The sequence below is a fragment of the Gluconacetobacter entanii genome (assembly GCF_013155425.1).
GTDB classification, from domain to species: Bacteria; Pseudomonadota; Alphaproteobacteria; order Acetobacterales; family Acetobacteraceae; genus Novacetimonas; species Novacetimonas entanii.
Map to the genome: position 1 here is coordinate 1 of NZ_JABJWD010000052.1, position 57,671 is coordinate 57,671.

At 66.1% G+C, this 57,671-nt stretch carries 49 protein-coding genes, 1 tRNA gene and 1 other RNA gene (1 of these 51 running past the window's edge); 21 read left to right on the plus strand and 30 right to left on the minus strand.

The window, feature by feature from the left end; translation table 11 throughout:
* Positions 1-161: 161 nt before the first annotated feature.
* The 3 genes from mdoH to HNH97_RS09315 all read right to left on the minus strand — a co-directional run bounded on the left by mdoH (position 162) and on the right by HNH97_RS09315 (position 4,305).
* A complete protein-coding gene (gene mdoH, locus HNH97_RS09305) occupies positions 162-2,303 on the minus strand; it encodes a glucans biosynthesis glucosyltransferase MdoH (RefSeq protein WP_171790696.1) in 2,142 nt (713 codons plus the stop codon).
* Positions 2,291-3,835: a glucan biosynthesis protein gene (locus HNH97_RS09310; protein WP_171790697.1), complete on the minus strand. Its 1,545-nt coding sequence runs from the start codon at positions 3,833-3,835 to the stop codon at positions 2,291-2,293. Before HNH97_RS09310 ends, mdoH begins: the two co-directional genes overlap by 13 nt.
* Positions 3,836-3,963: 128 nt before the next feature.
* Positions 3,964-4,305, minus strand: a complete 342-nt coding sequence (locus HNH97_RS09315; protein WP_171790698.1) for a winged helix-turn-helix domain-containing protein — start codon at positions 4,303-4,305, stop codon at positions 3,964-3,966.
* 131 nt (positions 4,306-4,436) lie between these two features.
* On the opposite strand from HNH97_RS09315, the gene HNH97_RS09320 reads away from it, so the two are divergent.
* A complete protein-coding gene (locus HNH97_RS09320; protein WP_171790699.1) occupies positions 4,437-4,943 on the plus strand; it encodes a GNAT family N-acetyltransferase in 507 nt (168 codons plus the stop codon).
* Positions 4,944-5,084: 141 nt separating this feature from the next.
* Here the strand turns inward: HNH97_RS09320 and HNH97_RS09325 are convergent, their stop codons facing one another.
* From HNH97_RS09325 to HNH97_RS09345, 5 genes are all read right to left on the minus strand, one after another.
* Positions 5,085-6,548, minus strand: a complete 1,464-nt coding sequence (locus tag HNH97_RS09325) for a mannitol dehydrogenase family protein (RefSeq protein ID WP_171790700.1) — start codon at positions 6,546-6,548, stop codon at positions 5,085-5,087.
* A 220-nt stretch (positions 6,549-6,768) separates the two neighbouring features.
* Positions 6,769-7,857 carry an FUSC family protein gene (locus HNH97_RS09330; protein ID WP_110912440.1) on the minus strand — a complete coding sequence of 363 codons (1,089 nt, stop codon included), beginning with the start codon at positions 7,855-7,857 and terminating at the stop codon, positions 6,769-6,771.
* Entirely contained in the window at positions 7,857-9,455 is a 1,599-nt protein-coding gene (locus HNH97_RS09335; RefSeq protein ID WP_110912439.1) for a DegQ family serine endoprotease, read from the minus strand. Before HNH97_RS09335 ends, HNH97_RS09330 begins: the two co-directional genes overlap by 1 nt.
* A 68-nt stretch (positions 9,456-9,523) precedes the next feature.
* Complete coding sequence (locus HNH97_RS09340) at positions 9,524-10,216, minus strand: SGNH/GDSL hydrolase family protein (protein WP_171790701.1); 693 nt, start codon at positions 10,214-10,216, stop codon at positions 9,524-9,526.
* A 45-nt stretch (positions 10,217-10,261) separates the two neighbouring features.
* Positions 10,262-11,443, minus strand: a complete 1,182-nt coding sequence (locus HNH97_RS09345; protein ID WP_244949382.1) for an OpgC family protein — start codon at positions 11,441-11,443, stop codon at positions 10,262-10,264.
* 281 nt (positions 11,444-11,724) lie between these two features.
* On the opposite strand from HNH97_RS09345, the gene HNH97_RS09350 reads away from it, so the two are divergent.
* Positions 11,725-12,861, plus strand: coding sequence for an Mrp/NBP35 family ATP-binding protein (locus HNH97_RS09350; RefSeq protein WP_171790703.1), 1,137 nt, complete (start codon positions 11,725-11,727; stop codon positions 12,859-12,861).
* 171 nt (positions 12,862-13,032) lie between these two features.
* Here the strand turns inward: HNH97_RS09350 and HNH97_RS09355 are convergent, their stop codons facing one another.
* The 5 genes from HNH97_RS09355 to queA are packed head-to-tail and all read right to left on the minus strand — an operon-like array spanning position 13,033 to position 17,485.
* On the minus strand, positions 13,033-13,860 hold the full coding sequence (locus HNH97_RS09355) for a TerB family tellurite resistance protein (protein ID WP_110912436.1): 828 nt from the start codon (positions 13,858-13,860) through the stop codon (positions 13,033-13,035).
* Between the two features lie 27 nt (positions 13,861-13,887).
* A complete protein-coding gene (locus HNH97_RS09360; RefSeq protein ID WP_110912435.1) occupies positions 13,888-14,172 on the minus strand; it encodes a ribbon-helix-helix domain-containing protein in 285 nt (94 codons plus the stop codon).
* Complete coding sequence (gene queG, locus HNH97_RS09365) at positions 14,169-15,266, minus strand: tRNA epoxyqueuosine(34) reductase QueG (protein WP_171790704.1); 1,098 nt, start codon at positions 15,264-15,266, stop codon at positions 14,169-14,171. Before queG ends, HNH97_RS09360 begins: the two co-directional genes overlap by 4 nt.
* A gap of 3 nt (positions 15,267-15,269) precedes the next feature.
* A complete protein-coding gene (tgt, locus tag HNH97_RS09370; protein WP_110912433.1) occupies positions 15,270-16,430 on the minus strand; it encodes a tRNA guanosine(34) transglycosylase Tgt in 1,161 nt (386 codons plus the stop codon).
* Positions 16,427-17,485 (minus strand): tRNA preQ1(34) S-adenosylmethionine ribosyltransferase-isomerase QueA, encoded by a 1,059-nt coding sequence (gene queA / locus HNH97_RS09375; RefSeq protein ID WP_171790705.1) that lies wholly within the window; start codon positions 17,483-17,485, stop codon positions 16,427-16,429. The genes tgt and queA overlap by 4 nt, the downstream gene beginning before the upstream one ends.
* 242 nt (positions 17,486-17,727) lie before the next feature.
* On the opposite strand from queA, the gene HNH97_RS09380 reads away from it, so the two are divergent.
* From HNH97_RS09380 to HNH97_RS18180, 3 genes are all read left to right on the plus strand, one after another.
* The gene (locus HNH97_RS09380; RefSeq protein WP_110912432.1) at positions 17,728-17,949 is read left to right on the plus strand and encodes a hypothetical protein; all 222 of its coding nucleotides are present in this window, start codon (positions 17,728-17,730) and stop codon (positions 17,947-17,949) included.
* 118 nt (positions 17,950-18,067) lie between these two features.
* Positions 18,068-18,556 (plus strand): kinase inhibitor, encoded by a 489-nt coding sequence (locus tag HNH97_RS09385; protein ID WP_110912535.1) that lies wholly within the window; start codon positions 18,068-18,070, stop codon positions 18,554-18,556.
* Entirely contained in the window at positions 18,553-18,681 is a 129-nt protein-coding gene (locus HNH97_RS18180; protein WP_265176071.1) for a hypothetical protein, read from the plus strand. Before HNH97_RS09385 ends, HNH97_RS18180 begins: the two co-directional genes overlap by 4 nt.
* A gap of 98 nt (positions 18,682-18,779) precedes the next feature.
* On the opposite strand, the gene HNH97_RS09390 is transcribed toward HNH97_RS18180, so the two are convergent.
* The 4 genes from HNH97_RS09390 to ssrA form a co-directional block, all read right to left on the minus strand.
* Positions 18,780-19,172 carry a VOC family protein gene (locus HNH97_RS09390; RefSeq protein ID WP_171790706.1) on the minus strand — a complete coding sequence of 131 codons (393 nt, stop codon included), beginning with the start codon at positions 19,170-19,172 and terminating at the stop codon, positions 18,780-18,782.
* A 51-nt stretch (positions 19,173-19,223) separates the two neighbouring features.
* Positions 19,224-20,894 (minus strand): fumarate hydratase, encoded by a 1,671-nt coding sequence (locus tag HNH97_RS09395; RefSeq protein WP_171790707.1) that lies wholly within the window; start codon positions 20,892-20,894, stop codon positions 19,224-19,226.
* A 102-nt stretch (positions 20,895-20,996) separates the two neighbouring features.
* Complete coding sequence (locus HNH97_RS09400) at positions 20,997-21,605, minus strand: SspB family protein (protein ID WP_171790708.1); 609 nt, start codon at positions 21,603-21,605, stop codon at positions 20,997-20,999.
* A gap of 185 nt (positions 21,606-21,790) precedes the next feature.
* Positions 21,791-22,139: a transfer-messenger RNA gene (gene ssrA, locus HNH97_RS09405) on the minus strand.
* An 88-nt stretch (positions 22,140-22,227) separates the two neighbouring features.
* Between ssrA and thyX the strand changes: the two genes are divergently transcribed.
* The 3 genes from thyX to HNH97_RS09420 all read left to right on the plus strand — a co-directional run bounded on the left by thyX (position 22,228) and on the right by HNH97_RS09420 (position 24,996).
* Complete coding sequence (gene thyX, locus HNH97_RS09410) at positions 22,228-23,181, plus strand: FAD-dependent thymidylate synthase (RefSeq protein WP_171790709.1); 954 nt, start codon at positions 22,228-22,230, stop codon at positions 23,179-23,181.
* A 441-nt stretch (positions 23,182-23,622) separates the two neighbouring features.
* A complete protein-coding gene (locus tag HNH97_RS09415) occupies positions 23,623-24,354 on the plus strand; it encodes an MlaA family lipoprotein (protein WP_110912427.1) in 732 nt (243 codons plus the stop codon).
* Between the two features lie 24 nt (positions 24,355-24,378).
* Complete coding sequence (locus HNH97_RS09420) at positions 24,379-24,996, plus strand: MlaC/ttg2D family ABC transporter substrate-binding protein (RefSeq protein WP_110912426.1); 618 nt, start codon at positions 24,379-24,381, stop codon at positions 24,994-24,996.
* Between the two features lie 268 nt (positions 24,997-25,264).
* Here HNH97_RS09420 and HNH97_RS09425 read toward each other — a convergent pair whose 3' ends face one another.
* Positions 25,265-25,792, minus strand: coding sequence for a GNAT family N-acetyltransferase (locus HNH97_RS09425; RefSeq protein WP_110912425.1), 528 nt, complete (start codon positions 25,790-25,792; stop codon positions 25,265-25,267).
* A gap of 479 nt (positions 25,793-26,271) precedes the next feature.
* Here HNH97_RS09425 and HNH97_RS09430 point away from each other — a divergent pair, with 479 nt between their 5' ends.
* Together HNH97_RS09430 and HNH97_RS09435 are read left to right on the plus strand one after the other, a co-directional pair.
* On the plus strand, positions 26,272-26,568 hold the full coding sequence (locus tag HNH97_RS09430; RefSeq protein WP_244182133.1) for a DNA-binding protein: 297 nt from the start codon (positions 26,272-26,274) through the stop codon (positions 26,566-26,568).
* Positions 26,569-26,732: 164 nt separating this feature from the next.
* Positions 26,733-27,479, plus strand: a complete 747-nt coding sequence (locus tag HNH97_RS09435; protein WP_171790710.1) for an OmpH family outer membrane protein — start codon at positions 26,733-26,735, stop codon at positions 27,477-27,479.
* A gap of 78 nt (positions 27,480-27,557) precedes the next feature.
* Here the strand turns inward: HNH97_RS09435 and ybaK are convergent, their stop codons facing one another.
* The 6 genes from ybaK to metH all read right to left on the minus strand — a co-directional run bounded on the left by ybaK (position 27,558) and on the right by metH (position 35,478).
* The gene (gene ybaK / locus HNH97_RS09440) at positions 27,558-28,031 is read right to left on the minus strand and encodes a Cys-tRNA(Pro) deacylase (protein ID WP_110912423.1); all 474 of its coding nucleotides are present in this window, start codon (positions 28,029-28,031) and stop codon (positions 27,558-27,560) included.
* Between the two features lie 207 nt (positions 28,032-28,238).
* Complete coding sequence (locus HNH97_RS09445) at positions 28,239-28,988, minus strand: SDR family NAD(P)-dependent oxidoreductase (protein WP_171790711.1); 750 nt, start codon at positions 28,986-28,988, stop codon at positions 28,239-28,241.
* A complete protein-coding gene (gene purF / locus HNH97_RS09450; RefSeq protein ID WP_171790727.1) occupies positions 28,985-30,460 on the minus strand; it encodes an amidophosphoribosyltransferase in 1,476 nt (491 codons plus the stop codon). Before purF ends, HNH97_RS09445 begins: the two co-directional genes overlap by 4 nt.
* A 91-nt stretch (positions 30,461-30,551) precedes the next feature.
* Entirely contained in the window at positions 30,552-31,094 is a 543-nt protein-coding gene (locus HNH97_RS09455; RefSeq protein WP_244949383.1) for a CvpA family protein, read from the minus strand.
* Between the two features lie 357 nt (positions 31,095-31,451).
* On the minus strand, positions 31,452-31,892 hold the full coding sequence (locus tag HNH97_RS09460) for a phosphoribosyl-ATP pyrophosphatase (protein WP_110912420.1): 441 nt from the start codon (positions 31,890-31,892) through the stop codon (positions 31,452-31,454).
* Between the two features lie 76 nt (positions 31,893-31,968).
* Entirely contained in the window at positions 31,969-35,478 is a 3,510-nt protein-coding gene (gene metH / locus HNH97_RS09465; protein WP_171790712.1) for a methionine synthase, read from the minus strand.
* Positions 35,479-35,789: 311 nt separating this feature from the next.
* Between metH and HNH97_RS09470 the strand changes: the two genes are divergently transcribed.
* The 7 genes from HNH97_RS09470 (at position 35,790) to HNH97_RS09500 (ending at position 47,695) form a co-directional block, all read left to right on the plus strand.
* Positions 35,790-36,182: a hypothetical protein gene (locus HNH97_RS09470; RefSeq protein ID WP_171790713.1), complete on the plus strand. Its 393-nt coding sequence runs from the start codon at positions 35,790-35,792 to the stop codon at positions 36,180-36,182.
* Between the two features lie 149 nt (positions 36,183-36,331).
* Positions 36,332-38,518: a peptidase domain-containing ABC transporter gene (locus HNH97_RS09475; protein ID WP_244949386.1), complete on the plus strand. Its 2,187-nt coding sequence runs from the start codon at positions 36,332-36,334 to the stop codon at positions 38,516-38,518.
* Positions 38,515-39,999, plus strand: coding sequence for an HlyD family type I secretion periplasmic adaptor subunit (locus tag HNH97_RS09480; protein WP_171790715.1), 1,485 nt, complete (start codon positions 38,515-38,517; stop codon positions 39,997-39,999). Before HNH97_RS09475 ends, HNH97_RS09480 begins: the two co-directional genes overlap by 4 nt.
* 12 nt (positions 40,000-40,011) lie before the next feature.
* Positions 40,012-41,853: an SEL1-like repeat protein gene (locus HNH97_RS09485; protein ID WP_171790716.1), complete on the plus strand. Its 1,842-nt coding sequence runs from the start codon at positions 40,012-40,014 to the stop codon at positions 41,851-41,853.
* Positions 41,840-44,860, plus strand: a complete 3,021-nt coding sequence (locus HNH97_RS09490) for a glycosyltransferase (RefSeq protein WP_244949384.1) — start codon at positions 41,840-41,842, stop codon at positions 44,858-44,860. Before HNH97_RS09485 ends, HNH97_RS09490 begins: the two co-directional genes overlap by 14 nt.
* Before the next feature lie 142 nt (positions 44,861-45,002).
* Entirely contained in the window at positions 45,003-46,331 is a 1,329-nt protein-coding gene (locus HNH97_RS09495) for a hypothetical protein (RefSeq protein WP_171790717.1), read from the plus strand.
* Positions 46,332-46,435: 104 nt separating this feature from the next.
* Entirely contained in the window at positions 46,436-47,695 is a 1,260-nt protein-coding gene (locus HNH97_RS09500) for a glycosyltransferase (RefSeq protein WP_171790718.1), read from the plus strand.
* Between the two features lie 92 nt (positions 47,696-47,787).
* Here the strand turns inward: HNH97_RS09500 and ppa are convergent, their stop codons facing one another.
* Entirely contained in the window at positions 47,788-48,315 is a 528-nt protein-coding gene (gene ppa, locus HNH97_RS09505) for an inorganic diphosphatase (protein ID WP_110912414.1), read from the minus strand.
* 271 nt (positions 48,316-48,586) lie between these two features.
* Here ppa and HNH97_RS09510 point away from each other — a divergent pair.
* Positions 48,587-48,660, plus strand: a tRNA-Ile gene (locus tag HNH97_RS09510).
* Between the two features lie 96 nt (positions 48,661-48,756).
* Positions 48,757-50,436, plus strand: a complete 1,680-nt coding sequence (gene ettA, locus HNH97_RS09515) for an energy-dependent translational throttle protein EttA (RefSeq protein WP_171790719.1) — start codon at positions 48,757-48,759, stop codon at positions 50,434-50,436.
* Positions 50,437-50,800: 364 nt separating this feature from the next.
* On the opposite strand, the gene HNH97_RS09520 is transcribed toward ettA, so the two are convergent.
* Together HNH97_RS09520 and xseA are read right to left on the minus strand one after the other, a co-directional pair.
* Positions 50,801-51,148: a BA14K family protein gene (locus HNH97_RS09520; RefSeq protein ID WP_244949385.1), complete on the minus strand. Its 348-nt coding sequence runs from the start codon at positions 51,146-51,148 to the stop codon at positions 50,801-50,803.
* Positions 51,149-51,186: 38 nt separating this feature from the next.
* On the minus strand, positions 51,187-52,647 hold the full coding sequence (gene xseA, locus HNH97_RS09525; protein WP_171790720.1) for an exodeoxyribonuclease VII large subunit: 1,461 nt from the start codon (positions 52,645-52,647) through the stop codon (positions 51,187-51,189).
* 64 nt (positions 52,648-52,711) lie between these two features.
* On the opposite strand from xseA, the gene purD reads away from it, so the two are divergent.
* Both purD and HNH97_RS09535 read left to right on the plus strand, forming a co-directional pair.
* Complete coding sequence (purD, locus tag HNH97_RS09530) at positions 52,712-53,998, plus strand: phosphoribosylamine--glycine ligase (RefSeq protein ID WP_171790721.1); 1,287 nt, start codon at positions 52,712-52,714, stop codon at positions 53,996-53,998.
* Between the two features lie 99 nt (positions 53,999-54,097).
* The gene (locus HNH97_RS09535) at positions 54,098-55,483 is read left to right on the plus strand and encodes an MFS transporter (protein ID WP_171790722.1); all 1,386 of its coding nucleotides are present in this window, start codon (positions 54,098-54,100) and stop codon (positions 55,481-55,483) included.
* A gap of 9 nt (positions 55,484-55,492) precedes the next feature.
* Here the strand turns inward: HNH97_RS09535 and HNH97_RS09540 are convergent, their stop codons facing one another.
* The 3 genes from HNH97_RS09540 to HNH97_RS09550 form a co-directional block, all read right to left on the minus strand.
* Positions 55,493-55,996 carry a nucleoside deaminase gene (locus HNH97_RS09540; RefSeq protein ID WP_171790723.1) on the minus strand — a complete coding sequence of 168 codons (504 nt, stop codon included), beginning with the start codon at positions 55,994-55,996 and terminating at the stop codon, positions 55,493-55,495.
* A complete protein-coding gene (locus tag HNH97_RS09545) occupies positions 55,993-57,336 on the minus strand; it encodes a nucleobase:cation symporter-2 family protein (RefSeq protein WP_171790730.1) in 1,344 nt (447 codons plus the stop codon). The genes HNH97_RS09540 and HNH97_RS09545 overlap by 4 nt, the downstream gene beginning before the upstream one ends.
* A 243-nt stretch (positions 57,337-57,579) precedes the next feature.
* Positions 57,580-57,671 carry the final stretch of a TonB-dependent receptor domain-containing protein gene (locus tag HNH97_RS09550; protein WP_171790724.1) on the minus strand. Its footprint extends 2,338 nt past the window's final position, so 92 of the gene's 2,430 nt are visible here — the last part of the coding sequence; its start codon lies off the right edge, out of view; its stop codon occupies positions 57,580-57,582.

A 57,671-nucleotide genomic window follows, 5' to 3' on the forward strand; every position in this document is an offset into this window, starting at 1 on the left:
GTCTGTCAGTACGAAGCGATCCATACAGGCTTTGAATCATATGCAGATGCTTGAAAAAAGCATAATTCCCAACAGGCCCCAGAAAGCTTCAAAAAAGAATGCCGCCTTTTAAAAAGGCGGCACCCGGAACTTTCATCACGACTCCATCCCGAAACAGCCGGTCAGGACAGCGCCTCCAGCAGGTGCAGTCCTTCCGCATTGCCAAGGACGGCGGCCTTTTCGCGCGGGCTCAGGGCCTGGCGCGCCGCCTGCAGGTCCGGCACCTCCCGCAGCTTGACCAGGCCCACCAGCAGGTTGGCGTCGATCGGATCCCCCCTGTGCCGGGGCGGCGGCAGCATGGCGCAATGCAGCGCCAGCAGCGCCGGATGCGCACGCAACACCGCCAGCGCATCGCCAATCGGCCGTCCCGCCATGTCGCGCAGGTTGCGCATCGCACGCGCCAGCACGTCGGGCGGGGATGTCTCCTCCGGGATCAGCAGCAGGCCCGCGCGCCGCAGGTCCTGCCCGGCGGCCCTGCTTCCGGTCAGGATCGCCAGCGGAATGGCCAGCACCAGCCCCAGCAGGACCGGCAGCATCCACAGGAACAGCGAAAGAGAGACGACCCACGCCGCAACACCCAGCGCAACCCCGAACACGGTATAGCCCAGATACAGCCGCGCGTTCTGCAGGGCGGACACCCCGCCATCGTCGCGGCGCTGCGCGTTCCATCCCGAATCACGCCCCATCAGGATGGACAGCACACCCATCGTCTGGATCAGCATCGCCACCGGCGCGACCAGACCGCCAAGCACCGTTTCCACAAGGATGGACACAGCCGCACGGACCGCCCCCCCGCACCCGCGCCGCAACGGCCCGTCGCACAGCAGCGCGACATAGGCCAGCATCTTTGGCGCCAGCAGGATCCCCATCGTGGCCAGGAACATGAAGCGCGCCTGCACCGGATCGACATGCGGCCAGTGGGGATAGAGCAGCTTGGTGTCGCCAAAATATTCCGGCCGTGAAAACCGGCTCTGCAACGACACGAGGATACCGGCGAGCAGGAACACCAGCCACAGCGGGGAGGTCACATATGACCCGATCCCCATCAGCATGTGCAGGCGGCTGATCCAGTGCAGGCCCCTGGCCGAGACCACCTTGGCATGCTGCAGGTTGCCCTGGCACCAGCGCCGGTCGCGGATCGCGATATCCGTCAGCGACGGCGGGCTTTCCTCGTACGATCCCATCAGGGCGGGCACCATATGGATGGCCCACCCGCCACGGCGCATCAGCGCGGCCTCCACGAAATCATGGCTCATGATCGCGCCGCCAAAGGGCTTGCGCCCCGGCAGGTGCGGCAGGGCGGCCTGTTCGGCAAAGGCGCGGGTGCGGATGACCGCGTTATGGCCCCAGTAATTGCCCTCCGACCCGTGCCACCAGGCGATGCCGTGCGCGATCAGCGGGCCATATACCCGCCCGGCGAACTGCTGCATGCGGGCAAACAGGGTCGTGCCATTGACGATCACCGGCAGGGACTGGATCAGGCCGACACCGGGATTGGCCTCCATCGCGGCGGTCAGGCGCACGATGGTGTCGCCCGACATGACGCTGTCGGCATCAAGGGTGATCATCTGCCGGTACGCCGCGCCAAAGCGGCGGACCCATTCGGCGATATTGCCGGCCTTGCGGTCGATATTCTGCGCGCGCCGCCGGTAATAGACACGTATCACCCCCTCCGTCGCGCGGCGCAACGCCATATAGGCTTCTTCCTCCGCCACCCAGACATCGGGATCGGTCGTGTCCGACAGGACGAACAGGTCGAACGCACCGGCCTGCCCCGTGGCGGCAAGGCTGTCGCAGATCGCGCGCAGTCCCGCCATCACACGGCCCGGGTCCTCGTTATAGGTGGGCATCAGAAGTGCCGTGCGCGCCACAAGCCGGGGCAGCGGCCCGTCCGGCCGGATGCCAAGGCCAAGCCCCCCGCCCCGCGACATCAGCGAGCAGAACCCCGCCAGCGCCGACGTGAACGCCAGCGCGATCCACAGGAACAGCACCACGAACAGCCCCAGCATGACCACACCGGCAATGGAGACGCTGATGGCATTGAACACGAGGTTCATTTCATACGTGGCCCATCCCGTCAGCACCAGCGCACTGCCAAGGACAAGGACACGGCGCAGCACGATGCCCGACCATTGCGTCACCGGCGTGCCCGCGCGGCCCCCCGGCGGCAGGTGCGACAGGGAATGGACCGGCATCTCCAGCGGCGCGGGCGGCGGCAGCGTCCCCCCCGCGGCAGGGGACGCGCCGGGCGTCACGGCGTCCATCGGTAAACCCATTCCTCCGACACGGTCGCCTGGTCATTCGCCAGCGAGCAGTCGAGTTCGGCGATCTTCGCATCCTTGGGATCGAATTCGAACGTGGCGCGCCAGCCATGGATGTCGGGGTTCGGTTCGACCACGACATTGCGGATCTCGCCCGCAGAAGTACGGGTCTGGAGATGGAATTTCGCGTCCCTGGGAAGGTTCGCGAACGGCTCTCCCGTGAAATCTATGTCAAAGAAGCGGGTATGCGACCCATCCGTGGACGCCCCCACCCGCGTTGCGGCGATGCGGGCAAGATGCGTGGGCCATGGCGTGTCCCATCCCCAGTACATGCGATAGGTGAAGGCATATTCATGCCCCGCCGCCAGCGCATCGCGCGGCCGCCAGAAGGACACGATATTGTCGTTGACCTCGTTCGGGGTCGGGATTTCCACCAGGTCCACGCTGCCCGCGCCCCAGTCGCCGATCGGCTCGATCCAAAGGGAGGGCCGCTTTTCGTAATTGAGCGCCAGATCCTCGAAATCCTCAAAGGCGCGCTTGCGCTGCATCAGGCCGAACCCGTGCGGGCGCACATCGGCAAAGGCGGAGAACTGCAGGTCCTGCGGGTTGCGCAGTGGACGCCACAACTGCTGCCCGCCGCCGGTCCACATCGACAGCGCCTCGCTGTCATGGGCGGCGGGGCGCCAGTCATCGACATGGTTGCGGTCGTTGGCGTCGAAATAGAACATCCCCGTCAGCGGCGCGATCCCCGACTGCGGGATTTCCTTGCGCGGGTAGAGGTAGGTCTGCACGTCAAAGACCGTCGTCTCCCCCGGGCGGATGGTGAAGCGGAACGCCCCCGTCAGCGACGGACTGTCGAGCAGCGCATGCAGCACCACACTGTCCACGCCGGAGCGCGGCTTTTCCAGCCAGTAGGCACGGAACAGGGCGAACTCCTCCCCCTTGGGATCGCCCGTGCCATCGGCGAACCCACGCGCCGACAGGCCATAGGTCTGCCCCTTGGCCACCGCACGGAAATAGGATGCGCCAAGGAAGACGCAGAATTCCTCCATCACGCCGGGCGTATTGATGGGCGCGCGGATCCGCAGGCCCGAAAAGCCGATATTGTCATCCACCCGCAATGCCGGGTTGCCATAGGTGAACAGGTCCGCCGAATACGGCACGGGGGCGGCCTTGCCGTCGATCACCTCGTACATCTCGATCCGGGGGCGGTAGAGGTAGCCACGGGGGAAGAATTCCACCTCGAACCCCAGGTTTTCCCCGTGCCACAGGGCCTGTTCGGGTCGATAGGCGATGGACGTGAACTGATCGAAATTCATGTCCCGCACGACGGCGGGCAGCGTTTCTTCCGGCGCGCGGTAGGCCTGTTGCGACAGGCGATGCGCAAGCTGTCGGACGGTTGTATCGTCAAAAACGCCCGCATCCGGCGCATCCGCCGCACGCGCGCCACGAAGTGCGTCGATCCCGCCGAAAAGGGAGAGAACCGACAGACCTGCTCCAGCCTTTACAATATCACGTCGCAACACTGAAATCATTCCCCGATCATTATCATTATCGGCCCACCGCGAAGCGGTTGCGGGTGACCTCTTTATCAATCGAATCCGCGCCATTTCCGCGCGATGGCAGTCCAGTTACCTTCTCCTATGTCCGTGGCATGGCATTTTCACGGCACTTCACACATGCCCGACATCTCCGCCAGTGGCCTATCGGCCGCCTGACGCGAAAGCTGTTCTATTTCCCGGTACAGTTTCAGTACCTTGTGCCCGTCCTCCGACAGGCCGGCCCCACCACCGCCACCGGGGCGGGCGGCGACAAGCGGGTGCACGAAAACAGAGTTCATCGATTCCACCAGAAGCCACGCCCGGCGGTAGGACATGCCCATCGCCCGTGCCGCGGCAGAGATGGACCCCGTTTCCTCGATCTGTTCCAGAAGGCGGATCTTCCCATGTCCGAGCAGGGGTTTGCCATTGGCATCAATACGTAATGTAAGACGCAGATCCGTCATTCTGTCAGGTGCTCCTGCACTTGGGATAAGGGTGGACGCCGGCCCATCAATTACCGGAATATGACTATCTCGTCCAATAATGCCCCGAAAATGTTTTATTATATTTCCCGTCTATACGCACAACGGTGAAAATGACAGCACAATGGCGTTCCCTGTACCATTCCGACCTGCCAGATGTACAGGCGCTGGCAGGGCGGATCCATCCGTCCTATCCCGAAGATGCGGCGGTTTTCGCCGAACGCCTCGCCCTGTGCCCGGCCGGGTGCCTTGGCCTGCACGAAGATGGAAAGAGACTGGCGGGATACCTGCTGAGCCACCCGTGGCGCCTGCGTGCGCCGCCGCGCCTGAACACGCTGCTGCATGCGCTGCCACCGGATCCCGACTGCTGGTATGTCCATGACATCGCCATTGCCCCGGCCCTGCGTGGACAGGGGGCGGCCACCCGTGCGCTCGCCCTGGTGGAACACGCTGCGCGCCGGGCGGGACTGCACCGCATCGCGCTGATGGCGACGGGGCAGGCCGTGGGATTCTGGCGGCGGCAGGGTTTTGCGCCCGTCCCCTCCGATGCGGGGGCCGCCGCGTCCTACGGCGATGGGGCCATGCCCCTGTCGCGCGCCGTCCCGGATGTGGGGTCGTGAAACATCCATCCGGGACAGCACGCGGGTAAAAGTCCTGCGAATTTCCGGGGTGCGGCCCTTGATCCAGAAAGTCAGCGTTCCCCGAAGCCTTTCAGATCAGGAGCTTTACCAGAAATTTCTGCTGATAAAGTTGCTTACGCCTCAGTCCGGCAGGCTGGCGCGGACGCCATGTTCGCGGATCGCCCTGCGTGCCGCAACGATCGCCTGCGTCAGTTCCGGTGTCTGCACATCACGCCACCCGTCGAACGCCGGCAGCGCAAGGGCCGCGGCAAAATCGGGGTCACGGGCCAGCGCGACCTGCCCTTCCGTCAGGGTTGGCTCCAGCGGGGTATAGGTCTCCCCCTTTTCACTGCTGCCACGCAGCATTTCCAGATAGGCGGCAAGGCCGAAGGCGATGCGCGACAGGTCATGACCCGACTGGAGCGAGCGACGCACCGTATCGGTCCAGAAAACCTGCGATTTCGACGCGCCATCGCTGCAGATCCGCAGCAGCGTATCCGCCACCGCACGGTTGGAAAACCTGCTGATGACCTGGCGGCGATAGGCGTCAAGGTCCAGCCCCTGCGGCGCATGGATCTGCGTCATGACATCCTTCTGCAGGTAGGCATTGATGAAGCGGTGCAGGTCCGCATCCGCAATCGCGTCATGGACATAGCGATAGCCCAGCAGGAGGCCCAGCGCGCCAAGCGTCACATGCGCGGCGTTGAGCATCCGGACCTTCACCTGTTCATACCCGGTCACGTCGCTGACGAACTGCACCCCCGCCGTCTCCAGCGCGGGACGCCCGGCGCAGAAGCTGTCCTCGAGCACCCACTGGCTGAACCCCTCCGCAAGGACCGGCAGCGCATCATCCAGACCACTTTCACGGTTCAGCATGTCGCGCATGGCGCCATCCACGCTGGGGGTGATGCGGTCCACCATGCTGCACGGGAAGGTCACGTTGGCCTCGATCCACTGTGCAAGGTCCGGGTCATAGGCACGGGCATAGCCGACGAAGGCCGTGCGGGCGACCTGCCCGTTATGGCGCAGGTTGTCGCACGACATCACCGTGAACGGCCCCGTCCCGGCCGCACGCCTGCGGCGCAGGGCCTCCACCACGAACCCGAACACCGTGGCCGGGGCCTGCGGATTGGCAAGGTCGGCCTCCACCCGGGGGTTGTCGATGCGGAATTCGCCGGTTTCCTCGTCGATGTTGTAGCCGCCTTCGGTGATGGTCATGCTGACGATGCGGATGGCGGGATCGCACAGGCGCGCCAGCACCGCCTGCGGGTCCGCCGGGGCCAGCAGGTAATCGCGCAGCACCCCGATGACCCGGACGGAACGCGTGCCATCCGCCTCCACTTCCGTCAGAGAATACAACCCGTCCTGCGCACGGAATGTCTCGGCCTTGCGTTCGCTGCGCGCGCCTGATGTCAGGCCGACGCCCACGATCCCCCACGGCCCCGGCTTTCCCCGGTCAAGGCAGCGTTCGACGTACCATGCCTCATGCGCGCGAAAGAAATTGCCAACCCCGAAATGCACGATTCCTGGCGTCAGTGTCGCCGGATCGTATTCCGGTCCACGCACACCTTCGGGAAGGTTTCCAAGAATCGCTTTGTTCAGCATGGTGATGTCCAGACTCCTGTGAAGGTTGATCCATTCCCGTAACCGCAAGGCATGGCGATCACGCAGGCACGCGCCCGCAGGCGCATGCCCACCGGGACATTACGGATACCAACGCGCCAGCATGCCGTTGGTGCCATGCAATCTGACATAAACCTGAAACATGTCCAGAATATGCAACAATTATCGTGGGATGGAACCACCCTGCTGCAACGCCGGGGGCCTAGCCGACATGCGCCACGCCGCCATGGGGTGCGTCCGGCGGCGGCGCACCTTCGTCCGTGCGCCCGTCGGCCCAGACATTGCGGATCAGGACCGTCATGTCGGTATGCAGCAGGCCGATGGCGAAACACATCACCGGCGTCCAGTGGGGCCCGGGCTGGTGGATCTGCGACAGGACATCCTCCACCCCCTCGTCCGGCAGGGGCTTGCCCCGCCCGCGTGTCGCGGCAAGGTCACACCGGTCGGCCAGTTGCCCCAGCACATGGGACAGGACCTCGCGCTCGCTGCGCAGGATGTCGCCGGTGCTTGCGGTCTGTCCCTCCACGGCGGCGCGCGCGACAAAGACCGCATCCGCGCGCAGCTTGCGCAGAAGCCCCGGCAGACGCATCACCAGCGGGTCATGCCGCGCCAGTGACCCGGGATGTTCGACCTCCGCCTCCTTCACCCCGTCATTGAGGTCCTGCAGCAGGGATCGGCATCTGTCATCGATCGCGGCGACCGCGTCACTGTCGGGATGCTGGTGCAGCGCCAGTTCCAGCAGCGCCGACACCTGCCGCAGCAACAGCGCCGAATTGCGCAGTACCTCGCGCCGCGCCTCGTTACGCAGCACGAAGAAGGAGACGACGAACGACACCACCACCCCGATCATGATGGAGGCGATGCGGTCGAACGGCCGTGCGAACGGCGCGCCATTGCCGGGGAACAGCAGCACCACCATCAACGTGATGACCGCGACGCGCATCTTGGGCCGCGCCGCCGCCAGCACCGCGACAGGCATCAGCATGACCCAGAACACAAGGTCCGTGGGCCAGAACAGCCACTGTTCCATCGCAATGGCGGAAATCCCGGCCGATGCCCCGATCAGGGTGCCGACGATCTGGTCCTGCCCGGTGGACAGCGTCTGTGTCATCCGGCTCTGCGTAATCACCACGACCGAGGTGATCAGCGCCCAGACCGGTTCCTGCAGGTGCACCAGATGGGCGACAACCCCCGACCCGATGAGCGAGACGACCATGCGCACGACCTGCCGCCAGGTGCCACCCGCCGCGATGAAGACATTACGCGCGTAAGAAAAAACGGGACCTGCCATCAATCGGGGTGTGCGCCCGATTCAGCCAGCGGGAACGGCACCCAGCGCAGGCCGTCGCTGTTCTGCACAAGGAACAGCACGGTGCGGCGCTTCTGCGCGCGGACAAGGTCGATCTGGTGCTTCAGTTCGGCAGGCGTGCTGACGGTGGCCTGCTGGACCTCGGTAATGACATCGCCCGTGCGCAGGCCGCGTTCGGCGGCGGGGCTGTCATCGGTCACGCCGGTCACGACAACGCCCTTCTGGCCTTCGGGCATGTTGTATTTCTGGCGCGCGATATCGTCGATCGCCCCCACGGTGAAGCCAAGGCCCGCGACCGCCATGCTGCCGCTTGCGGGGGCTTTCTGCGCGGGCTTGCCATCGGCTTTGTCGGTCTTTTCCTCCGGCAGGGCGCCGATGGTGATGGTGACATTCATCGGATGGTCATGGCGCACGATGCCCAGATGCGCGACACTGCCGGCCGGAAGCTGCGCAACAAGGCGCGGCAGGGCGCGGCCGTCGATGTCCTTGCCATCCAGCGTCACGATCACGTCGCCGGTCTGCAGGTGCGCGGCAGCGGCCGGGCCCTTGGCCTCCACCCCGGCGATCAGGGCGCCATGCGCGCTTTTCAGGCCCAGCCCATCGGCGATGTCCTGCGTCACGTCCTGGATCCGCACGCCGATCCACCCGCGCGACACCTTCCCGTGCTTGCGCAACTGTTCGATGATGCCCTGCGCTTCGGCCGAGGGGATGGCGAACCCGATGCCGATCGACCCGCCGGAGGGCGAGAAGATGGCCGTGTTGATCCCGATCACGTCGCCATGCAGGTTGAACAGCGGCCCACCCGAATTGCCCTTGTTGATCGGGGCGTCGGTCTGGATGAAATCGTCATACGGGCCCTGTTCGATATTGCGCCCGCGGGAGGAGATGATCCCCGCCGTGACGGTGCCCGACAGGCCGAACGGGTTGCCGATCGCCAGCACCCAGTCGCCCACGCGCGCATGGTCGCTGTCGCCGAACGGCACGGCGGGCAGCGGTTTGGGGCTGTCAACCTTCAGCACGGCAAGGTCGGTGCGGTCGTCATGACCCAGCAGGTGCGCCTTGAGCACCGTATTGTCCTGCAGCGTCACCGTGATCTGTTCGGCGTTGCGCACGACATGGTTGTTCGTCACGACGATCCCGGCGGGATCGATGATGAAGCCCGACCCCAGCGCCTGCATCTTGCGCGGTGGCGCGTTGGGGGTGTTCTGCCGGTTCATGAAGTCGTGGAAGAACTTCTCGAACGGGGAGCCTTCGGGGAAATTGGGGATCTGCGGGCTGCTGTCGCCTTCGTCACCGTCATCGTCTTCATCACCGGGACGCACCATCTCGGTGGTGGAGACATTGACGACCGCGGGCAGAAGCCGCGCCGCAAGGTCGGCAAAGCTGTCGGGCGTGTCATGGCCCGGCGCGGGCAGGCGCACGGGATCGCTGACGGGCGTGACATGCGCGGCCGCCGGTGGTGGCGCGACGGTGGCGGCGGGCGGCAGCGCGTATGCCCGCGCTGTCGCCATCGCCAGCAATGCGGCCCCCATGCCCAAGGCGGCACTGGATCTGGAAAAAGCGGAAACGTGGTCGGGCATGTGGCTGGTTGCTTCCTGATCTGGACGGGGCCTGAGCATTTACACCATTGCGGCGGGCGGGGCGAATGTCACGCCCCGTCACCCTGATAACATGACGCGACACCTCCCGGCAGCCCCGTCAGTTCAATAAGCCACGCCGCCAGCGCCTCGCCCAGCAGGCGGTAGCCCCGGTCATTCAGGTGCAGCCCGTCAGGCGACAGCGCCACAGGCTCCAGCCCCAGTTCCGCGCACCATGACTTCATCCGCACATACCGCGTGAACAGCGGCACGTGGTCCTGTTGCGCGATGTGGTGCACTGCTTCACGAAACGCGGGAAAGGCCGGGCAGGTTTCCAGCACCGGGCAGTATTGCTGGTCCATCAGCACGACATCCGCGCCCGACGCACGCATCTGGGCCAGGTCGTCGCGGGTGCGCGCGATGAAAGCACCGACATCATCCCCCCTGAGCGGGTCGTTGCTGCCGGTCTGCCACACGATCAGGTCGGGCCGGTCCGCCAGCATGCCGCCCACGCGGGCGTGCATCGCCTCCGCATCGTCGCCGCCCACGCCATGGCCGACGACCTCCACCCCGCCGGGCGCGAACGGGGCCAGGACGGCATGCATGATGGCGGGCAGGGCATGGGCGGGCGTGCTCGCCCCCACCCCTTCGATGGTGGAGGACCCGAACAGGGCGATCCGCACGCCCTTCCCCTCACGCAGCAGGCGCGTCAGGCGGGGCAGCACATCCGCCCCGGCCGCATCCGTCCCTGTCGTATCCGTCATGATCGTTCCCTTCGTTGCCTGTGTCATATCCATCCTACACGACATTCACGCCCTGCGCGCGGCCCGGGCCAGCGCACGCCTGCGGTCCAGTTCGCGCGTCATGCCCCACAGCAGCGCGAACCCCACCACGTTGATCGCAACCTGCATGCCCCAGCCGACGCCAAAGCTGGTGAAGACCAGCCGCCCGTACAGGTCGATGATGGTGCCAAGGGTGAACACCTCCAGCGAATGGCGGCCGAACATCGCCATCAGTTGCCCCACACGTCCCTGCGCCCAGCGCGTCGCCAGCGTGGAGGACTGCACAAGGTAGAACAGGCACAGCACATCGAGCAGCCGCAGCGGGGAGAGCACCATCTTGTCCGTCCATGGCGTGGCCATGGGCCGCACGTCCGGCAGGCCCCAGTCCATCCACGGGAATGATTCCACCGCCGAAAACACCAGATAGGCCCAGCACGCCGCCGCCAGCACCCGCCAGCGCGGCAGGCTGCCGCCATGCCGGCCCGCAAGGATGGACGCACACGCGCCCAGCACGAACAGGAACTGCCACGCCAGCGGGTCGAAATACCACCCGTCCGGGTCCAGCCAGTTGGGAAAATTGAGCGACGGGTCGAAATTGACCACCGCCCACAGCGCGCCGCTGGCCGCAAGGACGGGCCACGGCCCCACCAGGCGCAGCACCCAGCATAGCGGCGCGAACACCCCGAGCAGCACGATATAGAGCGGCAGGATATTGAGGTTGCCCGGCAGCGCCTGCAGCAGCATCACCCGCCACAGGGAATCCAGCCCATGCGCCAGTTCGGGTTCGAGGAAATCGACCGGCACGGGCCAGTACTGCCGCCACAGCCGGATGGTCGCGATCGTCACCACCGCCATCAGCGTCTGGAAAACATAAAGCCGCCCGCACCGGCGCACGATGCGTTCGACCACGCCCTGCCATGGCTGGCGCGAAAATGCCCGGCCATAGGCCAGCCACGACGCATAGCCCGCCAGCAGCACGAACACCTCCGCCGCGTCGGCAAAACCGACATTGCGCATGGTAAAGCGGTTGAGGACATCCTGCGGGATATGGTCGATGCACATCATCAGCAGCGCCACGCCACGCAGGGCGTCCACGCGATGGTCGCGCACCCGTGGCGCGCTGACGCCCGTCACACCCGCCCCTGATGTGGGGGCGGACACCCCGGCGGGACGGGGGACCTCCGCACCGTCCGGCGGGGTGATGGCCATGTGGGGACCACCTGCCTGCACGCATGATGTCATGGCGACGTACTACTTCTTTCCTGCGCATGAGCCCGCACCACTCCCCACGGGCACGCGGCACCGGGCCACGATGCGCAGGGGGCGGGATTTCACACTTCCGATACGATATGGATAAATACGCCACCAAGGCCAATTTATGACCACGGCCATTCGCATTTTGCACGGACACGACCGCGCATGCCCCCTTCCGTCATCCGGCCATGGCCCCTATATCCCGGCTTCAGCGGTTTTTTCAGCGCAGGGGCAGCATGGCACAGATAACGCAGGCGGCAATCGAACGGGTGCTGCGCGAGGTTCGCGATCCGCGCACGGGGGCATGCGCGCTTGACCTCGGCACGCTCGACGCCGCGACCGTGCGCGATGGCGTGGTCCATGTCGCCATCGCCACCGACCGCGACCGCGCCGAACACATCCGCCCGCTGGTCAGCGAGATCGAAGCCAGACTGGCGCACGCCATCGAAGGGGTGAAGGACGCATCCGTCATCCTGACCTCCCACCGCGCGCCCGCTGCCCCCGTTCCGCCTGCCGCACCACAGGGCGGCGGGGGGCACCGTCCGCTCAACCTTGGTGCAAAGCCGGGTGGCGCACAGCCTGCCGGCCCGCTGCCGCCCAATGTGGGGCTGGTGATCGCCGTGGCGTCGGGCAAGGGCGGTGTCGGCAAATCGACCACGGCCGTCAACCTCGCCGTGGGGCTGGGGCTGGAGGGGCTGCGCGTGGGACTGCTGGACGCGGACGTGCATGGGCCGTCCCTGCCGCGCATGATGGGCATGAACAGCCAGCCAGAGGTGCGCGACGGCCGCCTCCAGCCCCTGCATGGCCACGGCATCACCGCCATGTCGATCGGCATGCTGGTGGAGGAAACCAAGGCGATGATCTGGCGCGGCCCGATGGTCATGGGCGCGATCGGGCAACTGCTGTCGGACGTGGACTGGGGCGAACTTGACGTACTGGTGGTGGACATGCCGCCGGGCACGGGGGATGCGCAACTGACGCTGGCGCAGAAGACGGCGCTGGCGGGGGCGGTCATCGTCTCCACCCCGCAGGATATCGCCCTGCTCGACGCGCGGCGCGGCGTCGCCATGTTCGAGAAGATGCGCGTGCCCGTGCTGGGCATCGTGGAGAACATGTCCTATTTCTGCTGCCCCAACTGCAACCACCGCACGGAACTGTTCGGCCATGGCGGCGCGCGGGCGGAAGCGGAAAAGACCGGTGTGCCCTTCCTGGGCGAAATCCCGCTGCTGGCCGATATCCGCGCCAGCGGCGACAACGGCGCGCCCATCGTCATCTCCGCCCCCGACAGTGCGGCGGGCAAGGCATATCGCGCGCTGGCGCATACGGTGGGCGGGGCGCTGCGCCGGTTGCTGGAGAAGAAGCGGGGGAAGTGAAGGGTCTTCTTTTTCTGGAGAAAAAGAAGCAAAAAGACTTTTGAAATTTTATGAAATCGTCAGACCGAACTGACTTTTTTCTTATCGAATAAAAGTTTTTTGGTTCTTTTTTCCAAAAAAGAACGCCTTTCCCTTCAATCCAGAAGGATAAAGGCGTTCCCCGAAACTTCCTTAGATCTGGCGGTCGCGCTTGATCCGGTCCCATGCGGCGTTGATCTGCGCAATGCGGGCCGCGCCCCTTGCCATCTCGGCCTCATCCGCGCCACGGGCGGACAGGACATCGGGATGGTGTTCACGCACCAGTCGCCGCCATGTCACGCGCACTTCCTCATTGCTTGCGGTGCGTGACAGGCCCAGCACGGCATAGGCGTCAACCTCGCTCACGCTGGGGCGGGCACGGCCGTCGCGCGCGCGTTCCCACGCACCGGGGGACAGGCCGAACGCCTTGTGCACGTTGCGCAGGAACTGTTCCTCCTGCGCGTTGATTTCCCCCGACGGGCCGGCATCGGCGCGCGCGATGATGAACAGGGAGGCGAGTCCTTCCTCCAGCATTTCCGTGCGGTTGGCAAACGCCTTGCCCAGTTCGTGGGCGAACTTCGTGTAATCGTCGGTGCGCTGCCGGGCCATGTCGAACAGGCGCCCGACTTCGCCCATGTTTTCGGCAGGGACATTGAAGCGGCGCTTGAACGCGTTGATTTCGGTACGGTTGACCGGCCCGTCGCACTTCGCAAGCTTGGCCGACAGGACGATGATGACCAGGCCATACATCTGGTCACGCTTGCCCATCGCGGCAGCCATCCGGGCGGCGACAAACGTGGCGGCGCCTGCGGGATCGGCATTGTGGCGGCCGCCCCAGCGTTCGGTCCAGCCACCGGCGGGCGTCTCCAGCAACGAGCCATTATCGGCGGCATGCCCGAGCGCGGTTCCCACAAGGGCGCCCATGGGACCGCCTACAGCGAATCCCGCGACACCGCCAAAGAGTTTTCCCCATATCGCCATGACCGCGAACCTAGCACGACACGCGTGCTAACCCAACTGTTCTTCCCCGCTTCGCCCCCCTGCTGCCGGCAGGGCAGGCATCCATTCCAGCAGGGCCGCGACCCGTAGCGCGGACGCCAGCGTACGCATCGGATCGCGCGTGGTGTCGATACGCGCGATCAGGGTCGTAAGACCCACCCCCCGCGCGGCGGCCATGCGTTCCAGCGCCCCCCAGAATTCCGGCTCCAGCGCGACGCTGGTGCGGTGTCCCGACAGCATCATGCTGCGCTTGTGCAGCAGCGGCAACGACGCGACGGGGCGCGCGCGCCTCATGACGGCAGGCGCTCCACCGCCCAGCGCGCGGCGTCAGCCACAACGGGATCCGGGTCGTCACACAGCGCCTGCGCCACGCATCGCAAATCGGCGCGCGCGCTGTTGCCAATGGCGACCAGTACATTGCGCACGAACCGCGCCCGGCCGATCCGCTTGACGGGCGACCCGGAAAACAGGGCGCGGAACGCCGCGTCATCCAGCACCGCAAGGTCACGCAGCGCCGGGGCGACAAGGTCAGGCCGCGCGCGCAGCTTCATCTGCCGCGTGGCCTGCGCGAAACGGTTCCACGGACACACCGCAAGGCAGTCGTCACAGCCATAGATATGGTTGCCCATCAAGGGGCGCAGGTCATGGGGAATGGGATCGGGATTTTCGATCGTCTGGTAGGAAATGCACCGCCGCGCATCCATCCGCCCCGGCGCGGGAAAGGCCGAGGTCGGGCACACGTCAAGGCAGCGCGTGCAGGTCCCACATCCCCCGCCCGAGGGCGCGGAATGCGGCAGGTCCAGCGTGGTATAGATCTCGCCAAGGAACAGCCAGCTTCCATGCGTGCGTGAGACGAGGTTGGTGTGCTTGCCCTGCCATCCCAGTCCCGCCCTTTCCGCCAGCGGCTTTTCCATGACCGGGGCGGTATCGACGAACACCTTCACGCCGGGGGGTGGCGCATCGTCGCCGTGTTGCCTGCGTCCCTCCGCCACGACGAACTGCGCCACCTGCTTGAGCATGCCCTTGACCACGTCATGATAGTCGCGATGCCGGGCATAGACCGAGATATTGCCCGCCATGGGGTCACGCAGCGTCGCCAGCGCATCGCCTTCGGGGGCGTAGGACAGGCCGAGCGAGATCACGCTGCGCGCCTCGGGCCACAGGGCGCGCGGATCCCCCCGCCAAGCCATGCGCTGCGCCATCCAGTCCATCGCACCATGATGGCCCGTGGCCACGAATTCCCGCAGGCGCGCACGCGTTGCGTCGTCGAGCATGGCGGGCGCGAAGCCCACCGCATCGAACCCCACCGCCAGCGCGCGCTCATGGATCCGGCGCGCAAGCCTGCCTTGCGCATCGGGGGGATATGTCACGGGCCGCGCGCGCGCCATGGGTCAGGGCACGGGCGGAATGTCGGGGAACGGCATCTCGTCCGGGGACCAGTCCTCCATCGCCCATTGCGCGCGCAGGCAGGCCGCGTGTTCGGGCAGCGTGCCGTCAACTATGGCCGCGCGGATGCCACGCATGAGCCGCTGGTAATAGGCGAGGTTGTGCCATGTCAGCAGCATCGGGCCGAGCATCTCGTTCGCGCGGAACAGGTGATGCAGGTACGCACGGCTGTGGCGCGAACAGGCCAGGCAGTCGCAGTGGGGCGAGATCGGGCGGCTGTCGGTGGCATGGCGCGCGTTGCGCAGGTTCAGCGTCCCGCGTTCGGTATAGGCCCGCGCCGTGCGCCCCGCGCGCGTGGGCATGACGCAGTCGAACATGTCCACCCCGCGTTCCACCGCGCCGAGCAGGTCGTCGGGCGTGCCGACCCCCATCAGGTAACGCGGCGCGTCATCGGGGATCAGACCGACCGTGACGTCGAGGGTGGAGAACATCAGCTCCTGCCCCTCCCCCACCGCAAGGCCGCCGATGGCGTATCCCTCGAACCCGATATCTGTCAGGGCGCGCACGCTTTCGGCGCGCAGTTGCGGCTCCGTCCCGCCCTGGATGATGCCATACTGGGCATAGCCGGGGCGCGCGACGAACGCCGTGCGGCACCGCTCCGCCCAGCGCATGGACATGCGCATGGATTGTGCGATCGCCTCCGCCGGGGCCGGCAGGGCGGGACATTCGTCGAAGCACATGCTGATCGTCGCATCGAGCGCATGCTGGATGTCGGTGGAACGTTCAGGCGTCAGGCGGTGTTTCGATCCGTCGATATGCGAACGGAACGTCACGCCATCGGCATCAAGCTTGCGCAGCGGCCCGAGCGACATGACCTGGAACCCGCCCGAATCCGTCAGGATCGGACCAGGCCAGTCCATGAACCGGTGCAGTCCGCCCAGCGCGCGCACGCGCTCCGCCCCCGGGCGCAGCATCAGGTGATAGGTATTGCCCAGCACGATCCCCGCCCCGGTGGACCGCACGGCGTCCATCGTCATCGCCTTGACCGTGCCCACGGTGCCGACCGGCATGAAGGTGGGGGTTGCCACCGTGCCGTGCGCGGTGTCGAGGTATCCGGCACGCGCGCGCCCCGAACGGGCCTGCGCCCGCCAGCGAAAAGCGGTCATGCCGCACCTCCGTCATGACGGTGCAGCAGGCACGCGTCGCCATAGGAATAGAACCGGTAGCCCGCTGCGATCGCATGGTCGTAGGCCGCGCGCATCCGCGCCTGCCCCGCAAACGCACTGACCAGCATGAACAGGGTGGAGCGCGGCAGGTGGAAATTCGTCAGCAGCATGTCCACCGCACGGAAACGGTATCCGGGGCGGATGAAGATCGCGGTCTCCCCATGGAAGGGATGGACCACGCCGTCCTCGTCCGTCGCACTTTCCAGAAGGCGTAGCGACGTGGTGCCGACGGCTATGATCCGCCCGCCCGCCGCGCGCGCGGCATTGATGCGCTGCGCCGCATGGGGGGAGATGGTGCCACGTTCGGCATGCATGCGGTGTTCGGAAATCTGTTCGCTGCGCATCGGCAGGAACGTCCCCGCCCCGACATGCAGCGTCAGCGTCTGGCGCAGGACGGCCGCCGCCTCCAGTCCCGACAGCAGGGCAGGCGTGAAATGCAGGCCCGCCGTGGGGGCGGCCACCGCGCCGCGATGCTGTGCGAAGATAGTGCTGTAATCCCTGCGATCCTCCTCCGTCGGGCCATCGGGACGCGCGATGTAGGGCGGCAGGGCAAGGTGGCCCGTGTCATGGAGGAACTGGTCGAACGCCTCCCCTTCCACATCGAAACGCAGGACGACACCGCCCGCGTCCTCGCACACCATCACCTTGGCGGTCACGTGACTGGGTGCGAAGGTCAGGGTGTCGCCGGGTTTCAGGCGGCGCGAGTTGCGCGCAAGCGCGTGCCACGTGCCATCGGGCAGGATCCGGTCCAGCGTGATCCCGATCCGCGCGGCCCCGCGCATGGCCGAAAGCTGCGCCGGGATGACGGCGGTGTCATTGGCCACAAGGATGTCACCCGCGCGCAGGCATCCCGGCAGGTCGCGCACGTGGCGGTCGATGAAAGGCCCCTCCACCGGGACCTCCAGCATGCGCGCGCTGTCGCGGGGCCGGGCCGGGTGGTCGGCGATCAGCGCCGGCGGCAGGTCGAAGTCGAAATCAGAAACGAGATCCGTCATGACCCTCCCTTTACGGAATCCGCGGCCCCCTTGCCAGCGCGAACACGCACGGGCACGCACGATCCGCACGCCGCATCCCGGGCGAAGGGCAGGCATGCCGCGCGATGCACCGGCGGCATGCGGTGCAATGGTTGGACACATACGGGCAACGCAGTAAACAATATCGCCAGAAACACACATGGCCCGTGATTCGTATGTGGGGCAGGTCCCGCATGCGATGCCTGAACACAAGGAACTTCCCGATGTCCTATGCCGCACTCGATGCCGCCCGCCTGGCCAAGGCCTGCAAGAACGCACTGATCACGCTTGAAGCCGCCGACGAGAAGTCCGAAGCCCACCAGCGCAAGACCCTGATGATCCAGCGCATGGGCGCGCTGGCGATGGCAGCCGCGGAATGCAAGCACGGCACGCCCGTCATCACCCTGACGTCCGAGGAATTCTGGCTGATCAGCCAGAACTGGTAACCTGCCATCGCGGGCATGGCGGCCAGGAACATGACCGCCATGCCACGGCAGCCTGCCCCATCACTCCATTCGCATGCCGCCACCCATTGACCGGCGGCGCATGCAGGAAACCGGTATCATGACTTTTACACTGACCAGTCGCGCCTTCCACGACGGCGACCGCCTGCCAGAGGCGCAGGTGTTCGATGGCATGGGCTATTGCGGCGGCAACATCTCCCCCCCGCTGGCATGGTCGGGCGCACCCGAAGGCACCAAGAGCTTTGCCATCACGATGTACGACCCCGACGCGCCCACGGGTTCGGGATGGTGGCACTGGGTCGTCATCAACATCCCCGCCGATGTTACCTCCCTGCCCGCGGGCGCGGGATCGGGGGATGCCAACATGCCCGAACATGCCGTGATGACGCGCACCGATTTCGGCGGCAACGTCTATGGCGGCGCGGCCCCCCCGCCGGGACGCGAACACCGCTACATCTTCACGATCCATGCGCTTAACCTCGAACGCCTCGACCTGCCGTCCGACGCCAGCGGGGCGATGGTCGGCTTCGTCGTGGGACAGCACAGCCTTGGCTCCGCCACGCTGACGGCGGTCTATGGCAAGAAATGAGTATCGCTCCCCGTGCCTTCGGGCATGGGGAGGTCTCTGGCAATCAGGATGAAGAGTCTTCTTTTTCTGAAGAAAAAGAAGCAAAAAGACTTTTAAAATATTATGAAACCATCAGACCGAACTGATTATTTCCTATAGAATAAAAGTTTTTTGGTTCTTTTTTCCAAAAAAGAACACAACCGCGCCAACCTGAAAAAATATCAAAGGGAAGCAACCGCCTCCCTCACCCCTGATAGGACGCGATTTCGATCAGGTTCCCGTCCGGGTCCTCGCAATAGACCGAGGTCACCGGCCCCAGCGCGCCAAGGCGTGCGACCGGCCCTTCGGTCACGCGCACGCCGCACTGTTCCAGATGTTCGACCACATCGGTACTGCTGACGGCGGTGATGAAGCACAGGTCATTGGTGCCCGGCAGCGCATCGTCCGCCGTGGTCCATCCCTGCGCCCCATGGGGACGCAGGTTGACCTTCTGCCCGCCGAATTTCAGGGCCGTACGGTTGTTGCGGCCATACTCCTCCCGTTCCATGCCCAGGACACGCTGATACCACGAGGACGAGATCTCCAGATCCCGGACAGTGATAACAAGATGGTCCAGTCGATCGACGGTAAAACGCATGGCGCGCAGCCTCCGGTTGTCAGACCCGACGGGTCGTGACGGACCGATTCCTCAGCCCGTCAGCCCATCGTAGAAATCATTACCCTTGTCGTCGATGACGATAAAGGCCGGAAAATTCTCGACCTCGATCTTCCAGACCGCTTCCATGCCCAGTTCGGGATATTCCAGCACCTCGACCTTGCGGATGCAGTCCTGCGCCAGACGGGCCGCAGGCCCCCCGACGGAGCCAAGGTAGAAGCCGCCATATTCCTTGCACGCATCGCGCACGGCCTTGGACCGGTTGCCCTTGGCCAGCATCACGTACGATCCGCCCGCCTTCTGCAGCATGGCGACATAGCTGTCCATGCGGCCCGCCGTGGTCGGCCCGAAAGACCCCGTGGGCATGCCCTCCGGCGTCTTGGCCGGGCCGGCGTAATAGACGGGATGGTCCTTGAGGTACTGCGGCAGCCCCTCGCCCTTCTCCAGGCGTTCGCGGAATTTGGCATGCGCGATGTCGCGCGCCACCACCATCGTCCCCGTCAGCGACAGGCGCGTGCGCACCGGATACTGCGACAGCTTCTTGCGGATTTCGTCCATTGGCTGGTTCAGGTCAATGGCCACTTCCTCCCCGCCCAGATGCTCGTCCGTCGTCTCGGGCAGGAAGCGCGCAGGATCGGTCTCAAGCTGTTCGAGGAACACGCCATCGGCGGTGATGCGGGCCTTGACCTGCCGGTCAGCGGAGCACGAAACCCCGATTCCCACCGGCAGCGACGCACCATGGCGCGGCAGGCGCACGACGCGCACGTCATGGCAGAAATACTTGCCCCCGAACTGCGCCCCGATGCCCAGTCGCTGGCTCAGCTTGTGGATCTTCTGTTCCATCTCAAGGTCGCGGAAGGCATGGCCAAGCGCGCTGCCTTCGGTCGGCAGGCTGTCGAGCCATTTGGTGGAGGCCAGCTTCACCGTCTCGAGCGTCTGTTCGGCCGACATGCCGCCAATCACCACCGCAAGGTGGTAGGGCGGGCAGGCCGAGGTGCCAAGTGCGCGGATCTTGCCATCGAGCCACTTCAGCAGGTGTTCCTCGCTCGACAGCAGGGCGCGGGTTTCCTGGAACAGGAACGTCTTGTTGGCCGACCCGCCGCCCTTGGCGACGAACATCAGGTCCATCTGTTCCGCGTGGTAATCGCCCGGTGTTGCGGAGATGTGGAACTGCACCGGCAGGTTGGTGCCGGTGTTGACCTCCTGGAACATCGACAGCGGCGCCATCTGCGAATAACGCAGGCTGGTGCAGGTGTAGGTGTCGTACACCCCGTGGGAGAACGCCTCCTCCTCGTTGCCATCGACCCAGACGCGCTGCCCCTTCTTGCCATAGACGATGGCCGTGCCGGTATCCTGGCACATCGGCAGCACGCCGCCGGCGGCGATGCAGGCGTTCTTCAGCAGGTCGAGGGCGACGAAACGGTCATTGTCCGACGCCTCCGGGTCCTTCAGGATCTTGGCAAGCTGCGCCAGATGCGCCGGGCGCAGCAGGTGGGCGACGTCATTGAAGGCGCGCGCGGCAAGTTCACGCAGCGCCTCGGGGCGGACATGCACGACCGTGCGCCCGCCCATTACGGAGGTCGTGACCCCCTCGATCTCCAGCTTCTTCCATGGCGTGTCATCGTCATGGAGCGGGAACAGAGGCCCATAGACAAAGGGCTTGGGCGCCGGTTTCGCGGCCCTGGTGGTTGTCGTGGTGTTCAACGGACGGTCTCCTGCCTTTTGGATGCCCCCGGATTGGTTCCAGGTGACGGTTTTATGGCAAGGGCGCCCGGCCCCACCCGGGCGCCCGGATGAAAATGTGGCTCAGCCCGGTTCGGGATCGCGCTTGCGGAAGGCCGCGAGGCTGACAACCTGCGGGGAAGATGACGGCTCCTCCCCGGATGTGGTCGCCTCCTCCTCGTCCTTCGTGGTGGCGGCGCGGTTTTCAGGCTGCGACGCACGCGGGGCCTGTGCCTGGCCGAAGACATTGTGGATCTCGGCCGAGGGGGCGGGCTGTGGCGGCTGTTCGGGCACACGGAAGGACAGGGCCAGCTTGATGGCCGGATCGGCGAAGGCGGAAATCGCTGCCACCGGGATCACCAGCGTCGCGGGCACCCCGCCAAAGGCGAGGCTGACCGAAATCGTGCGCGCCGCGCGATCGACCTTCAGCCCATGGAACTGGTGCTGCAGGACGATGGTGATTTCATGCGGGTACTGCTTGCGCAGGCGCTCGGGCATCTCCACGCCGGGCCAGTCGGTACGGAATGTCAGGTAGAAATGATGATCACCGGGCAGCCCCCCCTGCTCCACGACATGTTCAAAGGCGCGCAGCATCACATCGCGGTACGCGTCCTCAATCCAGTCGTCATAGGGCAGGAGGCTGTCGGGAATGCTGGCATCGAAACCATTTTCCTCGTCGTGATCATCGGACATTCGGGCTTCTCCGTAACGGCGGCACCGGATTCGCGGGCCGACCTTAATCAGACATGCGGGTTCAGACCACGCCGTGCCACAGCATCAAGCTGTGCGTCAAACGTTGTCCCAAGACAAGGGAGCATACCGCGCGTGCGCCTTCACGAAGCGGATAGGCGATGCAACCGGATCAGGCAGGGCGGGAAAGTGGGGGGGCTTCTGTTGCCCGGTGCCCCCCCGGACCGCGCTTATCGCTTATGCAGCGACAGCGAGCACCTCAGAGTTATCATTGGCACTTGTATGTTTAGCCCGATAACGGCGGTACAATGCCGGGCAAAAGGCGGGTCTTTACCATGCGTGTCGAGCCTGTTTCGTTCCCATCTTTCGGATGCCACGGCCCCGCGGGGCCATCCATCGCGAAAATACTGGTGGAAACGCCGGGTACCGCCCCCGGGTCCACAACACTTATTCCACGCGCCGTTTATCGCCATAGCCAAGGGGCGAACCCCTCCGGCACCGACAGATATAGGGACGATGGCACGCAGGCGCAAGATATGTGGAATGATGAAATCCGAAACTGGCAAGGACAATGCCGGGCATGGTATGCGCGGCAACGCTCATACCCCGAACAGAATGGTGGCCCATGTTTTCCAATGACCAGAAATCGGCAATCGAGGCGGCGCGCGCCGCATGGACCCCAACCCGCCGCCTTGTCGTCCCTGCACTCGAGGAGGCGATGTACGAACCCGTCGGCGTGCTGGACACGGGATTCGTCCGCCTGGTCGATTACATGGGCGGCGATGACGGCATCGTGCAGGGTGCGCGCGTGTCCTATGGCAAGGGCACGAAAAGCACGTCGGACGACCGGGGCCTGATCCGCTACCTGATGCGCAACCGCCATACCAGCCCGTTCGAACTGGCGGTCATCAAGCTGCATGTCCGCGCGCCGATCTTCGTCACGCGGCAGTGGTTCCGCCACCGCACCGCGAGCATCAACGAATATTCCGCGCGCTATTCCGTGCTGGAGAAGGAATTCTACTTCCCCCGCCCCGAGGACATCGCGGTGCAGTCCGCAAGCAACAAGCAGGGACGCGGCACCAGCCTGCCCCCCGAACAGGCGCAGCAGGTGCTCGACATCCTGCGTGACGACGCGGCGCGGTGCTATGACCATTATCTCGAACTGCTCAACGAGGACGCGGCGGGTGGAACCGTCGATCCCGCGCGGCCGTCGATCGCGCGCGAACTGGCGCGCATGAACCTGCCGGTCAACATCATGACGCAGTTCTACTGGCAGATTAACCTGTGGAACCTGCTGCATTTCCTGCGCCTGCGCGCAGACAGCCACGCGCAGTACGAAATCCGCGCCTATGCCGACGCCATCCTCGGACTCGTGGAAAAATGGGTGCCGCTGACCTACGGGGCCTTCTGCGACTACATGCGCGACGCCGCCCTGCTGTCGGGTCCGGCGCTGCGGGTGCTGCGCGCGGTCATGGCGGGCAGGCCGGTGGATCCGAAGGCGGAGGGCCTGTCACGGCGCGAGATCACGGAGATTGCCACCCTGTTTCCCGAAATCGCACCCCGCCTGACTGGCGGCTGAGGACGGCTTCGCCCTCAACATCGCGTGACCCCGTCCCGCCCGCGCCGCGCGCCATGGCGCGGAGGGGACGGCGGACGCGGTGCTGGGGGGAGATGTGGATTCCCGGCCACACCTTTTGCGACAATCGCATGTTACGATGTCATTGCATGTCGGTGTGAAAACCCGGTTTACTCCCATGTCGTCATTGCAATGCAGGCACAATATCCGTCCGATCCCCCGCTTGCGGATTGCACAACGCCCATCCCATGCTAGAGAGGGACGCACGCGGGCATGGCCCACACAAGGTTTTATAAATACATAGCCTCCGGCGTTCTTCCGCCGGAACCTAGAAGACAGAGGGAAGCGGAAACGAGCATGCGCGCAGAGACAGGATCGAATTCTTCGTCGCCCCGCCCGTCCCCGCTTCCCCGTCGTCCGGCACTGCGTGTGGCCGGTGCGCTCATGGGCCTGCTGGCCCTGGCCGGATGCGCGACGCCACCGCCCAAGGATCCCGACGCGCTGGCGGAATACAACGAAGCCAACGACCGGTACGAGAAGATGAACCGCAAGGCGTTCGGCATCACCATGTGGGCCAACAAATATACGCTGCGCCCGGTCGCGAAGGCGTATATCTGGGCCGTGCCGCGCCCGCTGCGCAATTCGTTCGGCAACCTGTACCAGACCATGAACGAACCGGTCGTGTTCTTCAACGACGTGGGCGCGGGCAAGTCCCGCCGCGCGGGCGACGCCTTCGTGCGCTGGTGCATCAACATGACTGCGGGCATTGGCGGGCTGATCGATGTCGCCTCCTATGCCGGGTACAAGCATCATGACAACGATGCGGGCCTGACGATGGCGACATGGGGGGTTCCGTCAGGGCCTTACCTGTTCCTGCCGGTGCTGGGCCCGTCCTCCTTCCGTGATGGCATCGGCTATGGCATTGATGTCGGGCTTGCGCCATGGAACTACGTGCCGCGTGGTTATGGTCTGGTGACCTTCAACTGGGCCTACAGCATCATGGGCACCATCAACGGCATGGCCACCAATGTCGATGCGCTCGATCAGGTCCTGAAGGATTCGCTTGATCCTTACGCCACGATCCGCAGCGCCTACCAGCAGCAGCGCAAGGCGCAGGCGGCGGCCATCAAGGCCGACAACCGCGCCACGGTGCCGGACTGGTACAGCAACAGATAAAAAGAACCATACAGGGACACAGCGATGCAGACATCTTTCACCCGTCGCCATGCACTGGGTCTTCTCACGATCGCCGGCACCCTGTCGGTGACAGCCCCCGTCCATGCCGTTGACAGCGGTGCGCAGGCCCGCACGTTTGTCCATGATTTTGGAAACAAGCTGGTTGCCATCGTCAACAACGACATTTCCCTGTCGCAGAAGAAGCAGCAGATCGAGCCCCTGCTGGATCAGAACGTGGATGTCGATGCGATCGGCCGGTACTGCATCGGGCGGTACTGGCGTATCGCCACCCCGGAACAGCAGACCCACTACCTGCAACTGTTCCATCAGGTGCTGGTCAACGCCATCACGGACAAGATCGGCGATTATCGTGGCGTTTCCTTCACGGTGGGGCAGACCGCCCCCTCGGGCGAGGACATCGCGGTTTCCACCGTCATCAACCGCCCGGGGCAGCCACCCGCCAATACGGAATGGGTCATCAGTTCCAGCAGCGGTACGCCAAAGGTAGTGGATGTCGTGGGCGAAGGGGCCAGCCTGCGCCTGACGCAGCGGCAGGATTACAGTTCCTACATCGCGCGCAATGGCGGCAATGTCGATGCGCTGCTGCATGCCCTGACAAAGCAGCTTGCCAACCATCACTGAACAGGCGTGACCTGTGACGTGCCGGTGCGGGGTGGGACCATGTCCCGCCCCGTTCGGGTTTCAGGCCCCGTGATTGTTGGGCATCGATGCTGGCGTCCCAGGGCGCTGCCCCCTTGGGAACCATAGCTTCATGGAATCGGGAAGGCCGCCGCAGGAAATGGCCTTAAATTCAAAGAAGTTTTTGGTGAAGCTTTTTCCAGAAAGCTTCAGAAACCGCGGCCTTCGTGAAAAAAGTCAGAACAAAGCCATTTCTTATCAAGAGGCTGCCTCAGTGAATCACCGGCCCTGACATGACCACGGGACGGCGGACGCTGTGATAGAGCAGCATCTCCCGCCCGTCGGGGCCAGCATAATGCTGGCACAGGGCCATGCCGCTGCCGCCGATGATCTGGCGCCCCATGATGTCGCCATCAGGCACATGGGCGATCACGCGCTCCACCCCTGCATCATGGACAAAGGCCAGAGCGGCGCCCGCCGCCTCCCGCGTCAGGCCACGGCCCGCGCGCGTGGGGCACAGGGCGAATTCGAATTCGTAGCTGTCCCCCTGCCCACCGGGACGCACCCCGGCCATGCCCACGAAACGGCCCCTTTCACGCACGGCGAAAAGGCCCACGCCGTTGCGGCCCCAGCTAAAGATGCTTGCGGCCACATCGGCCTCGCTCTGCCCGCGTGAACGTATGCCGCAGCAGCGCACGCCCACGGCACCGGCATTGGCCTTCAGGCGCGCCACGTCATCAATGTCCCGCCATGAGACGGGGCTGAGTTCCAGTCGTCCGGTGCGAATGCGACGGTCCATGTGTAACCTCACCTCTGCATGGCGTGCCCTGATGCACGGATCAGGGCCGAACCGGGATATCATCCGGGGCACATATGCGGCGGGGGCGGCGCCCCATCTGATGATATCTGCGATGGACGGCGTTTGTCCCGCTTTTTATACCGCCCGTGCCAGATTCCCCGACCATGACGGGCCGGCCGCCCCCGTGCGGGGGCGCGCATACGGCCCCATGGCGGGCCATGACCATGGCGTGGCGCTGCATGGGTCATATGTGCGCAGGCCTTACGCCACGGCCATATTCCATTTGACAGGCCAAGGAATGATGGTCGATTTTACCACATATCATGACCGGCCCCATCATCTCTGACGATCCGCAGGCTACGGTTCATATGTTCCCCCTCAAGCGCATGCTTTCGATGCCTGAGGCGGCAGAACATATCGGAATCACCCCCTTTCGCCTGCGCTGTCTGCGGCTGGTGCGGACCGGACCCCACGCCGCCGTGAAGAATGCCCGTGAAATCCTGTTCCGAATCGAGGATCTGGATTCCTATGTCACCTCCCTTTACGAACGGGTAAATATTTCCAGCACCGAACAACTGCGCCACAGGAACGAATGGCGGGGACGGCTGTCGGGCATGCCGGAGGCGCAGCGGGGGCGGATGTACGACCCCTTCATGCAGATCCTGACCCGTGACCAGCTTCTTGAGGCGGGGGCCAACCGCGGGTTCCGCATCGCCTTCCTGGGCGGCCTGTTCGTGATTTTCCTGTCCCACACTCCCCTGTTGTGGCGTCTGTGACACCACACGCCACGACCCGCATCCACCCGACATTCCACCTGGTCCCCACATGACGCGACACCATGTTTTTCATGGGGGCTTTTTTATGGGACCGGGGCTGTTAATTCGCCATATGATCCGCTACCCAAAGATATTGGATGGCGGAACAATCATGGATTTGGATTATGACAGCTAAGCGCAATGCCGGGCTTGCCCCGACCCGTCAGCGGGCAGGGTTCGGACGCTGGGCCACGCTGGCGCTGGCGATGACCCTGGCGCCGGTTGCGGCAATGGCGCAGGGCGTGGCCCCCGGCGCGGAGCAGCCGCAGCAGCCGCCGGTCCTGCCGATGCCGGCGGTGCCGGAATTCAAGCCGCTGCCTGCTGGCGTGCGCCCCACGGCCCCCGTGATCGGCGTGTTCAATACCCAGATGATCATGGGACAGTCGGTCGCGGTACAGAAGATTGAAAAGGAACTCGGCACCCGGCGCGAGGCGCTTGTCAGTGACGTCCGGGCCGAGGAAACGCAGTTGCAGGGCATCCGCCAGGGCATCCTCAAGAGCGGCAAGGCCCCGACCCCGGCGCAGCAGCAGGAACTGCAGAAGCGCGTCATGGCGGACCGCACCAAGTTCGGCAACCGCAACCGTATCCTTGAAGAAGACGCGCAGGTCGGCCTGAATCAGGTGCAGCGCGAAATCCAGCAGATCGTCTCCGCCATCGCGCGGGCGCGCGGCATGACGATGGTGCTGCAGGCGGGCACGGCGGCGCTGCATGACAATACGCTCGACATCAGCAACGAGGTCGTCACCCACCTCAACACCACGCTGCCGTCGGTCTACATCCCCGGCCCCAACGAAGACCCCGAGGAAATCGCGAAGTCGGGCAAGTACCCCGTCGCGCCGTTCCAGATGAACGACCAGGGCGGCGAACAGTAAAAACCGTCTTTTAAAAACAGAAGTTTTCGGGTGCCGCCTTTTTTGAAAAGGCGGCGTTCTTCTGAAGCTTTTACCTATTTACGAAAGCAGGTCGGCGGGGAATGCGCCGCTGGCCTGCATCGCGTCCGCAGGCGACAGGCGCACCAGCAGTCCGCGCTTTCCGCCATTGATGACCATGTACGGCTCGGCCTGTGCTTCCTGCGCGATGGCGGTCGGGACCTGCTTCTTCTGCCCGAACGGACTGATGCCGCCCACCTTGAACCCGGTGGCGCGTTCGGCGTTGGGGGGCTTCATCATCTGCGCGGACTTGCCGCCGAATGCTGCGGCGACCTTCTTCATGCTGATGCTGCGGGCAACCGGCACGACCACGCAGGCACCCCGGCCATCAACCTCCACCATCAGGGTCTTGAAAACCCGCTCCGGCGGCTCCCCGATCGCCTGCGCTGCATGGTTGCCGACCTGATCGGCGCTGGAATCATATTCATACGGAACAACCGTATAGGCGACACCGGCCTCATCGAGGGCAGCCGTCGCGGGTGTGCTCTTGCTCATGTGGCGCAGTATAGGGGCAGATACGGTCCGATGCACAACCGGAATCGGTGCGGGCAGATGTCCTCAGGGCTCTGCCCTGAAACCCGCCAAAGGGCATTGCCCTTTGGAAACCATGACTTTGCGCAGGCGGAATACCACGACAGCATATTCCTGAATTTATAGAAGTTTTTGGTGAAGCTTTTTTCAAAAAGCTTCAGAAGAACAGCCTCACCCCTGCTGCACAACAGGCATGGCAGCAATCCGCTGCCCCTGTCGCATTTCACCGGGCAGGCACAGCGGCACGATCTGCCGCGCCACCTGTTCAGGGCGCGGCAGGGGCGCGGGATCACCGCCGGGCATGGCCTGCCGGCGCATTCGTGTCGCGACGATTCCGGGGTCGAACAGGTTGACCCGCAGGCCCGACGTGGCGGGTATTTCGCATGCCCATGTCCGCACCAGCGCGTCCTGCGCCGCGCGTGACGCCGCCACCATGCCCCAGAACGGGGCAGGTGCGCTGGCATGGGCATCGGTCAGGAACACGGCGCGCCCATGCGGCGCATGTTCCAGCAGGGGGGCGGTCGTGCGGATCAGACGCCATGCCGCCGTGGTGTTCAGCGCAAGGCAGTCCTGCCACGCCCCCACATCCATATGGGTCACGGGCGTCAGCACCCCCAGCGTCGCGGCACAGTGGACAAGGATATCAAGCCGCCCGAACCGGGCCATGACCGACGGGCCAAGCATGTCGAGTGCTGCGCCATCGGCAAGGTCCATCGGCAGCAGCGTCGCCCCCGCGCCACCACAGCGCGCGGCAATCAGGTCGTCGGTGCGTTCCAGTCCGCCCACCGTCCGGGCCACGAGGATGCAGTGCGCGCCCGCCCCGGCCAGGGCGCAGGCCACGGCGCGCCCGATACCCCGGCTTGCGCCGGTCACCAGCGCGACCGTCCCCTCAGGCAACTGGCGCGCAGACGGCGGTGTCACGCCGGGACGTTGGGATGTTCAGCGTTATAGTCCACCAGTTCGATGGGATAGTCGCCGGTGAAGCAGGCATCGCAATACCGGTTGCACGCCCCGTCGCGATCCTTGTAACCCAGCGCGCGATACAGGCCGTCAAAGGAAATGAACGCCAGCGAATCCACACCGATCAGTTCGGCCATTTCCTCAAGGTTATGCTGCGCCGCCAGCAGTTTGCTGCGTTCGGGCGTGTCGATGCCGTAGAAGCACGAATGCATCGTCGGCGGGGAGGAAATGCGCATATGCACTTCCTTCGCCCCCGCCGCGCGCACCATGTCCACGATCTTGCGCGAGGTGGTGCCACGCACGATCGAATCATCCACCAGGATCACCCGCTTGCCATCCAGAACCGGGCGGTTGGTGGAATGTTTCAGCTTCACCCCAAGGTTGCGGATCTGGTCGGTGGGTTCGATGAAGGTGCGGCCGACATAATGGTTGCGGATGATCCCCAGTTCGAAGGGAATGCCGCTGGCAACGGAATAGCCCATGGCCGACGGCACGCCGGAATCGGGAACCGGCACGATCACGTCCGCCTCCACCGAGCTTTCACGCGCCAGTTCGACGCCAATCTGCTTGCGCGTGTCATACACCGCCTTGCCATCCATGACGGAATCGGGCCGCGCGAAATAGATGTATTCGAACACGCAGAAACGCGACTGCTTGGTGTTGAATGGCCGGATGGAGCGGATGCCCTCGTCATTGATGACGACAATCTCGCCCGGTTCGACGTCGCGCACGAACTCCGCCCCGACGATGTCCAGCGCGCAGGTCTCGCTCGCCAGCACCCAGGTCGGGCCTTCGCCCTCCTCGCCGGGGATCTGCCCCAGGATCAGCGGGCGCACGCCCAGCGGGTCACGCACGCCCATCAGCGCATCACGCGACAGCGCCACCAGCGAATACGCGCCCAGCACCTGCTTGAGCGCGTCGATCAGGCGGTCTTCCACACTCGCATACAGCGAAATGGCGATCAGGTGGATGAACACCTCGCTGTCGGTCGTGGACTGGAAGATGCAGCCACGGCGCACCAGCGCCTTGCGCAGGGTTTCGGCATTGGTCAGGTTGCCGTTATGCGCCACCGCAAGGCCGCCGAATTCGAAATCGGCGAACAGGGGCTGCACATTGCGGATCAGGGTCGCGCCCGTGGTGGCGTACCGGTTATGGCCCACCGCGCTGTGGCCCGGCAGGGTGGCCATCACCTGCGCATCGCCAAAGACGTCGCCCACCAGGCCCAGTCCCTTGTGCGTGTGGAAACGCTCACCGTCATACGACACGATGCCGGTGGCTTCCTGCCCGCGATGCTGCAGCGCATGCAGGCCCAGCGCCGTCAGCGCCGACGCCCCCTTGGTGTTCCACACACCAAAGACGCCACATTCCTCATGCGGCTTGTCATCGTCATGCCATTGGGCCGGAACGTCATCGTTCGGCGCGCATGCCTGCATGGGAGAACCGGACGAGGCGGAGAAGCGGATGCGGGACATGGATCAGCGATCTTTCCTTGGCGGACAGCGGCGGCGGGGACCGGCGGAAGGTTCAGATTGGCGCGTCATGACGCGTTCGCGCCGGTTGCGCAAGGTGTGGCGTGATGGAATCGGACGTAAAATGCGACAGGTATGTCGTACTGTCGCCAATAAGGGGGACAATCCGGCTGTCATTCATGGCATCGGGCCATGTGTCCTGCGGCATGAGGAAACACACCGCCATATACAGCACAAGCAGGCAGGCATACCCGCGCAGCACCCCGAATAGCAGCCCCAGCATCCTGTCGATTCCCCCCAGGACGGAGCCACGCACGGCCTGACCCGACAGATGGGCCGTCATGGTGAAAACGACAAGGAGCGCGATGAACATTATCCCCAGCGCCGCCGCACGCGCCAGCAAGGGCGTGTGCACCCATTGCGCGGCATAGGGGATCAGGAAACCGTGCCAGCTAAAGGCCAGGATGCCCGCCATCGTCCACGCGGCAATGCCAAGCACTTCGCGCGAGAAGCCGCGTACGGCGCCGACCACCGTCGAAAGTCCGACAATGGACAGGCAGGCAATGTCGATCCAGTTCATCCGCCACAAGACAGGCAAGGAGGGACCGACCGGGGGAAAATCCTGCGCGCCGGGGGGGCGGACACGCAGCGGGCATGGACCCGATCCATGGATCGCGCTGTTCCTTCTGCTCCGGCGGGAATAAGGGCACCTGCACCTGTGGCGATGCCCCGCCGCCGGGGTGCTTATGCCACCTGCCCGTTCCGGTTCATAGGGGGAAAAACCATCAATTCCCCCGCGCAGGCGTGACGCAGCGCGTGGGCGGCAAAACCGATGGGAGAAGATTAAAAGTTTTTGGGTGTCGCCTTTTTTCAAAAAGGCGACGTTCCGTGAAGCTTTTTGAAAAAAGCTTCACCAAAAACTTCTTTTACTTTCAGTGTATTACGTAAGCACGGCTTATGGCAGCTTGGTGGTGCGGATCTTCCACGGGCGGCGGCGCAGGGCGGGGGCGGCGCTGCGGCGTTCGGCCGTATTCAGCGCCAGCAGCAGGTTGCCCATGCGCGTGCGACGGTCAAGTTCGATCCAGATATCCTCCGGGTCGATCCCGCAGGCCACCCATGTCCGCACCAGTTCCGACAGGACATCGGCGCTGTGGCGCACCAGTGCGCCATGATCCTCGCTCATCAGGGCGATCAGGCACTGTTCGGCCTGGATGGTGAACTGCCGGGCCGCCGCACGGATATGCGCCAGTTCACGCGCATCGGGCGCAATACCGGCACGCGCGGCGCCATCATTCCCCGCACGCGCGCGCAGACCTTCATAAAGCCGCGTCATCACCGCCCCGGCCCGCAGGCCAGAATCCGGATCGGCACTGTCATGGTCGTCGGGATGGGACATGTCCCGATGATGGGGGCCAACAGGTTCGCGGTCAACAACGTGCGCGCGGCATCACCCGCGCGCACGGCGCGACCCTTCAGATGGAGAAATACTTGGCGTGGGGATTGAGGATCACCAGCGCCGAGGTGGACTGTTCGGGGTGCAACTGGAACCCGTCGGTCAGCGTCACGCCAATCTTTTCGGCATCCAGCAGCTTGAGGATCGGTTCCTGCTCCTCAAGGCGCGGGCAGGCGGGATAGCCGAAGGAATAGCGCGACCCGCGATAGCCCTGCTGCAGCAGTTTATTCATATCGCGCGCATCCTCCGCCGCGAAACCGAGTTCGGCGCGGATGCGCTTGTGGGTGTATTCGGCCATCGCCTCCGCCATCTCCACCGACAGGCCGTGAAGGTAGAGGTAATCCTGGTACCGGTCGGCCTCGAACCACTGGCGCGCGATGTCGGACGCCTTCTGCCCCACGGTCACGACCTGCAGGCCGATGACGTCACGCTGCGCATCGTCCACATCGCGCACGAAATCGGCGATGCATTCCCCATCCGCGCGTGGCTGGCGCGGCAGGGTAAAGCGCGCCACCTGCGTCGTGCCATCGGTGTCGAACAGGATCAGGTCGTTCCCCTCGCCCGCCGCCTTCCAGTAGCCATAGGACGCCTGCGGGCGCAGGATGTCGTCCTGCGCACACATCGCCAGCATCCGGCGCATGACCGGGCGCAGTTCCTTGCGCGCCCAGACCATGAAATCCTCCAGGGAACGGCCCTGTTTGCGAAAGCCCCACTGGAACTGGTACAGCGACCGTTCATTGAGGAACGGCAGCACCGCCTCCGGCGTGGCCTCGAGCACGCGCGGCCCCCAGAAGGGCGGCGTGATGACGGGTTCGTCACGCGTCAGGCGTTCGCGCCGCGCCCGGGCGGCCGGGATGTCGGCGGGGGCAAAGCCACGGTTTTCCGCCTGCTCCAGGTCACGCGGCGTACTGCGTGTCGCCTTGGTCGCACGGCGCGACTGGATGGCGGCGATATAGGCGTCGAATTCGCCCTTCACCACTTTGTCCATCAGCGAAAGCCCGTCGAATGCGTCGCGGGCATAGGCCACGCGCCCGTCCTCGCCATAGGCGGCGGCGCAGTCTTCCTCCACGTAATTGCGCGTCAGCGCGGCACCGCCAAGCAGGACCGGCGTCTCGATCCCCTGCCGGTTCATCTCCTCCAGGTTTTCGCGCATGATGACGGTCGATTTCACCAGCAGGCCGGACATGCCGATCGCATCGGCCCCATGTTCGCGCACGGCGGTAATCATGTCCGCCACCGGCACCTTGATGCCAAGGTTGACCACGCGATAGCCATTGTTGGTCAGGATGATGTCCACAAGGTTCTTGCCGATGTCATGGACGTCGCCCTTGACCGTCGCCAGCACCATGGTGCCGCGCGTCTGGCCTTCCTTGCGCTCCATGTGCGGCTCCAGCCACGCAACCGCGGCCTTCATCGTCTCGGCCGACTGCAGAACGAAGGGCAACTGCATCTTGCCCGCGCCGAACAGTTCGCCCACCACCTTCATCCCGTCAAGCAGGACGGTGTTGATGATGTCCAGCGGCGCCATGTCGCGCATCGCCTCGGCCAGGTCATCCTCCAGCCCCTTGCGGTCGCCATCGACGATGCGGTCCTTCAGGCGTTCGGGCGCCGTTTCGGCACGCACCTTCTTCACCGCGTCGGCGGCCTTGCGGTCGGCAAACAGTTCAAGCATGCGCTGCAGCGGGTCGTACCCCTCGGCGCGGCGGTCGAAGATCAGGTCCTCGGCCACCTTCACCTCTTCCTCCGCGATCAGGTGCAGCGGACGGATCTTGGAGACATGGACGATCGCCGCCGTCATGCCCGCGCGCACCGCATGGTCGAGGAAGACGGAATTGAGCACCGCGCGCGCCGCCGGGTTCAGGCCGAAGGAAATGTTCGACAGGCCCAGCACGATCTGGATATCGGGGAATTTCTCATGGATCAGGCGGATGCCCTCCAGCGTCCACAGCCCCAGCTTGCGGTCGTCCTCCACCCCGGTGCCGATGGTGAAGGTCAGCGGGTCGATCATCAGGTCGGACTGCGGCAGGCCGTGCTTGTTGCAGGCATAATCCACCAGGCGTTCGGCAATCCGCAGCTTGTCTTCGGCAGTCTTGGCCATCCCCACTTCGTCGATGGTCAGCGCAATGACCGACGCGCCGAACTTGCGCGCCAGCTTCAGGCGGTCATTGGCCGCCCCCTCCCCATCCTCGAAATTGATCGAATTGATGATCGGCTTGCCGCCATGCAGCTTCAGCGCGGCCTCGATGACCGGGGTCTCGGTCGAATCGATCACCAGCGGCGCATTGACCGAGGAGGTGAAGCGGGTGATGACCTCGTTCATCTCGCGCATTTCGTCGCGCCCGACGAAGGCGGTGCAGACATCGAGCGCATTGGACCCTTCGGCCACCTGTTCGCGCCCGACGGCGACACACCCGTCCCAGTCGCCGGCTTCCTGCAACTGCCGCCATTTCTTCGACCCGTTGGCGTTGCAGCGCTCCCCGATGGAGAAGTAGCTGTTTTCCTGCCGCAGCGGCACCTGCGAATACAGGCTCGCGACCGAGGGGACCCACACCGGCCTGCGCGGCACGGGCGCGGGGCGCAGGGTGCGGCCCGTCGCTTCTGCGCGGCGGCGCAGCATCGCGTCGAGCGCCTGCGTATGCGGCGTGGACGTGCCGCAGCACCCGCCGATCAGGTTCAGCCCGTCCTCGACGATGAAGCGTTCCACCCATGTCGCCATGTCCTGCGGCGTCAGGGGATAATGCGTCTTGCCATTGACCAGTTCGGGCAGCCCCGCATTGGGCTGGACCGAGATCATGCCCGGCCAGTTTTCCGACAGCCAGCGCACATGCTCGGCCATTTCCTGCGGCCCCGTGGCGCAGTTCAGGCCCATCACCGGCACGTCGAGCGCATTGATGACCGTCGCCGCCGCCCCGATGTCGGGCCCGACCAGCAGCGTTCCGGTGGTCTCCACCGTGACCTGCACGAAAATGGGGGTGTCCGTGCCCAGTTCGGCGCGCGCGATCTTGCCCGCGTTGACCGCCGCCTTGATCTGCAGCGTGTCCTGGCACGTCTCGATCAGCAGGCAGTCCACGCCGCCTTCGATCAGGCCACGGCACTGTTCTGTCAGCCCGGCTTCGAGCGTATCGTAATCGATGTTGCCCAGCGACGGCAGCTTCGTCCCCGGCCCGACCGATCCCACGACATAGCGGTGGCGCCCGTCCGAAAACTGCTCCGCCGCCTCGCGGGCAAGGTGGGCGGCCGTGCGGTTGATTTCGCGCGCCCGGTCGGACAGCCCGAATTCGCCCAGCGTGATGGGGGAGCCACCAAAGCTGTTGGTCTCCACCATGTCGGCCCCGGCCTCGAAATAGCCACGGTGGATTTCGCGCACCAGTTCGGGCCGCGACAGGTTCAGGATCTCGGTGCAGTTTTCCTGGCCCCAGTAATCACGCTCCACCTCCAGGTCCAGAAGCTGAACGCGCGATCCCATCCCGCCGTCACACAGCAGGACCTGATCACGAAGGGCGTCAAGGAGATGGGGACGAGTGGTCATGGGTATCCTGATCTGTCATATGCGCAAAGGGTGCCGCCGTACCGGAACACGAAGGCATGGAAGGGGACGGAACACCCGCGGCATCGCAAACATGCCGGTTCATGCCCATCTTATTCCCCTACTCCCGCATGCCTGTCCAGTTCAGGGATGCGTCCATAACGCATTTCGCGCCGATCGGTCCCCCGCGCCATGCCCGCCCGCATGACGGGGCGGCGGACGGACGGCACGCACGATATCGCAAAGGACACCTGCGCATGCCCGACATCGCGCCCCGGCCCCGGACGAAAGCCTCTGAAACGAAAGGCCCCGATATGCAAGACGATGACGGACGCATCCGCCTTGACCTGTGCGGACCCGGCGCGCTGCCCCCCGACGCCCGCGCCGTGCTGGTGCGCGTGGGGCCTGACGCCCCGGCCGCGGCACAGGCCCGGGGATGGGCGGCGGTCGTGCCCTTCGCCCCGCCCGCGCCCACCGCGTTCGGGCACGGGGCGGGATGCGGGTGCTGCCTCGGGCGGGGGGGAATCGGCACGCTGCTTGGCGACCTGTTCCGCAGGCGCGCGACGGGGGACATCGCGTGGTTCGCGCGCGTGGTGGTCATGGCCGACGCGGCATCCCTGCCCGCGCTGCGCCGTGACGTCACGACCGATATCGTCGTGCGCGCCCGCTATCGCGCGACCGACGAACAGACGGGTGAAAACGCCTAGCCGCCGTTAAGAAACATTTTGCTTTCTGGACCTAGTTTGCAGGCTTCATTTGACGACAGCATTGCAAGCAGGGGATCACCGTGGGCGCTCTGGACCCGAAGACAGATCCCGCCCTTCCCCCACCGGAGGATGAACCCCACGCACCCGTCATGGTACGGCTGCAGGCGGTGGTTCGGGCGGCAAAATTTCATGGTATCGACCTTGAGGCCCGTGATTACCGGGCGGAACCGGGTGAAGAGGTCCCCTCCGTCGCGTCCCTTGCCCGCTGGCTGGAGGAAAACGGCCTGAGCGCTCGCGGCATGCACCTGCAATGGTCAACGCTGGTGCAGATGCGCGACGTCCCGCCGATCGTGCTGATGTTCACCGACGGGTCGGCCGGCCTGATGGTCGGCGCGGACGCGGGCGATGGCGTCGTATGGCTGGTGGACCCGTTCGCCCCGGACGGCAGCGCGCCGGTGGCGGTGGACGGACTGCGCATGGAACAGGCATGGACCGGCGATGTCCTGCTGGTGCGCGCCCGCAGCGAGACACGCCAGGCCGAACCGCCGATCGACGCCACGTGGCTGGCGCATATGGTGATGGGCGAACGCGCCCTGCTGCGCAACATCATCCTGGCGTCGATGGTCATCAGCATCCTTGCGATCTTCCCGCCGCTGATCGTCATGCAGGTGATCGACCGGGTGGTGAACTACCACTCCATGTCAACGCTGATCTCCATCAGCGGGCTTGTCATCGTCATGAGCCTGTATGAAATCCTGCTCAGCTACGGGCGGCGGGAACTCACGCTGGTCATCAGCACGCGCCTCGACACGAAAATCTCGCTTGCGGTGTTCGACAGGCTGCTCGCGCTGCCGCTGGAGTTCTTCGAACGCGCGCAGGCAGGCAACGTCATCGGCCGCGTGTCCGCCATCTACAAGGTGCGGCAGTTCATGACCGGGCGGCTGCTGTCCACCTTCCTCGACCTCTTTACGCTGGTGGTGATCCTGCCGGTGCTGTTCTGGCTCAGCGCGACGCTGGCGTGGATGACGCTGGCGGCGGCGGGGGCGATCGGGCTGGTGGTCGTGATCGGCATGACCCCGATGGGACGGCTGGTGGGGCGGCAGGTCAATGCCGAGATGGCGCGCAACGCCGTCATGTATGAAACCGTCTCGGGCATCCGCACCATCAAGACGCTGGCGCTGGAACCCAGCCGCCGCCGCCTGTGGGACGAACGCACCGCCGATGTCGTGCGCACGTCGCTGGCATCAGGGCGGATGGGCAACTGGATCAACACGATGGTCATGCCGCTCGACCTGTTCATCAATCGCGGCATCATCCTGATCGGGGCGTACCTGGCCATTTCCTCCACCTCCACCGGGCTGGAGGCAGGCGCGCTGATGGCGTTCACCATGCTTGGCGGCCGGGTCGCCGCCCCTCTGGTGGGGATGGCGCGCCTGATCGACGACCTCAACGATGTCCGCGCCTCCCTGGGCGAAGCCGGGTCGGTGCTGAACCGTCCCACCGAAACGCAGGCGCTGACCACCGGCATGCGCCCGGCCATCCATGGGGCGCTGTCCTTTGTCGATGTCTGCTTCACCTATCCCGGCGCACCGACGCCCGCGCTGTCGGATGTCACGTTCAACGTCCCGGCGGGCACGATGCTGGGCCTGGTGGGACGCAGCGGGTCGGGCAAGTCCACGATCACGCGCCTGCTGCAGGGTGTCAGCCGGTCCTATACCGGCTACCTGCGGCTTGACGGGATCGACCTGCGCGAAATCAACCTGACCTACCTGCGGCGTTCGTGCGGGGTGGTGCTGCAGGACAATTTCCTGTTCCGCGGCACCATCCGCGACAACATCGTCGCAGGCCGCCCCGGCCTGACGATGGAGGCGGTGGTCCGCGCCGCGCGCCTTGCCGGGGCGGAGGAATTCATCGAACGCATGCCCGCAGGGTATGAGACATGGATCGAGGAAGGCTCCACCAACATCTCCGGCGGGCAGCGCCAGCGCCTCGCCATCGCGCGCGCGGTGATTTCCGATCCGCGCCTGATGATCCTTGACGAGGCGACCTCCGCCCTCGACCCCGAGAGCGAGGCGCTGGTCAACGCCAACCTGCAGCGCCTTGCGCGCGGGCGCACGATGGTCATCGTCTCGCACCGGCTGTCGTCGCTGATGGAATGTGACCAGATCTGCGTGATGGACCAGGGGCATGTGGTCGATATCGCCCCGCACGCGGTCCTGCTCCGCCGTTGCGAGATCTACCGCACGCTGTGGATGCAGCAGAACCGCCACCAGTCCGCGCCGCCCGACATCGCGGAGGCGGACATGCTGCCCGACCTTCATGAGTCCGAAGAATGAGCGAGCGCGACATGACCCCCCATGATGCCGACACCCCGGACGGGACGCACGACGCGACCGCCAACGCCAGCCGCGGGCTTGCCCGCCTGCTGCCCGCCACCGATGCCGGTGCGACGGCGATGCCGCCCGGCCTGCTGGAGTTCTATTCGCCCAGCGCCGCGCTGATCGACATGCCGCCGCAGGATGCGGCGCTGTACATCATCTGGGTGATCGGCGGCCTTGCGATCGCGGGGCTGCTGGTGATGACGTTCCTGCCGCTGGACCGGGTAGTCACGACGAACGGGCGGCTGGTCGCGGCCGACGGCACCCTTGTCGTGCAGCCGCTCGAGACGTCGATCATCCGTTCGATCAACGTGCATGAGGGCGACATCGTCCATAAGGGCGACATCCTCGCGGAACTCGACCCCACGCTGAGCGACGCCGACGTGGAGAACATGCGCAAGCAGGCCGCGTCCTACCGCGCGGAAGTGGCGCGCCTGTCGGCGGAGGCGGCGGGACGGGACTATGCCCCGGACATGTCCGACCCCGCCTCGGTGCAGGAGGCGGCGGATTTCATGCGCCGCAAATCCGAATATTCCGCCAAGGTCGCCAATTACGACCGCCAGGTGGCCGGCCTGCAGAGCGACCTGCAGGGATACGAGGCCAGCACGGCGATGTATGCCGCCCGCGCAAAGGTGGCGAGCGACGTACGCGACATGCGCGAACGCCTGCAGCGTGAACAGGTCGGCAGCCGCCTGTCCACCCTCGCCTCGCAGGACAGCCTGATGGAGGTCGTGCGCTCGCAGATCACCGCGCGCCACGATGCGGAGGCCACGCGCGCACGTCTGGACGCGATGAAGGCGCAGCGCGACGGCTATATCGGCAACTGGCAGGCGACGGTGTACCAGGACCTCAGCGTGGCGCAGCATCACCTTGCCGATGCCGACAGCAGCTATCGCAAGGCGATGCTGCATCACACGCTGGTGCAGATGCGCGCGCAGAAGGACGCCGTGGTGCTCAGCATCGCGCGCCTGTCCACCGGGTCGGTGCTGCAGGCGGCCTCCCCACTGATGACGCTGGTCCCGATCGACGGGCGGCTGGAGGTGGAATCCGTGATGCGGGGGCTGGATGTCGGCTATGTCCGCACCGGCGACAGGGCGCTGCTGAAATTCGCGGCCTTCCCCTATACGCAGTATGGCGGGGCGGACGCCACGGTGCGCGTCATCAGCGCGGATTCCTTCGCGGGTGGTGGCACGAACGTCGCAGGCGGCATGACGGCGCAGGAAGGCGGCACCTCCGACACCTCGGGCGATCCGCAGGCGGCCTATTACCGCGTGCGCCTGGCGATCGACCGCTACAGCCTGCACGGGGTTCCCCCCTTCTTCCGCCCACAGCCCGGCATGCCGGTGGAGGCGGACATCCATGTCGGCCGGCGCACCATCATGCAGTACCTGCTCAACAAGCTGATCCCTGCGATGACCAATGGCATGCGTGAGCCCTGATTTGTCGGCACCATGAAAATCTCGCGCATTTTCGACCGTTTTTTCGCGGGCATCGCGCCGGGGGCCGCCTATGAGCACGCCTGCCGCCTGCTCGAAGGCGGGGAGGCCGCGCGCGGCTTCGCCCTGCTGGGGCAGATGGCGCGCGACGGCATGGCGCAGGCGCAGTTCCGCGTGGCGCAGGCCTATCTCGACGGTCTCGGCACCGCGCCGAGCGTGCCCGAGGGCGCGCGCTGGCTGCGGCGCGGGGCGCAGGCGGGGCATCCGGAATCCTGCTTTGCCTTTGGCATGCTGCTGCTGCTCGACATCGCGCACACTGACCCGGCGCGCACCTTGCTGCCCGGCGGGGATGCGCCCCCCGTCCCCGCCCATGACCCGGTGGAGGCAACGCGCTGGATCGGGCGCGCCGCCGAACTGGGCCTGCCTGATGCGCAGGCGCTGTATGGCCACCTGCTGGCCCATGGCCCGGAGGAGGTGCGCGACCTTGCGGCAGCACGGGAATGGAGCACCCTTGCCGCCGAAGCCGGATGCGCACAGGGCTATCTGGGGCTGGGGCTTGCCCGGCTAGACACGGATGCCGCGGCGGCAATGGACGCCCTGCACAAGGCCGCGGCGGAGGGACTGGGCAGTGCGTGCTACGTGCTGGGCATGCTGCATGAAACCGGGCGGGGGGGAGAGATCGACCTCGCGGCGGCGGCGCGGATGTACCAGCAGGCGGCGGAGCAGGATATCCGTCCCGCCTGCGCACGCTATGGCATGGCGCTGCTGCGCGGGCGGGGGGTGGCGCGCGATGTCCTGCGGGCGGAGACATGGCTGCGCCGCGCGGCCCTGCAGGGCGACCGCGAGGCCGCGATCGTGGTGGGCGACCTGCATGCGCGCGGCATCGCGGAAATGGCCAGCGACCATGAGGCGATGTCATGGTACCGCCGCGCGGCACAGGCCGGGCGCGCCGACGCCTGCCGCATGATGGCGGTGATGTGCATGTCCGGCCGTGGCCTGCCCGCCCCGGACCCACGGGCGGCGGCGCACTGGCTGCGCCGTGCCGTCACGTGCGGGGACGGTGCGGCGACGGCGGACCTTGCCGCCGTGCTCGACAGCATGACGGGCGGGCCCGGTCCCGATGCCATACGGGACGGGGATGAAGGCGGGCATGATGCCCTGACAGACGGGTTCGCACGCGCGGCGGATGCGGGCGATCCGGTCGCGGCCTTCAATTACGCCAAATGCCTGCTGGAGGGATTCGGCCATGCCCCCGATCCCGCACACGCCGCGCACTGGATGCAACATGCGGCGCAGGCCGGCGTGGTCAATGCGCAGTACTGGTACGGGCGCATGCTGCTGGGCGGACAGGGCGTTGCGGCCGACCCGGTGGCGGCGCGCCACTGGATCATGCAGGCGGCCCGCGCCGGCATGGCGGAAGCGCAGGCCGCCGCCGCACAGATGCATGTGACGGGACAGGGCGGCCCGCGCGACCATGATGCGGCACTGGCGCTGTATCATCAGGCCGCGCAGCAGGGACAGGCCGACGCCATGTTCTCGCTCGGCGCGATGTATGGCGGCGGGCACGATATCCCGACCGACCGCACACAGGCCCAGCACTGGTTCACGCAGGGCGCGCAGGGGGGAAACGCGCTGGCGCAACTCATGCTCGGGCGCTACCTCGCCCGGGGGCTTGCGGGCACGGCGGACCCTGCGCGCGCGCGCCTGTGGCTGCAGCGCGCACAGGCGCAGGGGGTAACGCAGGCGGCGCAGGATCTGGCCCGCCTGCCTGCCGCCACGGCGGATGCCGCCCCACCTGCCGGTGCCACACCGGACGCGCCGCCCGAGGCACAGGCCCCGCAACATGTCGCACGATGACGTTGCGGCACCCCCGTCCCCCGGTGATGAGGCCTCCGGCGACGAGACCGCCAGGGGCGACGCCCATGCCGCCCTGCGCCATGCCCAGTCCCTGATCGCGCGGGGGGAGGACGCCGCCGCCCGCCCCTGGCTGGACCGGGCGTGGCGTCTTGCGCCGCAGGATGCGGGGATCGGGTTCGCGCTGGCGGTCGGGCGGATGGGCATGGGCGACCATGCGGGCGTCGTGCGCCTGCTGCACCCCATGCTGCGACAGCATGATTTCCGCGAGGGCTGGACGCTGCTGGCGCTGGCGCACATCGCGCTGGCGCAGTGGGAGGAAGCCCGCACGGCCGTCAGCCATGTGCTGTCGCGCCACGGGTTCGATACCGCCATCGGGGAGTGCGCCACACGGACCTGTAGCGCGCTGGGACTGCCCGGATGGGTGGGCATGGCAGGCGACGGGACGCTGCACTGGGGCGGACTGCCCGACGGGGCGGCGCCCGTGCTGCACGGGGGAAAACACACCCCGGACCTGCGTCGGGGCCGCAGGTCGCCCACATCATGCCTGCTGCCCCCGCGCGCGCGCCGCGCGGCGACGATGGAGGCCACGGACCGGCAGGGGCGCGCCCTGCTGGGCAGTCCGCTGCACCCTGCCGTCATCCGCCGTACCGTCGGGGCCGTCCGGCTGGATCGTGGCGGGATCAGCGGCTGGGTCTGGCATCCGGCGGACCCGGCGCACGCACCACGCATCACGCTCCGCGATGGGGAGGGACGCGTGCTGATGCCGCCATTCGACGCCACGCGGGATGCCGTGCCCTGTCCCGGCCTGCCGCCACTGGCGCGGCCGCGTGCGGTGCGTATCGCGCGCGCCGCCCTGCCCGCCAGCGGCAGCGTGCATGTACAGACCAGTGACGGCCGCGACATGGCGGGCAGTCCGATCCTGCTTGGCCCCCTGCCCGCCCCGCAGCGCGCCGGCACGACAAAGGCCGGCGCGCGGTGCCGCCACATCCCGCGACATGGCGGCAGGGTGCATGTCATCATCCCGGTCCATGGCAGCCGCGACCTGACGCTGGCCTGTCTCGACAGTGTGCTGCACGCCCCTCCCCAACCCGCAAGCGGCATCGTCATGTCGGTCATCGTCGTCGATGACGCGACGCCGGACGCCCTGCTGCGCGCGGATCTGGACCGGATGGCCGCGACCGGGGCGATCACGCTGCTGCGCCATGCGGCCAACAGGGGGTATCCCCATGCCATCAATACGGGACTGGCGCAGGCGGGCGGAACGGATGTCGTCCTGCTCAACAGCGATACGCTCGTCGCACCGGGATGGCTCGACGAACTGGCGATCGTGGCCTACGGGCGGGCGGAAACCGGCACCGTCACGCCCTTTTCCAACGATGCCAGCATCCTGACATGGCCCGACCCGCAGGCCGACGGCCACACCGCACCGCCCCCCGATGCACGGCAGGTCCGCATGTTGATGGAGGCCGCGCGCACCGCCAATGCGGGCCGGGCGGTGGACATTCCCACCGGGCACGGGTTCTGCATGTTCATCCGCCATGACTGCCTGAACGCCACCGGCCCCCTGCGCACCGACCTGTTCGCCCATGGGTATGGGGAGGAGAACGATTTCTGCATGCGGGCCACGCGACTGGGATGGCGGCATGTCGCGGCCCCCGGCGCGTTTGTGGGGCATGTCGGCGGCGCATCGTTCGGGGTGGCGCGACAGACGCTGATGCAGCGCAACCTGTGGCTGATCAACCGTCTCTATCCCGGCTATGACGCCCTGATCCGCGACCATGTGGCGCGCGACCCGCTGGCCCCCGCGCGGCGGCGCATGGGGGTGGTGCTGTGGCGGCGGATGTCGCGGGCGCAGGGGTTTTCACGCGCCGTCGTGCTGGCCACGCACGCCATGAGCGGCGGGGTGGACCGTGTCATCACCGATCGCGCACGGATGTGGCGGGCACGCGGCCTGCGTCCGCTGATCCTGCGTCCCGTCGCGGATGCCACCCGCGATACCGTCGGCTTCCGCATCGAGGAAGACAGCGACGGGACGCAGGGGCTGAAGATGCCGGTGCTGGAATTCCGCTGGCCCGCGGAACGCGATGCGCTGCTGGCCTTCCTGCGGACCGAGGGCGTGCGCACTGTCGAATGGCATCACGCGCTGGGCCATGGCGCGCGCCTGCGTGAACTGTGCGCGGCCCTTGGCGTGCCATACGAGATGTATGTGCATGATTATGCGGGGCTGTGCCCGCGCATCGTCATGGTCGGCCCGTCCGGCCGGTATTGCGGGGAACCGGACATCGCGGGCTGCACACGATGTATCGCGACACTGGGCAACCTGCTGGACCCGGAGGAGGATGGCGGCATCATCGCCCTGCGGGAGCGGTTCGGAGGCGACATGGCGCGCGCGCGGCGGGTCATCGTGCCGTCGCACGATGTCGCACGCAGGCTGGCGCGGTATTTCCCGGCACAACCCTTACAGGTCCGCCCGCCGGAGGATGACCGTCCCACGCTTTCGCTCCCGATGCTTGTCGCCGCCACGCCCCTGCCGCCGGACATGCAGGTCGTGGCGCCACGTCTGCGCACGCAGCGGGTGCGTGTCCTTGTCGTGGGCGCGATCGGCATGGAAAAGGGTTACGACATCCTGCGCGATGCGGCGCGCGATGCCCGGGCGCATGGCCTGCCGGTGGAATATGTCATCGCCGGATACAGCGCCAATGACGCGGAACTGCTGGCGACGGGGCATGTCTTCATCACCGGGCGGTACGACCGGGCGGAGGCGCTGGCCCTTGTCCGCGCGCAGCAGGCGGATGTCGGGTTCGTGCCCTCCGTCTGTCCCGAGACATGGTGCTTCACGCTGGGGCTGCTCTGGCGCGCGGGCCTTGCGGCCGTGGCGTTCGACATCGGGGCGGTGGCCGAACGTCTCCGCGCGACGGGGCGGGGCGTGACGCTGCCGCTGTCGATGGGCGTTCACCAATTGAACATGTTTTTCATGTCTTATGCCACCCACACACCGCCGCCCTGACCGGTGCGGCGCACCCGAACACGACACGCGACACAGCCAACAGGGGAAATCCGGCCTTGATCCGCAACCCGGCCCATGCCCGGCCTTCGACATGCCTTGCGCGGCACGCACGCGCGCGCTCTTGCAACCAGGACGCCCACGCATGACGGGACAGCCTGAACGAATCCTCAATGTCGGCGTGGCGGCGCAACTGATGCTGCTGGAACCGGGGACATTCTGCATCTTCCACGCCCCTGTCGCCGCGCCATCGGGGGCCGGGGCGCTCGGCGGACTGCCGGGGGTGCGCGTCACCCCGTCGCCCACGGACCCCGACGGCGCGATCACGATCCGCGGCCTTGATGAGGACGGGTGGCTCGGCCTCGACCGTGGCGCGGCACTGGTCCGGGTGGACAACCGGCCGACATGGATCATGGTCACGACCTATCACGACCCCGCCCATGAAAATGTGCGGCCCAACCTTCAGGTCGCGCGGCTTTACACCCCGGTGGCGAAAGCCGCCGCCACACCGGCATTCCCCGCACCCGCAACCACGATGCCGCAGGCGGCGGCCCGCACGGCATCCCCCCAGCCCTCCTCGCGCACCGCAGACGCGGATGAACGCGGCATTGTCGCCCATATCCAGCGGCGCGGCGACGTGCATGTCGCGTGCGATGCATGGATGGGCACGATCGGCAGCAGGGCGTGGATCGAAGGGTTCGCCATCCTGCCCGACGCCCCCCTCGCGCCGGAGCAGATCGAATATCAGGCGGTGCTGGGACAGGGATGGTTTTCCCCCTGGGTGACGGGCGGCACCTATTGCGGCAGTCGCGGCATGGCGCTGCCGCTTCTGGGCCTGCGCGTGCGCCTGATCGGGCAGGCGGCCGAGGCATTTACCTGCCGTGTCAGCGCCACCTTCGTCGATGGCAGCCGCATCGGGCCGGTGGAGGACATCGCCGCCATGTCCGACGACCTTTCCCCGCTGGAAGCCTTCCTGATCGAGATTGCCCCGCGCGACACGCTGCGCGACGGTGCGGCGGAAGGCGCGTGGCCGGATGCCGACCCCATGCGGGAGGCGCAGGTGCTTGAACTGCTGGAGGCCGCGGAAGCCGAAAAACCGGCCCCCACCCGCACGCGGCCTGCCCGTCGCACGGCGCGCAGGGGCAGGGTGCGGCCCGATATGGCAGCCCATGCCAGCACTGCCGCAGAACCGCCGGACACCGACACCACGCGCACGGGCAGGGCATCCCCCCGCAAGGGCCGTGCCGACGGGTCCGCAAAGGCCGCAGCAAAGACCGCCACAGCGACCACGGGAAAAGCCGCCGCAAAATCCACTGCAAAAGCCACCGGGAAAGCCACGGCGGCCCCCCGGACAGAAGAAACCACCCCCCTGTCGCCCGAAGACATCCATCCCGGTCGTGGGCGCAAGGTTCCCGGATCACGGGTGGCGCTGCTCAAGGCCCGCAAGAAGGCCGCGACCCGGCGACGGAGTTGAGGCGGCAACGTGACGCCACGCCCTTCTCCCCGTCCGGCCGGCCGCTGTTCCATGGTGCGCATGGCGCCGCGCGACCGGGGGGATGACAACCGGGGGGACGAACGGTGAAATACCTGTTCATCCACCAGAATTTCCCCGGGCAGTTCCTGCACCTGCTGCGCCACCTGCATGCGCAGGGCGGCAACGAGCTTGTCTTCATAAGCGAGACCGGGTCCGGCGCGATGCCGGGGGTCCGGCGCGTGGGATACCGCATGCCCCCGCCCGCAAAGGTGGGCGGCCCGCCGCCGGTAGGCGAGATCGCCCATGCGATGGAACGCGCCGCACAGGTGGCGCGCGCGGCGCGGACGCTGCGCGACCTCGGGTTCATGCCCGACATCATCATCGGCCATCATGGCTGGGGCGAACTGCTGGACCTTGGCGATGTCTATCCCGGCGTGCCGGTGCTGGGATATTACGAATTCTTCTATCACCCGTCGGGGCTGGATGTCGGGTTCGACCCGGAATTTCCCTTCTCCCCCGCGTCGGCGCCCATGGTGCGCGCGCGCAATACGCTCAACCTGCAGGCGCTGGCGCAGCCGGGATGGGGACATTCCCCCACCCGTTTCCAGCGCGACACCTATCCCGACTGGGCGCGCCCGCGCATCACCCTGCTTCGCGAAGGGGTGGACCTTGCGCAATGCCGCCCCGACCCCGCGGCCGCGACCCGTCCTTTCGCGCTGGGGGATGTCCGCATCTCCCCGCATGAAAAGCTGGTGACCTATGTCGCGCGCGACCTTGAACCCTATCGCGGGTTTCACGTCTTCATGCGCGCCCTGCCGCGCATCCTGCGTGCCCGGCCGGATGTGCGGGTGGTCGTGGTCGGCGGCGATGGCGTCAGTTACGGCACGCCACCGCCACAGGGATGCTGGCGGGAGCGGATGCTGGCGGAACTTGGCGCATGGATCGACCCCGCGCGCGTGCATTTCGTCGGCAGGCTGCCTTATGACAGGTTCCTCGACCTGCTGCGCCGCTCCGACGCGCATGTCTACCTGACCTACCCGTTCGTGCTGTCATGGTCCCTGCGTGAGGCGATGGCCTGCGGATGCGCGATTGTCGGCAGCGACACCGCACCGGTGCGGGAATTCCTGCATGACGGGAAGACCGCGCGCCTCGTGCCGTTTCTGGAGCCACGGCGCATCGCGGACGGGGTTTTGGAACTGCTGGAGGATCGCGCCCTGTCACGGCACCTGCGCGGCAGGGTCCGGGCGCAGGCGGTGCGCACGCTGGACATGGGCGATTACATGGCCCGTTACATGGCGCTGGTGGCGCGCCTGACGGGGAAACCGGCCTGTATGGATGATGCGGCACGCGCGATGATGGCCTGACACGCACGACACGACGCGCGGGGCGATCACACAAAGGCCGCCATGGGGGCGGCACGGGACCGCACGGGCCCCGCCACCCCGCGATGGTGTTCTTATTTCTTCTTGATGGCGGCGATGGAATCCATGATCGCCTTGCCGGCTTCTTCCTTGCCGGCCCAGCCGGAAACCTTCACCCACTTGCCCTTTTCAAGGTCCTTGTAGCGGGTGAAGAAATGCTCGATCTCCTTCAGGGTGATCTCGGGCAGGTCTTCAAGCTTCTCGACCTTGGAATAGTACGGGTGCACCTTGTCGTGGGGGACGCAGATGATCTTCTCGTCCTGGCCGCTTTCGTCTTCCATCTTCAGCATGCCGATGGGACGCGCACGCACGACACAGCCCGGAACCACGGCGGCAGGCAGCAGCACCAGCGCGTCGGTCGGGTCGCCATCGGCGGCCAGCGTGTTGGGGACAAAGCCATAGGCGGCCGGATAGACCATGGGCGTGAACAGGATACGATCCACAACGATTGCGCCGCTGTCCTTGTCGATTTCGTACTTCACGCCCGATCCCTGCGGGATCTCGATGACCACGTTGATGTCGTTGGGCACGTCCTTGCCCGGGGAAATCTTGGATACGTCCACGTTATGGCTCCTGCCACGCAAAGGGTTGTTCTGTCATACTCAGATTCACATGCACGAACACGCGGGCGCATGGCGCTGCGGTCGTGCATGTCCTGGCCATGCCCGATACAGTCAATCGTACCCCCCGGACATGAGCCAGATCATGGACGTTACACATATGTCATCTCCGCCGTGAGGGGGGCATGCATGAAAAAAGATGTAAAATCGACTTCACCGGCCCCCATGGCATCTTGCAAAAAGATCGCACATGCGCGAATCACTACCTGCCTGCGCGCCCGTAGCTCAATTGGTTAGAGCGGGCCGCTCATAACGGCTTGGTTGCGGGTTCAAGTCCTGCCGGGCGCAGGCCCTGTTGCACGAACGCGGCCCTTTGCCGTAGGGGCCCACAACCATGTTCCTTGCACATTCCTGTATCCTTCAGCTTTCGGGAGCCTGACCGTCATGGCCGCCACGCAATATGTCTATGTGATGAAGGACCTGACCAAGGCGTACCCGGGTGGGCGCGAGGTCTTCAAGGGGATCACCCTGTCATTCCTGCCCGGCGTCAAGATCGGCGTCCTTGGCGTCAACGGCGCGGGCAAGTCCACCTTGCTGAAAATCATGGCCGGCATCGAAAAGGAATTCGGTGGCGAGGCCTGGGCCGCCGAAGGTGCGACCATCGGCTACCTCGAGCAGGAACCCAAGCTCGACGAAAGCCTGACCGTGGGTGAAAACGTCGCCCAGGGCTTTGGCGAACTGAAAAAGGCGGTGGACCGCTTCAACGAGATCTCGATGAAGTTCGCCGAACCCATGTCCGACGAGGAGATGAACACCCTGCTCGCCGAACAGGCGGAACTGCAGGAAGTCATCGACGCGGGCGACGGGTGGGAACTCGACCGCAAGCTGGAAATCGCGCTCGACGCGCTGCGCTGCCCGCCGGCCGACAGTCCCGTGGACAAGCTGTCGGGGGGGGAGCGCCGCCGTGTCGCGCTGTGCCGCCTGCTGCTGGAAAAGCCCGACCTGCTGCTGCTTGACGAACCGACCAACCACCTTGACGCCGAAAGCGTCTCGTGGCTGGAAAAGACCCTGCGCGATTACGAGGGCACCGTCATGGTCATCACCCATGACCGTTACTTCCTCGACAACGTGACGAACTGGATCCTCGAACTCGAACGTGGCCGTGGCTACCCGTTCGAGGGCAACTACTCCTCGTGGCTGACGCAGAAGCGCAAGCGCCTCGCACAGGAGGAGAAGGAGGAAAGCGCGCGCCAGCGTGCCCTTGCCGCCGAACAGGAATGGATCGGTTCCTCCCCCAAGGCGCGCCAGGCCAAGAGCAAGTCGCGTATCGCCCGGTATGAGGAAATGCTGGCCCAGAGCGGGGAGAAGGCGAACGGTGTCGCCGACATCGTCATCCCGCCCGGCCCGCGCCTTGGCAGCACGGTGATCGAGGCCGAGGACCTGCGCAAGGGCTTTGGCAACCGCCTGCTGATCGACGACCTCAGCTTCAAGCTGCCGCCCGGTGGCATCGTCGGCGTGATCGGGCCGAACGGCGCGGGCAAGTCCACGCTGTTCAAGATGATCATGGGCCTTGAAAAGCCCGACAGCGGCGAACTGAAGATCGGGGATACCGTCAAGCTTGGCTATGTGGACCAGTCGCGCTTCAGCCTCGATGACAACAAGACCGTGTGGGAGGAAATCTCCGGCGGGACGGATGTCATCTACCTTGGCAAGCGCGCGGTGCCGTCGCGTGCCTATGTCGGGGCCTTCAACTTCAAGGGGCCGGACCAGCAGAAGAAGGTCGGCGTCCTGTCGGGGGGTGAACGCAACCGCGTCCACCTGGCCAAGATGCTGCGCCAGGAAAGCAACGTCATCCTGCTTGACGAACCGACCAACGACCTTGACGTCGATACGCTGCGCGCGCTCGAAGAGGCGCTGGCCGAATTCGCAGGCTGCGCGGTCATCATCAGCCATGACCGCTGGTTCCTCGACCGCCTTGCGACGCACATCCTCGCCTTCGAGGGCGACAGCCACGTCGAATGGTTCGAAGGCAACTTCCAGGCCTATGAAGAAGACAAGCGCCGTCGCCTCGGCCCGGATGCGACCGAACCGGGCCGCATCAAATACCGCCCGATCGAACGCTGATCACGCGCCCTGCTCTCCCGTTACGGGGCTCCTCCGGTTTCCATGGGGCTTTGCCCCATACCCCACCAAAGGGCATTGCCCTTTGGAAACCATGACTTCATAAAACAGATCAGGGTGCAGGGAGCGCGCTCCCTGCCGGGTCCGGGCAGCGCCCGGAAGGTCCATCCACGCGACAGCGTTGCATCGTGGACGGCAGGGTCTCAGGGGCTTTGCCCCCGAACCCCCACCAAAGGGTATTACCCTTTGGAAACCATGACTTCATAAAACAGATCAGGGTGCAGGGAGCGCGCTCCCTGCCGGGTCCGGGCAGCGCCCGGAAGGTCCGTCCACGCGACAGCGCTACATCGTGGACGGCAGGGCCTGCCTACCGGCAGACATGGCGGTTGCCATCGGCCCCGATATAGGTCCCCGTCTGCGGATCGAAACACGCATTGGCGGCGCAACTGCTGCGTTCGGGGGTGATGTCGGGATGGATCGTCGCCCCGATGGCGTTGGCCTCCCGCGCGGCATGGCCACAGAGCGGCGTATCCGCCGGGGCGGATGGGTCGTTCACCAGCACGGGCTCCGCCGTGCCCGTCGCCGCAGCGGTAGCGGGTGGCGGGGATGCGACGGGGGCCGCGCGGTGATGCGGCGCGCAGGCCGACAGGCCCGACGCCATTCCCCCCAGCACCGCCACCGTCAATGCCACACGCGACATCCCGCGCTGTTTCATGCTCACGCCCTGCCTTGCCACTGTTCTTTCCTTTGTCATCACAGGTCCAGCCGTCCCTGTCCGCTGCGGGGATCGCGTTCGGTCTGCGCTGCGACTTCCCCATCGGCAAAGGTCATGATGACCTGCGATCCGGCCTTCACCTCCGCCGCAAGCGTCAGCGGATGGCCCGCACGGTCGCGCACCAGCACATAGCCACGTTCCAGCACCGCGCGCGGCGACAGGGAGTCCAGACGTCCGCCCTCCCCCTGCACCCGCGCGCGCTGCTCGCGCAGCAGCGCCAGCAGGGCGGGCGCCGATGGACGCAGCGACGCCACCCGGTTGCGCCGGTCACGCAGGTAATGCGGCAGGCCACGCACCAGACCGGCCGAAGCCAGCGTCAGGCCGGAGCGTTTGAGCGCGATGACGGTGCCCGGCGTGGGCAGGCGGTCGCACGCCGCCTGCAGCCGCGCGCGCCGCCGTTCCAGCAGCGCGGGCAGCGCCATGTCGAGTCGATAGGACCGGTCATCGAGCCGTATGCGCGCCGTCTCCAGCAGGGAGGGCAGGTCCGGCAGCCCTGCGGACGCCCTCTCCAGCCGCGCACGCGCCAGTTGCAGCACACGCCCCAGCCCGTTCGACAGCCGCGCCATGCGGTGCGCAAGGTCGGCCTCCAGCTCCGCCCGGACAGGAACGGCCATTTCCGCCGCCGCCGTGGGGGTCGGTGCGCGCCGGTCGGACACGAAATCGATCAGGGTCGTATCCGTTTCATGCCCCACGGCGGAGATGACCGGAATCGTGCACGCCGCCACCGCGCGCAGCACGGTTTCGTCGTTGAAGGCCATCAGGTCCTCCAGCGAGCCACCACCACGCGCCACGATCAGCACATCGGGCCGCGCCACCCCCGAACGACCGTCGATGCGATCGAACCCGGCCACGGCCTCGGCAATGCGTTCGGCGGCCCCCTCCCCCTGCACCGGCACGGGCCAGACCAGCAGGTCGCGCGGGAAACGCCGGGCGATGGTGGTGCGGATGTCATGCAGGACCGCCCCCTGCGCCGAGGTCACGACGCCGATCACGCGCGGCAGGAACGGCAGCCGCCGCTTGCGCTGCGTATCGAACAGCCCCTCCTGCGCCAGGCGCTGGCGCAGCTTCTCGATCCGGGCCAGCAGCGCTCCCTCGCCCGCATATTCCATCCGGTCGATCATCATCTGGTAGGAAGAACGCTCGCCATAGGCGGAAATCTTGCCCGTGGCGATGACCTCCAGACCGTTTTCCGGCTTCAGCCCCAGGCGCGCGACGCTGCCGCGCCAGACGACCGAAGACAGCTTCCCCTTCTCGTCCTTGAGGGAAAAATACAGGTGGCCGGAGGAATATCGCTTGAATTCCGTAATTTCGCCGCGCACACGGATACGTCCAAACGTACCTTCAAGCGTGCTTTTGATCGCGCCCGAGATTTCGGAGACGGAATATTCCGCAATGTTGGTGGCGCCCTGCGCGCCAGAGGGATGGCTGGGTTCATGCATGACCCGAAGGTATGATAGAGACGCGCATCCCGAAAGGGCGGATTGCAAACAGGAGAATTGATTCATGCGGGTGCTGCTGGTCGGATCGGGGGGGCGTGAACATGCCATGGCGGCGGCGATCGCGCGTTCGCCCCTGCTGGAGGCGCTGTTCATCGCGCCGGGCAACCCCGGCACGGCCGCGCTGGGCACCAACTGCGCCGTGCGCGCCGATGACGTGGCGGGCCTGATCAAACTTGCGCGTGATGAGCGCATCGACCTTGTGGTGCCCGGACCGGAGGCCCCGCTGGTGGCGGGACTGGCCGATGCCTGTGCGCAGGCCGGGATCGCCTGCGCCGGGCCGTCGCGCGCGGCGGCGGAGCTTGAGGGCAGCAAGACCTTCACCAAGGAAGTCTGCGACGCGGCCGCCATTCCCACCGCGCGCTGGGCGCGTTTCGACAACGCCGCCGATGCGCTGGCATATGTGCGCACCACCGGCGCGCCGATCGTGGTCAAGGCCGACGGCCTTGCTGCGGGCAAGGGCGTGATCGTGGCCCAGAGCGTGGAAGAAGCCGAGACCGCCATCCGCGACCTGATGACCGACGCCACCATGGGCGACGCCGGGCGCACGGTGGTGATCGAGGAATGCCTTGTCGGTGACGAGGTCTCGCTCTTTGCCTTCTGCGCGGGGGAGGAAGCCGTGCTGATCGGCGCGGCGCAGGACCACAAGCGCATCGGCGATGGCGATACCGGCCCCAATACCGGCGGCATGGGCGCGGTCTCCCCCCCCGCCGGGTTCGATGCCGCGCGGCAGGAAGCCGCCCTCGATACGATGGTGCGCCCCATGCTGCGCGAGATGGCGCGCCGTGGCACGCCGTTCCACGGCATCATCTTCGCCGGCCTGATGCTGACGCCCGAGGGCGAGAAGCTGATTGAATACAATGTCCGCCTTGGCGACCCGGAGGCGCAGGCCCTGCTGATCCGGCTGCACAGCGACCTGCTTGCCGCCCTTGTCGCCGTGGCGAAGGGCGATCTGGCGGGCACGGACATCCGCTTTTCCAACCAGCCCTCCATCAGCGTGGTCATGGCCGCGCGCGGCTATCCCGGCAAACCGGTGACCGGCGGCGTGATCACGGGCATCGAGGACGCGGAAAAGCTGCCCGGCGTGCAGGTGTTCCAGGCGGGCACGAAGCTGGATGCGAAAGGGGAACTGGTCGCGGCGGGTGGCCGTGTGCTGGCGGTCTGCGCCACGGGTGATACGTTGGCGCAGGCGCGCGACCGGGCCTATGCCGGGGTGAGCGCGATCCGCTGGGATGACGCGATCTGGCGCCGTGACATCGGCGCGCGTGCGCTGGACCGCGCCGCCGACGCCTGACGGTCCCCGGCCGCCACGCGGCCCCGGAAACGGGGTTGCGTGCCCCATCCCCCGCGCACGTCCGCCCCTGCCGGATACCGCGCAAGACAGCGACATGCCATGCCACGCGATACCAGGATACTGACCGAAGGAGAGGGCCTGCACGGCGCGGCCCGGATACAGGCGATGTGCGCGGTCGCGCTGTCGGTGCTGCTGGCGCTGCTGGATTACGCCATCGCCAATGTGGCGCTGCCGACGATCGGGGCGGACCTGCACGTCTCTGCCGCGTCGGCGGTGTGGATCATCAATTCCTACCAGTTGGCCAGCGTCGTCGCCCTGCTGCCCTCGGCAGCACTGGGCGCGCGGATCGGTTTCGGGCGGCTGTGCCAGATCGGGCTGGTACTGTTCGTCGTCTCCTCCCTGTTCTGCGGGATCGCACATTCGCTGCTGGCGCTGTCGCTGGCGCGCGCGGTGCAGGGCCTTGGCGGGGCGTGCATCATGAGCGTCAGCATCGCGCTGATCCGCTTCATCTATCCCCATGCCATCATCGGGCGCGGCATCGCGCTCAATGGCGTGATGGTCGCCCTTGGCGTGGGGGCGGGGCCGACGGTGGCATCCATCATCCTGTCGGTCGCGACATGGCCGTGGCTGTTCTTCATCAACATCCCGCTCGGGCTGGCGGCACTGGTGCTGGCGCTGATGTCGCTGCCGCGCACGCCGCTGCAGCACGGGGCCTTTGACGGGCTGAGCGCGCTGCTCAACGCGCTGGCGTTCGGCGCGCTCATCATGGCGGGCGATTCCATCGCGCATCATGCCAGCGCCGTGCAGGTCTGCGCCTTCGCCATCACCGGCATCGTGGCGGGCTGGATGCTGGTGCAGCGGCAGAAGGGGCGCGCCCATCCCATGTTCCCGATCGACATGCTGCAGGTTCCGGCATTCCGCACCGGGGTCAGCATCGGGTTCCTGGCCTTCGTCTCCTCCAACCTGTTCATGGTCTCCTTTCCCTTTACGGTGCAGAACCTGTTCCATGCCTCGCCCTCGGTGGTGGGACTGATGATCACGCCGTGGCCGGTGGGGATCATGTTGGTCGCCCCGGTCATCAGCAGGCTGAGCGATCGGGTCCCGGCGACGATCCTGTCCTCCGTGGGGCTGTTCACCACGTCGATGGGCTTCCTCGCGCTTTACCTGCTGCCGGATGCGCCGCACTGGTATGACATCGTCTGGCGCGTCGGGCTGGCGGGGATGGGGTTTGGCATCTTCCAGCCCCCCAACAACCGCATTATGATGGTCACCGCCCCCGCCGGACGTTCCGGCAGCGCCAGCGGCATGGTCCAGGTCTCGCGCCAGTGCGGGCAGGCGACGGGGGCGATGCTCGTGGCGATGACGTTCGGGCTGATCGCGATACGACCGTCGATGCGCTGCCTTGAATTCGCGTCCATCATCGCCTTCCTCGGCATGATGCTCAGCGCATCGCGGCTGTTTTCGGACAGGCGCGGACAGGCCTGATCTTCGCCCTCAGGGGGCATCGCGGGTCCAGAACCCGTCATGCGCAAGGGCGGCCTCGTCCTCCAGCGCGGGGCCGATGACCGCGACCTCGCGCTGCCCATGGGCAAAAACCGTGCGGCATGGCAGGGAAAAGGTCGGGTTTTCCGGGTGGTCCCCCGTCAGCGCCAGCAGGCGCCGTTCCGACAGGGCATAGACCACGCGCCCGATCCCGCCCCAGTACACGGCACCCGCGCACATGCAGCATGGCTCCGCACTGCTGTAGAGCGTGCAGGCCGCCAGCGCGTCGGGGGCAAGCAGGCGCGCAGCCTGCGCCACGGCGACCAGTTCGGCATGGCGGGTGGGATCACCATGCGGCGGCAGCGAATCATTGATGGCGCGCGCAACGACATGGCCCGCGGCATCGGCCACAAGCGCACCGAACGGGTGGCGTCCCTGCGCACGCGACCGGGCGGAAAGCGCGATCGCTTCGCGCAGCAGCGCGAGGTCGCGGGCGGACAGCGATGGTGCGGTCATGAGGTCTGCCGCGCGCTGTCGGGGTCGAGTTCTTCTTCAAGCGTGGGGATCTTCTCACCGATCAGCAGGTTGAGCACCACCGCCGAACACACGCACAGGAACACTCCGTTGCCAAGGAACAGCCGCGCCATCCCGCTGGTATGGGCAAACAGGGTGGGACACGCCATCGGCAGCATGCCCAGCCCCATGGACACCGCCGCGATCATGCCATTGCGCGTGCCATCAAAACGCACATGCGACAGTTCACGGATCCCCCCCATTGCCGTCATGCCGAACATCACCAGCGCGCATCCGCCCAGCACCGGCGCGGGCATGGCCGCGATCACCGCGCCAAGCTTCGGAAACAGGCCCAGCACGATCAGCACCACCCCCGCCGCCGCAACGACAAAACGGCTGCGGATGTCGGTCATCGCGATCAGGCCGGTATTCTGCGTAAAGGCATTGAAGGGGAAGCTGTTGAACACACCGCCCAGCATGGTGGACAGGCCATCGGCGCGGAATGCCGCGATCAGCGTTTCCTCATTCGTGGGGCGTTCGACAAGGCGCCCGACCGCGATGCAGTTGCCCGTCGTTTCCGCCAGGATCACCAGCATCGTCAGCGTCATGATCACCACCGGCATGAGGTGGAAGGTCGGCACGCCAAAGGCCATGGGCATGCTGAGCGCGAACCACGGCGCATCATGCACCGCCTGGAAATGTCCCATGCCACAGGCCAGCGCGACAAGGCTGCCGACAATCAGGCCCAGCAGCACGCTGATGTTGGAGACAAAGCCCGACCCCAGCGCATAGACCGCAAGCGTGACCGCCATCGTCACCCCGCCCAGCAGCAGGTTCGGGGCCGACCCGAACGCCGCGTCCGACGGCGTCCCGCCGCCAAGCCACATGCCCGCCACCGGGATCAGCGTCAGGCCGATGACCGTCAGCAGGCAGCCGATCGCCACCGGCGGGAAAAACCGCATCAGCCGTCCAAGTGCCGGGGCCAGCACCAGCGTGCATCCCCCCGCCCCGATGATCGCGCCGAAGATGGCGCTGGTCCCGTACGCCTGCCCGATCATGAGCATGGAGGCCAGCGTCACGAAGGACGATCCCTGCACGATCGGCAAGCGGGAGCCGATCTTCCCGATCCCCACCGTCTGGATGATCGTGGCGATTCCCGATGTCATCAGGCCGGAATTGATCAGGGTGATCGTCTGGCCCATGTCCATGCCCAGCGTCGCGGCAAAGATGAGGGGGACGGCCACGGTGCCCGAATACATCACCAGCGCATGCTGGAGCCCGAACGTGAACAGCATGCCAAGCGGGAGGACTTCATCAACCGGATCGGGTCTGCTGTGCTGCATGGTGGTCGTTGCCTTCGGCGTCACGATAAAAGGCCGTTGCGGGACAGCCTGCTGATAAAAACAAAAGTTTTTGGTGAAGCTTTTTTCAAAAAGCTTCGAAAGACACTGCCTTTTTCAATCAAAGGGCAGCACCCGAAAACTTTTCATGATTCACGGCATGTCTCATCTGGCATGGCCATGCGCACCCGACATCCGGGCCGGGACACACGAAAGGCCCGCCGGAAGACCGGCGGGCCACCACCATCAGAACGAGGTGGAAATCGTGCCCGTCATGGTAAAGCGCGGTTCCACCATGAAGGAGTTGCCGTTCGCGCTGCGGCCGCCAGCAGCGCCGT

Coding starts and splice junctions, on each gene's coding strand:
- mdoH (WP_171790696.1), bottom strand. CDS start 2,303: ATGGACGCCGTGACGCCCGGCGCGTCCCCTGCCGCGGGGGGGACGCTG.
- HNH97_RS09310 (WP_171790697.1), bottom strand. CDS start 3,835: ATGATTTCAGTGTTGCGACGTGATATTGTAAAGGCTGGAGCAGGTCTG.
- HNH97_RS09315 (WP_171790698.1), bottom strand. CDS start 4,305: ATGACGGATCTGCGTCTTACATTACGTATTGATGCCAATGGCAAACCC.
- HNH97_RS09320 (WP_171790699.1), top strand. CDS start 4,437: ATGACAGCACAATGGCGTTCCCTGTACCATTCCGACCTGCCAGATGTA.
- HNH97_RS09325 (WP_171790700.1), bottom strand. CDS start 6,548: ATGCTGAACAAAGCGATTCTTGGAAACCTTCCCGAAGGTGTGCGTGGA.
- HNH97_RS09330 (WP_110912440.1), bottom strand. CDS start 7,857: ATGGCAGGTCCCGTTTTTTCTTACGCGCGTAATGTCTTCATCGCGGCG.
- HNH97_RS09335 (WP_110912439.1), bottom strand. CDS start 9,455: ATGCCCGACCACGTTTCCGCTTTTTCCAGATCCAGTGCCGCCTTGGGC.
- HNH97_RS09340 (WP_171790701.1), bottom strand. CDS start 10,216: ATGACGGATACGACAGGGACGGATGCGGCCGGGGCGGATGTGCTGCCC.
- HNH97_RS09345 (WP_244949382.1), bottom strand. CDS start 11,443: ATGGCCATCACCCCGCCGGACGGTGCGGAGGTCCCCCGTCCCGCCGGG.
- HNH97_RS09350 (WP_171790703.1), top strand. CDS start 11,725: ATGGCACAGATAACGCAGGCGGCAATCGAACGGGTGCTGCGCGAGGTT.
- HNH97_RS09355 (WP_110912436.1), bottom strand. CDS start 13,860: ATGGCGATATGGGGAAAACTCTTTGGCGGTGTCGCGGGATTCGCTGTA.
- HNH97_RS09360 (WP_110912435.1), bottom strand. CDS start 14,172: ATGAGGCGCGCGCGCCCCGTCGCGTCGTTGCCGCTGCTGCACAAGCGC.
- queG (WP_171790704.1), bottom strand. CDS start 15,266: ATGGCGCGCGCGCGGCCCGTGACATATCCCCCCGATGCGCAAGGCAGG.
- tgt (WP_110912433.1), bottom strand. CDS start 16,430: ATGACCGCTTTTCGCTGGCGGGCGCAGGCCCGTTCGGGGCGCGCGCGT.
- queA (WP_171790705.1), bottom strand. CDS start 17,485: ATGACGGATCTCGTTTCTGATTTCGACTTCGACCTGCCGCCGGCGCTG.
- HNH97_RS09380 (WP_110912432.1), top strand. CDS start 17,728: ATGTCCTATGCCGCACTCGATGCCGCCCGCCTGGCCAAGGCCTGCAAG.
- HNH97_RS09385 (WP_110912535.1), top strand. CDS start 18,068: ATGACTTTTACACTGACCAGTCGCGCCTTCCACGACGGCGACCGCCTG.
- HNH97_RS18180 (WP_265176071.1), top strand. CDS start 18,553: ATGAGTATCGCTCCCCGTGCCTTCGGGCATGGGGAGGTCTCTGGCAAT.
- HNH97_RS09390 (WP_171790706.1), bottom strand. CDS start 19,172: ATGCGTTTTACCGTCGATCGACTGGACCATCTTGTTATCACTGTCCGG.
- HNH97_RS09400 (WP_171790708.1), bottom strand. CDS start 21,605: ATGTCCGATGATCACGACGAGGAAAATGGTTTCGATGCCAGCATTCCC.
- thyX (WP_171790709.1), top strand. CDS start 22,228: ATGTTTTCCAATGACCAGAAATCGGCAATCGAGGCGGCGCGCGCCGCA.
- HNH97_RS09415 (WP_110912427.1), top strand. CDS start 23,623: ATGGGCCTGCTGGCCCTGGCCGGATGCGCGACGCCACCGCCCAAGGAT.
- HNH97_RS09420 (WP_110912426.1), top strand. CDS start 24,379: ATGCAGACATCTTTCACCCGTCGCCATGCACTGGGTCTTCTCACGATC.
- HNH97_RS09425 (WP_110912425.1), bottom strand. CDS start 25,792: ATGGACCGTCGCATTCGCACCGGACGACTGGAACTCAGCCCCGTCTCA.
- HNH97_RS09435 (WP_171790710.1), top strand. CDS start 26,733: ATGACAGCTAAGCGCAATGCCGGGCTTGCCCCGACCCGTCAGCGGGCA.
- ybaK (WP_110912423.1), bottom strand. CDS start 28,031: ATGAGCAAGAGCACACCCGCGACGGCTGCCCTCGATGAGGCCGGTGTC.
- purF (WP_171790727.1), bottom strand. CDS start 30,460: ATGCAGGCATGCGCGCCGAACGATGACGTTCCGGCCCAATGGCATGAC.
- HNH97_RS09460 (WP_110912420.1), bottom strand. CDS start 31,892: ATGTCCCATCCCGACGACCATGACAGTGCCGATCCGGATTCTGGCCTG.
- metH (WP_171790712.1), bottom strand. CDS start 35,478: ATGACCACTCGTCCCCATCTCCTTGACGCCCTTCGTGATCAGGTCCTG.
- HNH97_RS09470 (WP_171790713.1), top strand. CDS start 35,790: ATGCAAGACGATGACGGACGCATCCGCCTTGACCTGTGCGGACCCGGC.
- HNH97_RS09475 (WP_244949386.1), top strand. CDS start 36,332: ATGGTACGGCTGCAGGCGGTGGTTCGGGCGGCAAAATTTCATGGTATC.
- HNH97_RS09480 (WP_171790715.1), top strand. CDS start 38,515: ATGAGCGAGCGCGACATGACCCCCCATGATGCCGACACCCCGGACGGG.
- HNH97_RS09485 (WP_171790716.1), top strand. CDS start 40,012: ATGAAAATCTCGCGCATTTTCGACCGTTTTTTCGCGGGCATCGCGCCG.
- HNH97_RS09490 (WP_244949384.1), top strand. CDS start 41,840: ATGTCGCACGATGACGTTGCGGCACCCCCGTCCCCCGGTGATGAGGCC.
- HNH97_RS09495 (WP_171790717.1), top strand. CDS start 45,003: ATGACGGGACAGCCTGAACGAATCCTCAATGTCGGCGTGGCGGCGCAA.
- ettA (WP_171790719.1), top strand. CDS start 48,757: ATGGCCGCCACGCAATATGTCTATGTGATGAAGGACCTGACCAAGGCG.
- HNH97_RS09520 (WP_244949385.1), bottom strand. CDS start 51,148: ATGAAACAGCGCGGGATGTCGCGTGTGGCATTGACGGTGGCGGTGCTG.
- xseA (WP_171790720.1), bottom strand. CDS start 52,647: ATGCATGAACCCAGCCATCCCTCTGGCGCGCAGGGCGCCACCAACATT.
- purD (WP_171790721.1), top strand. CDS start 52,712: ATGCGGGTGCTGCTGGTCGGATCGGGGGGGCGTGAACATGCCATGGCG.
- HNH97_RS09535 (WP_171790722.1), top strand. CDS start 54,098: ATGCCACGCGATACCAGGATACTGACCGAAGGAGAGGGCCTGCACGGC.
- HNH97_RS09540 (WP_171790723.1), bottom strand. CDS start 55,996: ATGACCGCACCATCGCTGTCCGCCCGCGACCTCGCGCTGCTGCGCGAA.
- HNH97_RS09545 (WP_171790730.1), bottom strand. CDS start 57,336: ATGCAGCACAGCAGACCCGATCCGGTTGATGAAGTCCTCCCGCTTGGC.